This is a genomic window from Glutamicibacter protophormiae (assembly GCF_014647495.1).
Lineage (GTDB): Bacteria > Actinomycetota > Actinomycetes > Actinomycetales > Micrococcaceae > Glutamicibacter > Glutamicibacter protophormiae.
The window spans coordinates 1-55,376 of record NZ_BMPH01000007.1; the positions used below are offsets into that span (position 1 = coordinate 1).

Consider the following 55,376-nt stretch of genomic DNA (forward strand, 5'->3'; position numbering starts at 1 on the left):
CCAGGGGGTGACTTCGAAATAGTCTTGCTCTACTTCGTATGAGTCGAACATACTTTCATTATATGCCGTTGTTGCGGGGTTGTGAAGAAGTATTTTGACTGGAAAGCGTCCTGCGTGCTAGGGGTGTGGTTAGAAAGTTGGGGCAGAGTGTAGGTCGATGAGGCTGGGGGTGGGGGTGGTTGGTTGCGGGGTGTGGGTAACCGTGCAGGCCAAGACAAACGCCCGACGGCCCCGTGCTGCAAAAGCAGCCCGGGGCCGTAGGGCGTCCAATGCCAGCCGTCCACAGAAAAGCCAAACGGCAGGTGGGCTTATTCGTCCGGGTGCTCGTCGGCCCAACGGTGGGCGCGCTCGATGAGCTGGGCGGAGAGCCCGGCGAGGTTGCCCTTGCCGCTGCCGACGGCCAGGCCGAGCAGGAAGGTGCTCAGCGGGGCGGCAGGGCGGGCGACCTCGTGCGCGACGTGCTTGGCGGCGTCGAGCACGGTGGCGATGTCCACGGCGGAATCGTCGAGCTCAAGTTCCGCGGCGGCGGCGGCGAGCCAGGCCTCCAGGGCCTCGGGCGGCAGGTACTGTCCCATGGTGTTCCTCTCCTTCTGGCGGGCGCGCTCCAGCGCCTGCGGGGTATCGATGTCGCTGCTGGTGTCGTTGTCCACCGGCAGTTGCTGCAGGTCCAAACCGCCCAGCACCCGGCGCACCGGTGCGTTGGCAACCCCCTCCCCCAAGGCGGCGCAGGCCGCGCGCAGGGCCTTAGTGCGGTAGATCCCGGCAAGCCATTGGATGCGGCCGTCCGCATCGCGCAGCAGCACGCCGTCGCCGGCCGCGCCTTCCGCCAGGGCGGCGGCGTGCGCGGCGGCCAGCGCCGAGGCCACGGCGGCTGGGCGCTGCAGGTCGCAGGCCAGCACCATGGTCCACGGCGCGGTGAGCTCGGGCAGGCCGGCGGCGATGGCTGCCAGCGGTCCGCCGAAGGGCGGGTCCTCGCGCAGCACCGCGTCGGCCAGAGTGCCGGCGGAATCCGGGCCGATGACCACCACGCGCGAGGCACCGGCGCGGCGGGCGGCGTCCACCACGCGGTCCACCAGGCGGCGCCCGCGCAGCAGCAGGCCGGCCTTGTCGGCCCCGCCCAGCCGGGAGCCGCGACCGCCGGCCAGCACCAGCGCCTGGAACTGCCCGGCGCTCATGGCTGCAGCCTGAGCACGTCGACGGTGTCGCCCGGGACGACCGCCGTGGTGTCCGGGCCGATCAGCGCGTAGCCCTGCGCGGCGCCGAAGCCGCCGACCGAGTGGGAGATGCTGGCAGCGTCCACGGCCGGGGCGCAGCCGCCGTGCTCGTCGAACACCACCGGCAGCACCTGCAGCCGGCCCGGCGGGGACTTCCACCCGCGCAGCACGGTGCTGCGCAGCACCGGGCGGCGCGGGTTCGCATGGCCCTGCAGGGCGCGCAGGGCGGGGCGGACGAACAGCTCGAAGCCGACCGCGGCGCTGACCGGGTTGCCGGGCAGCGCGAACACCAGCGCGCCGGCGCGCAGCCGGCCCACGCACTGCGGCGCGCCGGGGCGGATGGCCACGCGCACCGCGCGCACCCCCGGTTCCCGCTCCAGCACCTGGCGCATCACGTCGTATTCGCCCGGACCCACCCCGCCGGTGGAGATGACCGCGTCGTGGCCCACGCCCAGCGCGTCCAGCCGCGCGCGGACCAGCTCCGGGTCGTCCGGGCTGTGCTCCACGGTGGCCGCGGGCAGGCCGGATTCGGCCAGCAGGCCGGCCAGCAGCAGCGAATTGGATTCCGGGATCTGCCCGCGGGACAGCGTGCTGCCCGGGGTGCGCAGCTCCGCGCCGGTGATCAGCACCGCGATCTTCGGCGCGGTGCGCACCAGCAGGGATGCGGCCCCGGCGGCGGCCAGCGCGGAGAGCCGGGCGGCGGTCAACGGGTCCCCGGCCAGCGCGACCGGGGCGCCGGCGGCGCGGTCCTCCCCCGCCCGGCGCACATCTCGCCCCGGGGCGACGGGCACGTTGATGCGCACGGTGGTCTCGTGGAAGCCGCTGGTGTCCTCCACCCGGACCACCGCATCCGCGCTGCTGGGCAGCGGGGCGCCGGTCATGATGCGCACGGTCTGCCCGGGACCCAGCACCGGGTCCGCGCCGCTGCCGGCGGGCACCACGCCGAGCACCTGAAGGTCCACCGGGGCGTTGGCGGTGTCCGCGGAGCGCACCGCATAGCCGTCCATCGCGGAGTTCTCCCACAAAGGCAGCGGGTGCGCGGCGGCGACATCCTGCGCCAGCACCGCGCCGTGCAGCGCGGCGAAGTTCGCCGGGTCGGCCAGCGAGAGCTGCACCGGCTCCAGCGGGCGGACCAGCCGGAGCACCGAGCGCAGGTGTTCCCCGGGGCTCACGGGCCCGGTACCCGAAAAGTTGTCAGGCGCCATCGGCGGCCTCCTTGCACGGTTCAAGCGGGGCGGGCAGCGGTTCGGCGGGCAGCGAAGCGACGACGGCGCGCATGAACCGGGTGTCCGGGTGCGCGAAAACCTGCGCGACCGGCCCGTGGTGGGTGGGCTCCCCGCGTTCGAGCACCATCAGCTCATCGGCGAGCGCCGTGGTGTCCGCGGCCGCGTGGGAGACGATGACCGCGCTGATCCCGGTGCGCCGCAGCTGCTCGCGCACCAGCAGGCGCATGTCCGCGGCGGCCTCCACGTCCAGCGAGGCGAAGGGCTCGTCGATCAGCAGCACCCGCGGCGCGGCGGCCAGCGCGCGGGCCAGGGCGATGCGCTGGCGCTGGCCCCCGGACAGGGCCGCAGGGCGCTGCCCGGCAATCTCCTCCAGGCCCAGGCGGTGCAGCCAGCGGGCGGCCTCCTTGGCGGCCGCGGTTTTGTCCATGCCGCCGGCGTGCGCCCCGAAGGCGATGTTCCTCGCCGCGTCCAGGTGCGGGAACAGGTGCGGGTCCTGCCCCAGCAGGCCGATCTGCCGGCGGTGCGGGGGCATGTGGGTGCGCTCGTCGGCCAGCACCGTGCCGTCCAGCTCGATGCGCCCGGCGGACAGCTTCTGGATCCCGGCCAGCGCGTGCACGATCGTGGACTTGCCGGCGCCGCTGGGACCCATCAGCGCCAGCACCGCCCCGGACTCGACGGTGAATTCGGCGCGCACCGTGAAGCCGGAGCGCCGGATCTGCAACCGGGCGTGCAGCGTCATTTCAGCGCCCCGTTCACTTCAGGGCCCCCGGCCGCCAGGCGCGCACGCAGACCAGCACCAGCACCGCGGTGCCCAGCAGCAGCAGGGACAGCGCCACGGCGGCGTCGCGCCCGTCGCCGGCGCCGTTGAACGCGGTGTAGATGGCCAGCGGCATCGTCTGGGTGATGCCCGGGGCGTTGCCGGCGAACAGCGCGGTCGCGCCGAATTCGCCGATGGCCCGGGCGAAGCACAGGATCACCCCGGCGACGAGTCCCGGGGCGGCCATGGGCAGGGTGATGCGGGTGAGCACCATCCAGCGCCCGGCGCCCAGGGTTGCGGCGGCCTGCTCGTACCCGGCGCCCAGGGAGCGCAGCGAGCCCTCCACGGAGAGCACCAGGAAGGGCAGGGCCACGAAGCTCTGCGCGATCACCACCGCGGCGGTGGAAAAGGGCAGCGTGACACCCCACAGGGAGTCGATCAGCTGGCCGACGGGGCTGGTGCGCCCGAAAAGGTAGAGCAGCGCCACGCCGCCGACCATCGGCGGCAGCACCAGCGGCACTGCCACCAGCGCGCGCAGCAGCTGCGCCGGCTTCGGCGCGCTGCGCGCCATGAGCACCGCCAGCGGCACCCCCAGCACCACGCACACCGCGGTCGCGGCGACCCCGGTGCGCAGCGAAAGCCACAGCGCGTCCAGCGCCTCGGGACTGGTCACGTCCTGCCAGAAGCTGCCCCAGCTGGCCCGCGCCACCAGCGCCACCAGCGGCATGACCAGCAGGGCGATGCCCAGCAGCGCCGGGGCGACCGCGAAGCCCGGGGCGCGCACGCCGATGTCGCTAGCCATCGGCGCCCGCCGCGGCATCCCCGAAGCCGTGCTCCTCCAGGATCTGCCGCCCCTTGGGGCCCAGCACGAAGTCCACGAAGTCCTGCGCCCCGGGCTGCTCGCCCAGCGCGGTGATCGGGTAGGAATTGACGACCTCGGCCGCGCCGGCCGGCACGATGGATTCCACCTTGTCCTGCCCGGCGACGTCGGTGGCGTAGACCAGGCCGGCGTCGGCCTCCCCGGCGATGACCTTCTGCAGCACCGCGGTGACGTTCTGCTCCTGGCTCGCGGCCTTCACGCTCACGCCCTGGTTCTCCAACAGCCTGGCGGAGGCCGCGCCGCACGGCACCTGCGGGGCGCACAGCACCGTGGTCGCCCCGGCCAGATCCGCCAGGGACTGAACCTTGCCCGGGTTGCCCGACGGCACCGCGATGACCAGGGTGTTGGTCGCGAAGATGACAGGGTCCTGGCCCAGCCCGGCATCGGTCACGACTGCCATGTTCTTCTCGTCCGCGGAGGCGAAGACGTCCACCGGGGCGCCCTCCACGATCTGGGTGGCCAGCGTGGAGGAGCCGTCGTAGGAGATGGCCTTGATGGCGGTTTCCGGGTGCTCGGCGCTGAATTCCTGCGCGATCTCATCGAAGGAGCGCTGCAGCGAGGCGGCCGCGGAGATGGTCAGCGTGCTGGTGGGCGACGCGGATCCCTCGGCTTCCCCCTCCTGCGCGCCCTGCTGGCCCGCGCACCCGGCCAGGGCCAGCGTTCCGGCGGCGAGCAGGGCGAGGGTGCGAAGTGCTGCGGGTGTCGAACGGCGCATGGGGCTCCTTGGATGGGGGCGGTCGGCTGCATGCCTGCTTGCCATGCTACAACCGGACAGGCCGCGCCGGGGTTCTATGACCGCACGCGACGGGCTACGCTGGGAAGATGAACGCACAACCTGCGGCAGCGCTGAAGGATGCCCGGGGCCGGCCGCTGCACGACCTGCGGATCTCGGTCACCGACCGCTGCAACTTCCGCTGCGTGTACTGCATGCCCAAGGAGATCTTCGGCCGGGACTTCGTCTTCCGCGAGCGCTCCGAGCTGCTCAGCTTCGAGGAGATCGAACGCCTGGCCCGCGTCGCGGTGTCCCTGGGTGTGCACAAGCTGCGGCTGACCGGCGGGGAGCCGCTGCTGCGCCGCGGCATCGTCGACCTGGTGGGCATGCTGTCCCAGCTGAAAACCGCCGACGGGAAGCCGGTGGACCTGGCGATGACCACCAATGGCTCGGCGCTGCCGGTGATGGCCCAGCAGCTGAAGGACGCCGGGCTGCGCCGCGTGACCATCTCGCTGGACTCGCTGGACGATGCGCGCTTCAAGGCGATCAACGATGTGAACTTCCCGGTCTCCCGGGTGCTGCAGGCCATCGACGCGGCCGAGCAGGCCGGACTGGGCCCGGTCAAGGTCAATACCGTGCTCAAGCGCGGGGTCAACGACGACGAGATCCTCACGCTGGCCGAGCACTTCCGCGGCACCGGGCAGATCCTGCGCTTCATCGAGTTCATGGACGTGGGCACCACCAACGGCTGGAAGCTGGATGCGGTGGTCCCCTCCAGCGAGGTCGTCTCCCGCATCAACGAACGCTGGGCGCTGGAACCGGTGGTCAAGACGGAGCCCGGGGAAACCGCGAACCGCTGGCGCTACGCCGACGGAGCCGGGGAGATCGGCGTGATCTCCAGTGTCACCAACGCGTTCTGCGGGAACTGCTCGCGCGCCCGGGTCTCCGCAGAGGGACAACTGTACACCTGCCTGTTCGCCGGCTCCGGGTTCGACCTGCGGGCGCTGCTGCGCGGCGGGGCCGACGACGAGGAACTGGCCCGGGCGCTGACCGGACGTTGGCGGAAGCGCGACGACAACTACTCGGAGCTGCGCGCCGCGCTCACCCCGGGCAACCGCAAACGCATCGAGATGTCCTATATCGGCGGGTAGCTAGTTGCCGTGGAAGTTGCCCGCCGCGGGCGCCAAGCAATTCGTCAATTGAACGAATCCTCCGAGCCGGGAAGGCTCGGGTGATAGGCGACCTTGAACCGTTCCGACCAATCGCCGGGACGGTGGGGCCAAGCCTCGACCAGCCATTTCGGCGGCTTGTCTGCGAAGTCGACGAAGATGCTCTCTGCCCTCAAATCCCATAGTGAGGAGCCGGCGTCGAACAGCCTGATGCCGTTCAAGTACAGGTGCTGAAAAGGACGAGTCTGCGAAGCTTCGACGAGGCCCTTCACCGAATTGGCCCAGCGGATGCTGACGCTGGGAGGCCATCCGTTTTCCGGTGGGTAGGCCTTGATCGTTCCTGCCTGATCGATGTTGAGCTCCTGCAGTCCAGAAACTCCGTTCCACGCTGCGGGGCAGTCGGACTTTCGGGTCCGGAGCAGTGTCAGTTCTCGGAGGTCCGCACGCACGTCGAGCAAAATGTCGATGGTGGAGCCTTCGACTTCCAGGGCATTGAGTCGCGGCGCACCCACCAGGCTCTCGGTCACTCCTGGAAAATACCCGATGGACAGCCTGCGCAGTCGAAGATCCGAAACTTCAATTCGCTCCGAGATGACGACTTCGCCATGCGGCGTCGCATTCAGGAATTCCAGATTCTCCAGTACTTCAAGTCCCGACAGGTCGGCAACGGCTGTTCCGCGGGCATCGGATTCGTCCAACTCCACGGTGAGAGCCCCGGTCTCGGGGCAAGCCGCAGCGAGTTCCTCGATGAAATGACCGTTTTGGGGAAGCGAGCGGACACGAACATGAACCAGCTTTTTCTTGATGCCCGAGCCCAAAAGAATTTGTTCTTTCTGAGTGTTCCAAATCAGACCGCTGGCGGATTCGGTTCGGACGGACATTTGGACCCCTCGTGACTTTGGCTCAGCCATGAATGGCCAGAATAGTGCTCAATTATCCTCGTCCGCTCGCCGAATCGTAAGTACCGTCTTAGCCCATGGACTTCTGGCCGTCCAGGGATTCGCGGATGATGTCCGCATGCCCGGCGTGCTGGGTGGTTTCCGCGATGATGTGCAGCAGCGCGCGACGCACGGACCAGTGGGTGTCCACGAACCACGGGGCCTTGGGCAGCTCGTGCTTGGCGTCCAGGTCGATGTCCGCCAGCAGCGCATCGGTCGCGGCCGCGATCTCTGCGTAGGAATCCAGCAAGCTCTGCAGCGTTTCTCCGGGCTGCATGCTGAACTCGGCTTCGATGGCTTCCATAGCCTCGGGCGGCATGTCGTAGAAGTCCGCATCGCCCCACCCCATGGCGCTCTTGCCGTGCAGCATGAACTGCTGCCACACCTGTTCCACGGAGCGCACGTGCTTGACCAGTCCGCCGATGGTCAGCTCGCTGACGGTGGTGCGGGTTGATGCCTGCTCGTCGGTCAGGTTCTGGGCGGTGAAGCGCAGGAAGTGGCGGGCATTGGCCAGGGCCTGGTTCAGGTCGGCGCGCTCTCCGGTGAGCGTGGTTTCGGTGGCCTTCATGGTGGTACTCATGGTCTTGCTCCTCGTTCTTGGTGGCTGATAAAACCACGATAAGAGCCATAAGTGTCAGTTTCTGGCCTAAATAGGGGCAGAATATTTTTATGAGTACAAGCCAACGTTCCCTGCGTCTGCTCTCCCTGTTGCAGACCCGGCGCTACTGGTCCGGCGAGGAGCTGGCGCAGCGGCTGGAGGTCTCGCTGCGCACCCTGCGCCGCGACGTGGACAAGCTGCGCGAGCTGGGCTATCCGGTGCAGGCCGAGCGAGGGGTAGGCGGCGGCTACCAGCTGGCCGCCGGTGCGGCGCTGCCTCCGCTGGTGCTCGACGACGAGGAAGCGGTGGCACTGATCGTCGGCCTGCAGTCGACCATCCACGGAGGCGAGAATGCGCTGGCCGAGGCAGGGCTGCGGGCACTGTCCAAGGTGGTTCCGGTGCTGCCGGCCAAGCTGCGGCAGCGGACCCAGGCACTGGCCGCGAGCACCGTCCCTCTGGACTCGCAGCATTCAACGCGGGAACCTGTGGATCCGCAGGTGCTGGTGGCATTCGCCCAGGGATGTCGCGACCGCGAACGTATTGCCTTCGACTACCGTGATGCCCGGGGCAATGCCAGTTCTCGACGGGTGGAGCCGGCCAAGCTGGTCAACGTGGGCAACCGCTATTACTTGGTGGCCTACGACCTGGACCGCGCAGATTGGCGCAGCTTTCGGGTCGATCGGGCGGAAAACGCCGAGCCGCGGGCGCTGCGCTTCGCACGTCGGGAAATCCCGGGCGGCGATGCGGCACAGTTTGTCCGTGCCGGGCTGCGCGGCGCCGGGAACCTGCGCGTCAGCGCCCGGGTGCATGCCAGCTCGGAAGAACTGGAATCGCGCGTCGGCAGGTGGTTCGAGATTCAACCGATTGATGAGCACAGCTGTTTGGTGCGGACCGAGGACTCGGACCTGCGCTGGGTGGCGTTCGGGCTGGCGCTATGCGATGCGCAAGTCAGCGACGTGCAGCCTGCGGAACTGTGCGAACTGCTGAATGGTTGGTCCACAAGACTACTGCAGGGTTCTGAAACGTAGACAGATGTCTTAGTTGACGCCGGTTTCCGGCTGTTGGCGTTGCACGCAATATGCTTGGCATCGTCGTATTTCTGCTCAGAAGGTCATATCAATCAATATGCCATCCGACCAATTACCTGGATCCACTGCAACATCAATGCTATTCGCCTGCCAGATCTCTTTCGACCTCCAACGCGGCCGCAATCGCTTCAGGAGACGGCAAAGTCGTTTTCTCCTCCTGAGGCAACGCATCATACGTGTAGGAAGAAACCGCTAGCGGCTGTGTCGAACCATCCAAGGCATACCGTACAGTCCGATCATTCTTGGACCCACAAACTAAGATCCCCACCGTGGGAGCCTGACGGGGAAGCCTCAACATGTCATTGACCGCAGCGACATAGAAATTCAACTGCCCCAGATGCTCAGGTTTGAACTTCCCAGCCTTCAGCTCAACGACGACATAACGGTCCGATGGCACGTGATACAACAACAGATCAACATAAAAATCATCGCCATCGACATCGAGATGGTATTGCCTACCGACGAACGCGAAACCAGCACCAAATTCGGCTAAGGTCTGCGACAAACGAAGCGTCATGGCTTCTTCAATCGCATGCTCTTGTGCCTCTTCTGTGAGCCCCAAGAAATCAAAGATCAGGGGATCTTTGGCCAGCTCCTTCGCCAAGTCGCTGCCCTGGCTGGGTAAACGAGATTCTAGATTGTTGGGAGCCGCGCCTTCGCGTGTATGTAACCGAGTACGAATTTGGTGCTCAAGAACCGCCACGGACCAACCATGCTGAACAGCACGGTGCGCATACCACTGACGCAATTCACGGTCACTAATCTTATTCAGAAGCGCCACGTTGTGAGTCCAGCTCAATTGTCCAGTTACCGACTGGACAATTGAATCCTCAACACCCCACGCTTCGGCAAACGCCCGCATGTTGTAGAGATTCGTTCTCGAGAACCCCTTCATATGAGGGAACTCAACTCGCAGATCCCGCGCGATACTGTCGAATACCTTACTCCCCCAAGGCTGACCAGCCTGACGATCAAGAAATGATTCGCCCGATATTCCAATACAGTTCGACCATGGCCGTGTTGACCATCCGCTGCGCCCGATGCTGGGCCTCGTGGATCAGCTCTTTCAAGGTCAATAAAGCATCAGAATAGTCAGCAGGAAGATCGCGTTCGATTTGGGACATATATCAACCATAGATGCCGAAGATACAGCTCATCGGAAAAGTCCAGCCACCAACTGGACATTTAATGAACCCATCCACGATCTAACACAATGCATGCAACATAAGTTGGATGAAAAGGTGACGTTGTGCGCTCATCTTCGATATGGACCAACATCCTAGATGCGGAAGGCTCGACACCAAGAACCCTGGAGATGTGCGCAACATTCTTCCCTTCGACGCGCGTCTTTATCGCCGCTTCGGCCAGCTTCGCAATCATCACCGAGGTGCGTCCACCGACACGTCCCGGGGCTCGCGCGTAGACCATCTCTTTGGCGGGTGTTTTCTTGAATCCACAAGATGCGAAGCTGAGAAATAGATCTGAACTGAAAGTTCCAGCTCTACCAACCGATCATCCGTCTAGCGAGATGTCTTACAACTCATGAGTTGTAAGACGTCCCAGTCGGACTCATCCTTTCAAAGGAAAACTGTTAAATACGCTAGCCCGGCTCGTCACACCTCCGGAGGACTGCCGGGCCTACTTTCGAAAGCTACTGCCTTCGACGCTTCAATTGTGCCAAGTGGGCTCGAGCTGTGTCCACATGTCGTGCCCACGCGTACGTCCTGCATATGTCGACCGTGCGCGGGCTATGCCCTTCTTGAATCGACCACCCGAACTAGGTGAAGTACATGATTTTTCGAAGAGCTGCTCAGCTAACGGAGCGCCTACAGGCCGACCCACTCGGAAGTACCGGAGGTAAAGTGCTGGCGTTTCCAGATGGGAACCTCGGCCTTGATGCGTTCCACCAAGTTCTCGATTGCTTCGAAGGCCTCCTTGCGGTGCGAAGCGGCGCTGGCCGCGATGAGCGCGGCGTCCCCGATGGACAGCGATCCGACCCGGTGCACCGCGGCAAGTCTCAGGCCGGTGCGTGTTTCTTCTTCGGCAATGATGTTCTCCAGAAACTTCTGCGCTTCAGGATGGTGAGAGTAGTCCAGGGAATTCACCGCTTGGCCGCCGTCATGGTTGCGGATAATTCCATGGAACATGACCACCGCGCCTGCGGTGTCGCTGAGCACAGCAGCCTGCACGGCAGCTTCATCGATAACGTCCTCGGTGATCAGCGCGTAGCTCAATGCATTCCTCTTTTCGAAACAGTCAGTTCGGGCGCGAGCGCGGCCAACGCCGGCATTCCCCCGGGCACGTAGCGGGTGCTGATGCCCCGGCGCGCCAGCAGCTGGGCGGCACGGATGGCACGCGGCCCCTTGGCGCAGTATATGGTCAGCTCTTTGGGCAGTTGCGGCAAGTCTTGTCCCGCATCCACAGCAGCTTCAAGCTGAGGCAGCGGCAGGAAGATCGAGCCGGGGATGCTCAGTTCGTCGCGCTCGTCCTGGTTGCGCACATCCAGGAGCACTGGAGGGTTCTGGGAGTGCAGGGCGGCTACCAGGTCTGCGGGAGACATCTGCGCCGGTTCCTGCAGCCCGCCAGCGCAGAACAGTTCGTAGTCGATCAGCCCGGTCACGGGTGTCGCGGCAGGATCCCGCGAGTACTCCACTGTGCGGGTGCTCGCGCCCAGCGCGTCGTAGACCAGCACCCTGCCCACCAGCGGAGCGCCGATTCCGGTGATCAGCTTCAGCGCTTCGGTGGCCAGCAGCGAGCCGATGGTTCCGCAGAGTCCCGGCAGCACCCCTCCGGTGGCGCAGTCGGCCACGGTGCCTGGGGCCGGAGGAACGGGGAACAAGTCCCGGTAGCCCGGGCCGTGCTCATGCCAAGCGACGGACACCTGCCCGTGGTGCTGCAGGATGGAGCCCCAGACCAGCGGGATACCGGTCAGCTGGGCTGCGTCATTGCTCAGGTAGCGGGTCGGGAAGTTGTCGCTACCGTCGATCACCAGGTCGTAGCCGGAGAAGATCTCCAACGCGTTCTGCGAAGTCAGCCTCAGGTTGTGCTCGATGATCCGCACGCCCGGGTCCAGCGCCTGCGCGGCGGCGGCCAGCGAGGCGGTCTTGGGCAGTCCGATGTTCGCGGTGGTGTGGGTGATCTGGCGATGCAGGTTGGACAGTTCCACGACGTCGTCATCCACGATGCCCACGGTGCCCACCCCGGCGCCGACCAAGTACGGGATGCTGGCGCTGCCCAGTCCTCCGGCGCCGATCACCAGCACGCGGGCGGCGGCCAGTCGGTGCTGGGATTCTAGCCCGAATCCGGGCAGGGCAAGCTGGCGCTGGGCCCGGGCCAGCTGCTCGTCGTTCAGCGCAGGGGCCGGGTCGACCAGGGGCTCAAACGCACGATCACTCATAGTCGGATCCTACGCGCCCGGCCGCGCCGGATGATAGGCGATAGCATGAAGTCATGTCGCAGATTACGATACGCTACTTCGCCGCCGCGGCGGCCGCGGCGGGCACCGAACAGGAGAGCTGGCCGCATGCCCAATCCCTGGCCCAGCTGCGCGCCGAACTCATCGCGGCCTACGGCGATCCCATGGCCCAGGTCCTGCGTGCCGGAAGCTTCCTGATCAACGGGGTGGTGAGGCGCGACGACGGTGAGCTGGGCCCGGTTGGCGAGCTGACCGTGGACGTGTTGCCGCCCTTCGCCGGCGGATAACCCATGGCCTGCAACCTAGAGGAACACCGCGCGGAAATCGCCGCGTTGCTGGACCCGGTGATCGCGGCACTTGATCACGAAACGCTGCCGGTCGACGCCGCGGATCTGCCCGGGCGGGTGACCGCCGCCGGGGTGCACGCGCTCCTGCCCATCCCCGCCTTCACTAATTCGCAGATGGACGGTTATGCCGCCCGCAGCGCCGAGCTGTCCAGCGCGAGCGACGAGCACCCGATCGCCCTGCCGCTGGGTTTCACCGCCGCGGCCGGAGACCGGCAGATCGAGCTGCTGCCCGGCACCGTCTCCCCGGTGATGACCGGGGCAGTGATCCCCGCCGGGGCGGACACCGTCATCCCCGTGGAAGCCACCACGGAAGGTACCTTCGGGCAGCTGGTGCGCCCCGGCGAAGGTACTCCGACGGGCACTGCAACTTTCACCACGCCGTCCGAGCCCGGACGTTTCATCCGCCCCGCCGGGCAGGACCTGCAGGCAGGCGCCCTGGTCGCCGACGCCGGGGCACGGCTGACCCCCACGCTGATCGGCGCGCTGGCCGCCAGCGGCGTGCGCGGGGTACCGGTGCGCCGGAAGCTGCGGGTGCTGGTGTGCACCACCGGCAACGAGCTGATGGGCGGAACCTCGGAAGCCGGCAGGATCCCGGATTCGAATTCGCCCATGCTCGCCGCGGCGCTGCGCGGCTACGGCGCGCAGGTGGACACCCTGCGGCTGCCGGACGACGCGCAGGCGCTGGGCCTCGCGCTGGAGGCACAGGCCCGGCAGGTGGATCTCATCCTCACCGTGGGCGGCATCAGCGCCGGCGCCTACGAGGTGGTGCGCGAGGCACTGGCCCCGCGCGGCGGCAGCTTCCACCACGTGGCACTGCAGCCCGGCGGCCCGCAGGGTTTCGCGCAGCTGGACGGCACCCCGGCGCTCTGCTTCCCGGGCAACCCGGTCAGCGCGCTGCTCTCGCTGGAACTGTTCCTGGCCCCGGCGCTCCGCCGGCAGGCCGCACTGCCCGAGCCGGTCGCCGAGCAGTTCGAGCTGGCCGGGGAAGTGCACTCCCCCGCGGGCAAGCACCAAGTCCGCCGGGCGCTGCTGGACGAAGGCACGGTGCAGGTGCTGGATCCGGGATCGCACCTGATCCACGACCTGGCCCGCGCTGACGCGCTGGTGCACATCCCGGTGGGCATCGAGCACCTTGCCGCCGGAACCATGATCGATGTTTGGAGAATGAATGTCTGAGAAACTCACCCACCTGCGCGAGGACGGCAGCGCCCACATGGTCGACGTCAGCGGCAAGGCCGTGACCAAGCGTGTGGCCACCGCGCAGGCGCTGTTCACCACCCGCCCGGAGGTGGTGCAGATGCTGATGACCGGCAACCTGCCCAAGGGCGAGGCGCTGGGCACCGCGCGCATCGCCGGCATCATGGCCGCCAAGCGCACCTGGGAACTGATCCCGCTGTGCCATCCGCTGCCGATCTCCAAGGTGTCGGTGGACTTCGAGGCGCAGGAGTCCGCGGTGCTCGTCACCGCGCAGGTCACCACCAAGGGCGTGACCGGGGTGGAGATGGAGGCGCTGACCGCGGCCAGCGTCGCCGCGCTGACCCTCTATGACATGGTCAAGGCCGTGGACAAGCACGCCGAGGTCACCGAGGTGAAGGTGCTGGCCAAGTCCGGCGGCAAGAGCGGAGACTGGACCCGTGATGCAGGTGAATAGGCGCGCCTCGGTCATCGTGGCCTCCACCAGCGCCGCGGCCGGACGGGCCCCGGACACCACCGGGCCGGTGCTCGCCGGCTGGCTGGCCGAGCGCGGCTTCACGGTGACCGGCCCGCTGCTGGTCGCCGACGGGCAACCCGTGCGCTTCGCGGTGGACGCGGAGATCGCCACCGGAACCTCGGTGGTGCTGACCACCGGGGGCACCGGGGTGTCCCCCGATGACCAGACCCCGGAAATGGTCTCGCCGCTGCTGGACGTACAGCTGCCGGGAATCATCGAGGCGGTCCGCCGCCGCGGCGAAAGCTCCACGCCCATGGCGGTGATCACCCGCGGGGTGGCAGGATTCGCCGGCAACACGCTGGTGGTGACGCTGCCGGGCTCCTCTGGCGGGGTGAAGGACGGGCTGGCCGTGCTGGAGCCGATCCTCGAGCACCTGCTCACGCAGCGCTCCGGCGCCCGGACCGCGGATGACGGGCACGATCCGCGCCACTAAATGACAGACAGGTCCTGGGCTTCCGCCCGGGACCTGCTGCTTTCTGACCGCTCCTAGTTGGCGTAGGTGTCCATCAGCCGTTCCTTGGAGTTCCACAGCGCCAGCGAATCGCCGCCGTTGTTGAGCACCGCCACGCTGCCGCCCAGATAGACGGCTTGCGAGCTGTTGGTGCCCGGTCCCGGGTAGAGGCGCAGCTGCTGCCCCGGCTCCAACTGGTAGCCGGCCGGAATGCGCATCACGTTGTTGGCCGCATCGCGCACCAGGTAGCCCTCCAGGGACAGCGTGCGGTGCCCGGTGTTCTCCAGCACCACGTGTTCCCCGGTCTGAGGCTGCAGGTCGTTGCCCGGCACGTCGTTCACCGATTCCGCGATCACCAATCCGTCATTGGAAGGGAAGGGCTTGCGCCCGGACAGGTGACGCGCCACCTGCTGCGGGAAGTCGCCGGTGATGCGCTCGACGCCCAGGTCCAGGGACTGCTCGGCGGCCTCGGCCGAGTTGACCGTGTAGACCCCGAGCTGAAGCCCGGCATCCTTCACGCGCTGCGCGCCGGCGGCGTCCAGCGTGCGGTAGCTGGTGCCGAAGGAGTCGGCGAACTGCGCGTAGTTTTCCAGGGTCGCTGCGTCCGGCACGCTGCCGGCCAGCTGCTGCAGCGGCACCCCGGGCGCCAGCTGGGCGAAAGTACGGTTCGAGGCCGCGTCGAAGCCAAGCACCTCGATACGATCCTTCTCCAGCAGCCGCGACCAACCCTCGCCCTCGGCGAGCGCATCGGCGACCAGCTGCTCCACCCCCGGGGACTTCGCCGGGGACTTGATTTCGATGTAGACGCCGGTGGTGCCGGTCAGGACTCCGGGCACGCTGTCGAAGTGCGGGATCTTCTCGCCGGCGAACGCCGCGGAGAAATAGGAACCGGCGTCGAGCTGCTGCAGCTCCTCCCAGGTGAATGAGGTGATCGGATCGTTTTCCCGGCCAGGGAACACGTCCTTGGCGTTGGTGGTCCGGCTGGGGGTGTCGTCGTGGAAGATGAACGGCACGCCGTCCTTGCTCAACTGGACATCGATCTCGATGTAGTCGGCGCCCGACTGGCTGCCGGCCTTGATGGCGGACAGGGTGTTTTCGGGAGCAACGCCGGCCGCCCCTCGGTGGCCGATGAGGGTAGTTTCGTCCGCCGTATTCCCCACCGGGGCCGCCGCTGCCGGAACCGCGATGCCGGCGGTCAGGCTAAGGGCCAGGGCGCCGAGTGCGAGGGGTCGCAAGGTCATGGGTTTATTCCTCCCGTACGTTTCATTGATGCCGCCCACTGTGCCTGACGCCGGCAACGAAGCAGTCACGGAGGAATTAACTGCAGGTGAGAATCGGGGAAATTTTTATACCGGATAACACGAACCAGCACCGGCGCGCTTTCGGGCGGGCTCGGCCCGGATCCTCGCAGTACCGGCCCGCCCACCGTCAGTTTTTTGAATCATTCAAAAGCAACCCCGCCCACACCCTATGGTGCGGCGCGTCACCTCAGGGTGTAACTTGACTCACTTCTTCGAAGTTGGCAGGATGTAGCAGACCAACCAGTTGGTTGGTTGAATATCTGTCTTGACGCACTTTCCGGGAGGACCTTTCCGCATGACCACCACGCAGCAGACAAGCAGTCCCCCGAAGCTGACCTCCAAGGGCTTGGCGGCAGGAAAACTCGGACTGATGCAGTCGACCGTCATCGGGCTGGCCTCCACCGCGCCGCTGTACTCGCTGGCCGCGACCCTGGGCTTCATCGTGATGGCCGCCGGGGCGCAGACCCCTGCAGCTCTGATCGTCGCGTTCATCCCGATGTGCCTGACCGCCTTCGCCTACCGCGAGCTGAACACCGCGATCCCCGACAGCGGCACCGCCTTCACCTGGGCGGCCAAGGCCTTCGGTCCGAAAACCGGCTGGATGGCCGGCTGGGCCGTGATGGTCGCCGGCGTGATCGTGATGTCCAGCCAGACCGAGGTCGCCTCCAAGTACCTGCTGCTGCTCATCGGCGACGGGTCCATTGCGGATTCCAAGGTGTTGGTCACCGCGTTCGGCGCGCTGATCATCATCTCGATGACCTGGATTTCCTACCGCGACGTGGAGACCGGGGCGATCACCCAGTATCTGCTGATGGCGCTGCAGTACGCGGCGATCATCGCCTTCTGCATCGGCTTGTACTTCGCGATCCAGACCATGCCGGAGCTGGGCCTGCAGTTCTCCTGGGACTGGTTCAACCCGTTCGCCACCGACAACCCGGCCGGGTTCGTGCAGGGCGTACTGATCGCGATCTTCATCTACTGGGGCTGGGACACCTGCCTGGCGCTGGCCGAGGAAACCAAGAATCCGCGCACCACCCCGGGCCTGGCCGCGCTGCTGTCCACCGCCATGCTGCTGGTGACCTACATCGGCATCACGGTGCTGACCATGATGTTCGCCGGCATCGGCGACACCGGCAAGGGGCTGGGCAACCCGGACGGCGCCGACGACGTGTTCTTCGCGCTGCGCCTGGACGCCATGGGCTCCTGGGGCTGGCTGCTGGTGCTGGCCGTGGCGGTCTCCGCGCTGGCCACCTGCCAGACCACCATCCTGCCCACCGCCCGCGGCACCCTGTCCATGGGCGTCTACGGCGCGCTGCCCAAGCGCTTCGGCGTGGTCAACCAGGTCTTCAAGACCCCGGCGTACTCGACGCTGTTCACCGGCTCCGCCTCGCTGGTGTTCTACGTGGGCATGACCATCATCTCCGGGGACATCCTGGCCGACACCATCGAGAGCACCTCGCTGGCCGTGGCCCTGTACTACGCGATCACCTCCTTCGCCTGCATCTGGTACTTCCGTTCCACGCTCACGCAGTCCGTGCGCAACCTGTTCTTCCGGCTGCTCATGCCGCTGGTCGGCGGGCTGATGATGTCCGCGGTGTTCATCTACTCGGCCATCAGCATGCTGGACCCGGAGTACGGCACCACCACCATCCTGGGCATCAGCGGCACCTTCGTGATGGGTGTCGGCTCGCTGGCCCTGGGCCTGGTGGTCATGGGGCTGTGGGCGCTGCGCCCGGGCTCCCGCGACTACTTCGCCGGCCGCTCGCTGAACCGCGACACCCCGGTGCTGGTTCCGGAGCACTAGGCGCCCGGCACACCGCTCAAGCCATCTTCCCTTTCCACACTGCTACCAGCCCAAAGGACAACCTCCCATGCAGATCCTGATCATCGGCGCCGGCGGCGTCGGCTCCGCCGCGGCCCGCATCGCCTCCCGCCGCAGCTTCTTCGAGAAGCTCACCATCGCGGACTACGACCCGGCCCGCCCGCAGCAGCTGATCGAGGCGATCGGCGACGCCCGCTACGCCACCGCCCAGGTCGACGCGTCCAGCGAGGATTCCATCGTGGAACTGATCCGCTCCACCGGGGCCACCCACGTGCTCAACGCCGTGGATCCGCGCTTCGTGATGCCGATCTTCACCGCCTGCAAAACCGCCGGGGCCACCTACCTGGACATGGCCATGAGCCTGTCGCAGCGCCACCCTGAACAGCCGTTCACCCGGACCCACGTCAAGCTGGGCGACGAGCAGTTCGCCGCGGCCGATCACTGGGAACGCGACGGGCAGCTGGCACTGGTGGGCATCGGCGTGGAGCCGGGCCTGTCCAACGTGCTGGCCCGCTACGCGGCCGACGAGCTCTTTGATGACATCGAGGAGCTCAGCGTGCGCGACGGCGCCAACCTGAGCGTGGAAGGCTACGAGTTCGCCCCGTCCTTCTCCATCTGGACCACCATCGAGGAATGCCTGAATCCGCCGGTGCTGTACGACAAGGCCAAGGGCGGCTGGTACACCACCGCGCCGTTCTCCGAGCCGACCGTCTTCGAATTCCCGGAAGGCATCGGCGAGGTCGAATGCGTGAACGTGGAGCACGAGGAAGTCACCATGATGCCGCGCTGGCTGGACGCGCAGCGCGTGGACTTCAAGTACGGGCTGGGCAACGAGTTCATCGAGGTGCTCAAGACCCTGAACAAGCTGGGCCTGGATTCCACCGACCCGGTCTCGGTGCGCGGCGTGCAGGTCTCCCCGCGCGACGTCGTCGCCGCCTGCCTGCCCGATCCGGCCACCCTGGGCCCGCTGATGAAGGGCAAGACCTGCGCCGGCGTGCTGGTCACCGGCACGCTGAAGGACGGCAGCACCGGCTCGCGCTACCTGTACCACGTGGCGGACAACGAGGACACCATGGCGCGCGACAACTCCCAGGCCGTGGTCTGGCAGACCGCGGTGAACCCGGTCATCGCCCTGGAGCTGCTGGCCAACGGCACCTGGTCCGGCGCCGGCGTGCTGGGCCCGGAGGCCTTCACTGCAGCACCGTTCCTGGACCTGCTGGCCGCGGCCGAACCGGCGGGCTACGGCTCGCCGTGGGGTATCGTCGAAAAGTAAACTGCACACCCCAAGCCCCTGGAGACGCCGCGCCCATGAGCACCGCAACCAAGCAGGAGATCATCCTCGACGCCTATGTGGCGCTGCTCTACGAGCACGGCGCCCGCGAGGCGACGATCGATGCCACAGCCAAGCGCAGCGGGCTGTCCAAGGCGGGGCTGCTGCACCACTTCCGCTCGCGCCAGGCGCTGGACACCGAACTGGTCCGGCGCCTGAACGAGCTGATCGACGCGGACGTGGCGGCGATGGGCGCGGATCCCGCGCAGGCGGTGCACTACTATTTCGCCTCCTCCATGGAGGAGGACTCGCCGCTGGAGCGCATGGTGGTGGCCGCGACCCGGCTGGCCCAGCGCGGCAACGAGGACGCCTCCGCGGCGCTGCGCCGCGGGCGGGACCTCTGGTACCGGGTGCTCAACGACGCGCTGGGCGATCCGGTGCTGGCCAAGCTGGCGCTGCTGGCCGGCGACGGGGTCAGCTACCACCTGGACATTTCCCGCGGGCACCAGGACGGCTTCCTGGATGCCGGCACCGTCCAGCAGCTGGTGGGGCAGCTGCTGGCCTGCAGGCCCCCGGCCGAGACGGCCTGAGCACGGGCCTGCTTTCCCCGGGGCCTACTTTGCCGCGGGCCCGCCGCTGCTCCAGTCGTAGCCGGAGCCGGTGACGATGGTTTTCCACGGACCGTCGGGCACGTCCACGTCGTCCACGAAGCGCCAGGACACCCCGGTCTGGGTGCCGTTCAGCTCGGTGAAGCCCAGGCAGCCGACCACCGCCGGGGAGACGTCCATCCCGGCGCCGTTGAACCTGGTGCTCTTCGGCCCGGTGTTCCCGTCGCCGAACACGTAGTCGACGTCGTCGTATTCCGCCGGGCCGGCGTCCTGGATCTGCGCGTAGCAGGTGCTGCCCTTGTACTGCAGCTGCACCCAGCGGTTCTTCATGTAGGAGAACTCCCGGTTCTCCAGATTCCCGGCGTACCCCGGGTCGTCGGCCCAGGGGATCCGGCCGCGCTGCGCGAACGCGGCGTCGTTGTTCACGTCGTCGAAGGGCAGGTCCAGGTAGAACGGGTTCTGCTTCGGGGTCATGGACGTCGGGAAGAAGCCGTTCTCCGCGGTGCGCGGTTCGGTCTGGCACACGCCGTCCTCGATCACCCCGTCGCAGCCGCCGAAGCGCTCGTACCACCAGCCGTCGTAGGCGCTGATGACCTGCGAGCCGTCCGCGGCGGCGGGGTCGTAGATCTCCCCACCCAGAAGGTCGTCGCCACCAGGCACAGGTGCCAGGGGTACTTCCGCCCGCGCAGGGCCCCGCCCCTGGACACCGAATCCCACAGCTGGCGTCCGACCGCCTCCACCTTGCACAGGGTGTCTTCGAACATGGTGCGACTCCTATTTCCGGGCGGCCAGCGCCTGTTCCATCTGGGCCGCGGCCGCCTGCAGCCGCGGCAGGATGGCCTGCGCGGCGTCCAGGGCCTCGGCCGGGCCGGCCGGGCCCACGCTCATGGACACGTTCATGGCCGCGGCCACCGTGCCGTCCGGGCGGTGCACCGGCACCGCCACCGAGCGCAGGCCCACCGACAGTTCCTGGTCCACCACGGCGAAGCCCCGCGCGCGGACCTGCGCCAGCTCGGCGCACAGCGCGGTCGGATCGGTGATGGTGTTCGGGGCCAGCGGCCCTTGGATGCCGGCCAGCGCTGCCTCGATGGCGGCTTCGCCGGCGTGCGCCAGCAGCACGCGCCCCATGGAGGTGTGGATGGCGGGGAACCGGGTGCCCACCGAGATGCCCACCCGCATGATGGAGCGGGTATGCACGCGGGCCACGTACATGATCTCGGTGCCTTCCAGCACCGCGGCGGAAGCGGATTCGCCCACGGCGGCGGACAGGCTTTCGAGCACCGGCTCGATCAGCTGCGGCAGCGTGGCGCTGGACAGGTAGGCGTAACCCAGCTGCAGGACCTTGTGGGTCAGCTCGAAGTACTTCCCGTCCGAGCGGACGTAGCCCAGCTCCTTCAAGGTGAGCAGGAAACGCCGCGCGGTGGCCCGCGAGAGGCCGGTGCGCGCGGCGACCTCGGACAGCGTCATGGAGGGGTGCTCCGCGTCGAAGCTGCTGATTACCTGCAGGCCGCGGGCCAGGGACTGCACCGGTGCGGTGCCCGTGCTCTGCTCGCTCATCGGCCATCCTTTGAAATTCGTCGAAAATACCAGTGGGGGCGCCCGCACAGGGCGCCCCCACTAATCTACTTGGTCGGGCAGGAGCCGATCCGCTTAGGCGCGCTCCAGCGCCACCGGGATGCGGGAGGCGAGGTCCTCGAAGCTGATGCCGTGGGTGGAGCGGACGAACACGGTGGAATCGCGCAGCTCGAACACCGCCGACTCGGTGTAGATCCGCGAGACGCAGCCCAGGCCGGTGACCGGATAGCTCAGCTCCTTGACCAGCTTGGATTCGCCGGCCTTGGTGAACAGGCTCATCATGACCCAGGTCTGCTTGGCGCCGATGGCCAGGTCCATGGCGCCGCCCACCGCCGGGATGGCGCCCTCGGCGCCGGTGTGCCAGTTGGCCAGGTCCCCGGCTTCGGAGATCTGGAAGGCGCCGAGCACGCAGACGTCCAGGTGCCCGCCGCGCATCATCGCGAAGGAGTCCGCGTGGTGGAAGAAGCTGGCGCCGGGCAGCTCGGTGACCGGGATCTTGCCGGCGTTGATCAGGTCCTCGTCGATGTCCTCGCCGGTGGCGACCGGGCCCATGCCCAGCATGCCGTTCTCGGTGTGCAGGGTGACGCCCTGGTCCGCGGTGAGGAAGTTCGAGACATTGGTCGGCTGGCCGATGCCCAGGTTCACGAAGGCGCCGGCCGGGATGTCCGCGGCCACCTGCTGCGCCATCTCATCGCGGGTGAGTTTCTCTGGCGTGTACGTAGTCATTAGTTGCTGCCTCCCAGCGCCACCACGGTGTCGACGTAGATTCCCGGGGTGATCACGTTTTCCGGATCGATGCCGCCCACCGGCACGACCTCGTCCACCTGGACGATGGCCTGCGCGGCCGCGGTGGCCATGATGGGGCCGAAGTTGCGTGCGGTCTTGCGGTAGACCAGGTTGCCGTGCGTGTCCGCGCGCAGCGCCTTGATCAGCGCGAAATCCGCGTGGATCGGCGATTCCAGCACGTAGCCGCGCCCGTCGATGATGCGGGTTTCCTTGCCCTCGGCCAGCAGCGTGCCGTAGCCGGTCGGGGTGAAGAAGCCGCCGATGCCGGCGCCGGCGGCGCGGATGCGCTCGGCCAGGTTGCCCTGCGGGACCAGCTCCAGCTCGATCTCCCCGGCACGGTAGGCCTCATCGAAGTGCCAGGAGTCGGACTGGCGCGGGAAGGAGCAGATGATCTTCTTGACCCGGCGCTCCTTGATCAGCAATGCCAGGCCGGCGTCGGCCTGGCCTGCGTTGTTGTTGACCACCGTCAGGTCGGTGGCGCCGCACTGCATGAGCGCGTCGATCAGTTCCATGGGCTGCCCGGCGTTGCCGAAGCCGCCGATCAGGACGGTGGAGCCGTCGGTGATCTGCGCGACCGCGTCGGCCGCCGAAGTGGCGATGCGTGGTGCCATTGCTGGTGTTCTCCGAATTCTCTGGTGGTGTTAGGCGCTGGTGTTTTCCAGGACCACGGCAAGGCCCTGGCCCACGCCGATGCAGATGGCGGCCACCCCGTAGCGCTGGCCGGATTCGGCCAGGCGGCGGGCCAGGGTGCCCAGGATGCGCAGGCCCGAGGCTCCCAGCGGGTGGCCGATGGCGATCGCGCCGCCCCAGGCGTTGACGATGGATTCGTCGATCTCCCAGGCCCGCACGCAGGCCAGCGACTGGGCGGCAAACGCCTCATTCAGCTCGACCGCGGCGATGTCTTTCCAGGTCAGTCCGGCCTTGGCGACGGCCTTGTTGGCGGCTTGAACCGGGGCGAAGCCGAAGAACTGCGGATCCAGCGCGAAGGCTCCGTTGGAGACGATGCGGGCGATGGGCTTGGCGCCCAGCAGCTGGCCGCCGCGCTCGGAGCCGATGAAGGCGGCCGAGGCGCCGTCGGACATCGGCGAGGCGTTGCCGGCGGTGACGGTGGCGTTCTCGCCGGTGCGGAACACGGTGCGCAGCCCGGCCAGGGTCTGCGCGGTGGAGTCCGCGCGGATGGTCTCATCCCTGGTCGTTTCCGTCCCGCGCTTGTTCGCCGGCGGCACCGGGACCACCAGGTCCTGGTACTTGCCCGCGTCCCAGGCCGCGGCGGCCTGCTGGTGGGAGCGGGCGGAGAATTCGTCCTGGTCCTCGCGGGTGATCTGGTGGCGTTCGCGCAGCTGCTCGGTGGCCTCGCCCAGCGAGACGGTCCATTCGCCCGGCATCGCCGGGTTGACCAGGCGCCAACCCAGGGTGGTGTTGGACAGCTCGAGGTTGCTCATCGGGAAGGGGCGCTCGGTCTTGGGCAGCACCCAGGGCGCACGGCTCATCGACTCGACGCCGCCGACCAGCACCAGGTCGGCGTCCCCGGTGGCGACCTGTCGGGAGGCGGCGATGGCAGCGTCCAGCGAGGAGCCGCACAGCCGGTTCATCGTGGTGCCGGGGAGGGTGGTGGGCAGGCCAGCCAGCAGGGTGGCCATGCGGGCGACGTTGCGGTTTTCCTCGCCGGCGCCGTTGGCATTGCCGAAGATCGACTCGTCGATGGTTGCCGGATCCAGCGCGGACGAGCGGGCCACCAGCTCGCGGACCACGTGGGCGGCCAGGTCGTCGGGGCGATGCCCGGACAGCGTGCCGCCGATCTTGCCGAAGGGCGTGCGGATTGCGTCGTATAGATAAGCCTGCTGCATCAGTCGGTGCTCCATCGCTCAAAAAGTTCACTGTGTGAACTTAAGTTCACAATAAGAACTTTACCAGCCCTTCACCCGGAACCTCAAGGGCTCGTGCGGAAATATCCGCCCCAAAAGTTCACATTGTGAACATTTGTGCGTTTTACGAATGAGGTGCTAATCTCACTAGGTCATGATGAGGATCACCATCTATGGCGAGTAGTTTTCGAAAGGACCTCCCCTTGGCCACGACACCCGCCGGCACCACACCAGTCAAACTCGGTGGCTGGATTGCCGCCCTCTGCTTCTTCATCGTGGTCTTCGAGGGCTACGACATCGTTGCCCTGGGCGCGACCATCCCCATGCTCACCGACCCTGGGGTCGGCGGCTTCAGCGTCGACCAAATGAACTGGGTCAACACCTTCTCGCTGATCGGCGTGGGTGTGGGCGCGGCCTTCATGGGGCGGCTGGCCGACCGTTTCGGCCGGCGTCGTCCGCTGCTGCTCGCGGTACTCGTCTTCTCGATCTTCACCCTCGTCTTCCCGCTCATGCCCTCGGCCGCCCTGATGGGCCTGGTGCGCTTCATCGCGGGCCTCGGCCTGGGCGGCTGCATGCCGGTCGCGCTGGCGCTGATGCAGGAAAACGCTCCGGTGGGACGCCGCGCGCTGGCCAACAACCTGCCGATGGTCGGCTACCACCTCGGTGCGGTATTGGCCTCGCTGGCGGGCAAGGCCGCCGGAATCCACTGGTCGATCCTCTACTACCTGGGCGGCGGCCTGGGCCTGGCGCTGCTGGCGCTGCTGTGGTTCAAGCTGCCCGAAAGCGACGTCACCCCGTCCGGCGAGCGCACCTCCATCATGGACGTGCTCAAGCCCAAGTATCTGCGCAGCTCCATCGGCCTGTGGATCGCGGCCTTCATGGGCCTGGTGCTGGTCTACGGCTTGAACGCCTGGCTGCCGAAGATCATGGGCGCGGCCGGCTACCCGGTGGCCGACTCGCTGACCATGCTCTTCGTGCTGAACCTCGGCGCGATCGCCGGGCTCATCATCAGCGCCTACGCCGCCGATGCCAAGGGCATCAAGCTCGTCTCGCTGCTCTGGTTCGCCGCATCGGCGGTGTTCCTGGTCCTGCTGGCCGTGCCCTTCGGCAGCCAGGCGCTGCTGACCGCGGTATTGTTCGTGACCGGCGTCTTCGTCTTCAGCTCGCAGTGCCTGATGTACGTCTACGCGGGCCATGTGTACCCGCGGGACATGGTGGCCACCGGCATCGGCCTGGCCTCGGGCATCGGCCGCTTCGGCGCGATCATCGGCCCCTACGTCACCGGCCTGATGGTCGCCGCCGGCACCGCCTACCCGGGCGCGTTCTTCCTCTACGGCGGCGCGGCGCTGATCGCGGTCCTGGTCATCGCACAGATCCCCAAGCCCAAGAGCTCCTAGCGGCGCACCCCGTCCCCTCGATTCGAGCAACGCCGGATCCCCTTCCGGGGTCCGGCGTTCTTCATCCGGCCGCCTGCCGGATCGTGCAGTTAGAGTAGGTTCCATGGCCAATTCGCCCAGTGGGGATTCGATGCTGGACCGGCTGGTCCGCATCCTTGACGCGTTCGACCAGCACACGCCGTCGATGAGCGTGCTGGCGCTGGCCCGGCGCGCGCAGATTCCCACCGCGACCATGTACCGGCTGCTCGACGAGATGGTGTCCCACGGCCTGCTCTCCCGCGGCAAGGACGGCCAGGTGACCCTGGGCCTGCGCCTGTGGGAACTGGCGAACCGCAGCGCCGCGACCCAGGACCTGCGCACGGCGGCCCTGCCATTCATGGAGGACATCAACCAGCTGCTGGGGCAGAACACCCAGCTGTCAATGCTGCACGAGGACGAGGTGCTGATCATCGAGCGGCTCTCCCGCCCGGGATCGGTGGTCAACCAGGCCAGCGTGGCCGGGCGCATGCCCGTGCACCGCACCTCCATGGGCATGGCGCTGCTGGCCTTCTCCCGGCCGGAGGCCATCCACGGGTTCCTTGAACGCCACCGCGAGCTGATGCTGGCCACCCACCCGAACTTCCGCGCCGAAATGGCGGAGATCCGGCGCAACGGCTTCGCCTCCATGGACGGCTACATCGACGAGGAGACCACCGGCGTGGCCGCGCCGATCCTGGACCTGCAGGGCTACGCGCTGGCGGTGCTGTCCGTGGTGGTGCCGCGCGGTTCCGCGACGCTGCCCGCCGCCGCGCTGGCGTTGCGCACCGCGGCCCGCGGCATCTCCCGCGCGCTGGGCTACGCGGCGGAGAGCTAGATCAGCCCGCCGCGCGCTCCGAGCGCGGCTTCCAGCGAGCGCAGCACCGCCCAGGGCACCACGCCGCTGGTGCGGGGATTGCGTGCCGAGGGGTGGTTCTTGATGGAAAAGCAGCAGTCGCCGCTGGCGCCGCGGGCTTCGATCGTATGCTCGGTCAGCTCGGCCAGGGGGTCGGCCAGCAGGCGCACGGAAACCACGTCCCAGTTCCCGACCGCCAGCGCCACCGCCGCCGCGACATTCAGTGATTTGGGGAACTGCTGCGCCGCCTGCCGGGCCGGCCCGGCAAAGACCTCGACGGGCGCGGCGGCGGATTCCAGCCCTGCGCGCCGGGCTTGGCTCATCCACGGCTGGACCAGCGTTGAGGGGAGTTTGCGGGTGGTGATGCGGATCTCGGAGAACGTGCCCATGCGGGCGCCGGAGGCCAGCAGGTCCAGGCCTCCCACCGCGCCCGAGCTGAAGAACAGCCGGCCCGGGCCGGCGTGGGCCAGGCGTTCGGCGAGGTCCCGGTCCGCCAGCGCGCCCAGGGAGATCAGCAGCAAGTCGACCCCGGCGTCGAGGATTTTCACCGCGTGCTCGCGCACTGCCTGCTGCCCGGCGCATTCGACGATCAGGTCGCAGCGCTCCAGCTCGTCATCCAGCGAGAACTGCGCATAGGGCAGGTCCTGCCTGCGGCGCAGGATGATGCCTTCCAGCACGCCCCCTGCCACGCGGCCGGCCGCGAGCTCGGCGGCCACCAGGGAGCCGATGGCCCCATGCCCCAGGACTCCAATACGCTGTGCGGTGCCCGGTGCCATGACCATCCATTCAGTAGAGCGGCAAGTTTCCAATCCGCCAGGCAGGTGGCGGGTTACCGCCAGCTTAGGCCAGCGTGGAGGTTATGCCTAAGCCGGCCGGATCCTGTCACCTTCGATCCTCCGGCGGATCGCCCGGGGTGCCCTCGTCCGGCTCATCGGCCGCCTCGTTGTCCACCACCGGGATCGTGCCGGTGGGAGGCGGCGGCGGGGTGAGCACCGAGGCGTAGTCCTTTTCGCTGGAGTACTGCAGGAATCCCAGGTGCGACTCGAAGCGGTCCAGCACGTCGTTGATGATCTGCTGGCGACTCAGCCCCATCAGGTCGTACCCCTCGGAGCCGGTGTGCGTGAAGACTTCCAGCCGGTAGTACACGTCGATCTGGCGCGACATGGCGCGGCCGCCGAAGGCCGGCACCGGCGCCTGCACCGCGGCGGTGCGGTACTGGAAGCTGCGGTGGCCCTCGATGTTGACCTGCAGCGTGTACTCGGTGATCCCGCTGTCCGCGCCGGCCAGCGAGGACAGCTGCGCGTCGTAGCCCAGCTGCGTGAATTCCGCGGCCACGTCCTTCAGCGCGGGATGCAGGGTCTCGCGCACATACTGGCCGACCGCGCGGTCCGAAGGGTAGGCGCGCAGTCCGGCCAGCCGTTGGCGCCAGGTCTTCTCCGGGGCGGTGCCGCCGTCCGCCGCGGTCGAGCGACGGCGCAGCACCTGGCCTTCGCGTTCCGCGCGTTCCATGCGCAGCACCTTGAAGAAGGAGGCCATCACCAGGTAGGCGATAATGGTCACCGGCAGCGCGAAGATCAGGGTCGCGTATTCCATGGTGGTCACCCCGCCGGCGATCAGCATGGCGATGGTGAGCAGCGCGGTGACCAGCGCCCAGAAGATGCGCATCCACTTGGCGCCGTCCTGGCTCGGGTCCTTGATGGTGGAGGAGAAGTTCGACATCACCATGGCCCCGGAGTTGGCGCTGGTCAGGTAGAACAGCAGGCCCGACAGCGTGGCCAGGCCGATCAGGAAGGGCGCTCCGGGGAATTTCGAGAGCAGCTCGTACCAGCCCTGCTCCGGGTTCGCCATGGCCAGTTCGGCGAACCCGCGGTTCCCGTTAAACACCTCCCAGAGCGCCGAGTTGCCGAAGGTGCAGACGATGAAGAAGTCGCACAGCACCGGCGCGGTGATCGCGGCGATCACGAATTCGCGCAGCGTGCGGCCCCGGGAAATCCGGGCCAGGAACAATCCGACGAACGGGCCCCAGGCCAGCCAGAAGGCCCAGAAGAACAGCGTCCAGCTGCCCATCCATTCGGCTCCCCCATCCTGGTAGGCGAAGGTCTGCAGCGTGCGTTCGGGCAGGGTGACGATGAACCGGCCGATGTTCTCCACGAAGGAGTTGAGCAGGAAGGAGGTATGGCCGGTGATAAGGATGTAGAGCACCATGGCACCGGCCGCCCACATGTTCAGCTCGGAGATCAGCCTGATGCCCTTGTCCATGCCCGAGGTGCACGCCACGATGGTCATCAGCACCGCCACCAGCACCAGCGCGATCTGCAGCGCCAGCCCTTCGGGCAGCCCGAAGATCATCGAGAAGCCCACGTTCAGCAGCACCACGCCGATGCCCATCGACGTTGCCACGCCGAAGACGGTTCCCACCAGCGCGAAGATGTCGATGACGTCTCCGGCCGCGCCGCGCACGCGCTTGCCCAGCAGCGGGTAGAGCACCGCGCGGATCGACAGCGGCATGCCCCAGCGGTAGGCGAAGTAGCCCATGGCCATGCCCAGCAGCGAATACATGGACCAGCCGGCGATGCCGTAGTGGAACATCGTCCACACCACCGCGTCCTGCGCTGCCGCCGCCGACTCGGGGTCAGCCGCCGGCGGGGCGAGGTACTGGGTGATCGGTCCGGTGACCGAGTAAAAGAGCATGTCGATGCCCACGCCCGCCGCGAAGAGCATCGCCACCCAGGTCACCAGCTTGTACTGGGGCCGCGAATGATCCGGCCCCAGGCGCACGCTGCCCTCCTTGGAGAAGGCGACCCACAGCACGAAGGCCACCACCAGGGTGACGGTGATGACGTAGAACCAGCCCAGGTTCTCCGCGATCCAGGACACCATGCTGTGCATCGTGGAGGCCGCGTGCCCCGGGGCGAACATGGCCCACAGGGAGAAGGCGACGATGACCGCAGCGGCGATGGCGAAGACCCGCCAGTTGACCTTCGGCCCGGGATCCTCGCCCAGGTCCTTCGGACCCCGGCTGATCTCCGCACTGGAAATCGGGGCCTTGAGCTCGTCGAGGCCCGCTTCCCGGGGCTTCCTGCTCACCCCGAACAATTCCCTCTCGATGACGACGTTGTCCTCCCCGCCCTTCGCGAACGGCTGCCTTCCCGGATCAGACATTTTTTCTGGATCAGACATTGGTGCTCCTCAGAATCATCAGCGAAGCGGTGCGGTAGGCCCGGCATCCTGTAGCGAAAGTACCACCGCGGCTACCGGGTCCACCACGGCGCCTTGCAGATTGCCAGCCGCGCGGAAACCCCATTTTTCTCATTCATTGGGAAGGGAGGGGAAGTGTGAGGCACGGCACCGTCATGCTGTAGAAGATTCATCGTCGACGTCCATGTTGACGACGCGGCCGCGCAGGCCGGTCATCTCCCACAACACATGGCAGTACACACAAAGGAACCCCATGGCGCAGGCAGCCCGTATCCTGAAAACCAAGGTCGGCATCATCGGCGGCGGCCCCGCCGGCTTGATGCTCTCCCACCTGCTCTCCAAGTCCGGCATCGAGAACATCGTTATCGAGATGCGCGACCACGAAACCATCAGCAACACCCACCGCGCAGGCATCCTGGAGGCCCAGGCGGTCTCCATGCTCACCGATTCCGGCGTCGAGGGCCGCGTGCTGACCCACGGCGACGAGCACGCCGGCATCGACCTGCGCTTCAACGGCGAATCCCACCCGCTGGACTTCCGCGAGCTGGTGGACGCCACCGTCACCCTGTACGCCCAGAACGAGGTGTTCGTGGACCTGGCCGCGGCCCGTGCACGCGACAACGGCGACGTGCGCTTCAACTGCGAGGTCACCGAGATCCTGGACGTGGAAACCAGCACCCCGAAGTTCCGCTTCACCGACGCCGAGGGCACGCTGTTCGAGGTGCACGCGGACGTGATCGTCGGCGCCGACGGCTCGCGCTCCTTCGCCCGCCGCCAGATGCCTGATTCCGTGAAGCAGGATTTCAAGGTCACCTACCCCTTCGCCTGGTTCGGGATCCTCACCGAAGCCCCGAAGTCCTCCCCGGAGCTGATCTACGCGAACTCCCCGCACGGCTTCGCGCTGATCTCGCAGCGCAGCGAAACCGTGCAGCGCATGTACTTCCAGTGCGACCCGAACGAGAACGTGGACGACTGGAGCGAGGACCGCATCTGGAGCGAGCTGAACCAGCGCGTGGCCGGGCCGGACGGCTTCGAGCTGAAGACCGGGCCGATCTTCGACAAGACCGTGCTGGGCTTCCGCTCCTTCGTGCGCCAGCCGCTGTCGCACGGACGCATGTTCCTGATCGGCGACGCCGGCCATACCGTGCCGCCCACCGGGGCCAAGGGCCTGAACCTGGCCTTCGCCGATGTGAAGGTGCTTTTCGAAGCACTCGACTCGTTCTTCTCCACGGGCAGCGGCAAGCTGCTGGGAGGCTACTCCGACCTCGCCCTGAAGCGGGTCTGGAAGGCCCAGAACTTCTCCTACTGGATGACCTCCATGCTGCACACGCCGGTGGACGCCGATCCGTTCATGGCCCAGCGTGCCCTGGGAGAACTAGAGACCGTGACCTCCTCGCGGTACGGGCAGCAGTACCTGGCCGAGTCCTACACCGGCTGGCCGCACTCCTAACTCCCGATTCCAGAACCACACCGCCCACCAAACCCGAAAGGAGCCCACCGATGAGCACCCAGACCGCACCGGACGAGTCCTTCGAGAACGCCCATGTCCTGGATCCCGCCGCGTCCACCGCGTCGCAGGAGGACATCAGCACCGAAATCCGCGACATCCACGAGGCCTACCGCCAGCAGGTGCTGGCCGGGGCCAAGGAGGAAACCCAGCCGCGGGTCGACTTCGCGCCCTACCGTTCCTCGCTGCTGCGCCACCCGACCAAGAACCTGCACCACACCGACCCGGAAACCATCGAGTTGCACTCCCCGGCCTTCGGCCAGCGCGACGTGCACATCCTGGAATCGGACCTGACCATCCAGCACAACGGCGAACCGATCGGCGAGCGCATCGTCGTGGCCGGCCGGGTGCTGGACGGCGACGGCCGCCCGGTGGCGGGCCAGCTGATCGAGGTCTGGCAGGCCAACGCCGCCGGCCGCTACGTGCACAAGCGCGACCAGCACCCGGCCCCGATCGACCCGAACTTCACCGGCGTGGGCCGCGCGATCACCGGACCGAACGGCGAATACTCCTTCACCACCATCAAGCCGGCCCCGTACCCGTGGAAGAACCACCACAACGCCTGGCGCCCGGCGCACATCCACTTCTCGCTGTTCGGCACCGACTTCACCCAGCGCATGATCACCCAGATGTACTTCCCGGGCGATCCGCTGTTCGCCCTGGACCCGATCTACCAGGCGATCACCGACCAGAAGGCCCGAGACCGCCTGGTCGCGACCTACGACCACTCGATCACGAGCCACGAATGGGCCACCGGCTACAACTGGGACATCGTGCTCACCGGCAGCAACCGCACCTGGATGGAAGACGAAGAGGGGGACCACTAAATGGCACAGGCACCTGAACTGAAGCTCGTCCCGACCCCGGGACAGACCATCGGCCCGTTCTACGGCTACGCGCTGCCCTTCGAGAAGGGCAACGAGCTGGTCAACCAGGCCCACCCGGCCGCGGTGCGCCTGCACGGCGTGGTCTACGACGGCAACGGCGAGGTCATTCCGGACTCGATGCTGGAAATCTGGCAGGCTGACGAGCACGGCAATGTGGCCTCGGCCGACGGTTCGCTGGTCCGCGACGGCTACACCTTCACCGGCTTCGGCCGCGTGCCGGTGGACAACGTGGGCCACTACACCTTCACCACGGTGAATCCGGGCCCGACCGAGGAGGGCAAGGCCCCGTTCATCATGCTGACAGTCTTCGCCCGCGGCCTGCTCAACCGCCTGTTCACCCGCATCTACCTGCCGGAGGACACCGAGGCCCTGGCCAATGACCCGCTGCTGGCCTCGCTGCCCGAGGACCGCCGCAAGACGCTGATCGCCGCCCGCGAGGAGGACGGCTCGCTGCGTTTCGACATCCGCCTGCAGGGCGAGGACGAGACCGTGTTCCTGTCTTACCCGCGCGAAAGCTGAATACAAGAAGGCCATGTGCCCCGCTAGGGTGGAAGCTGCAGGTGCCCGCGCACCGCGGCCTTCCACCCCGGCGGGGTATTGGACGTACTGCCACAAGTGAGGTTTTGCCATGATGAATGCCGACTACGGGGTGCTGAACCCGGTGTGGGCCGGCGGGGCCGGCGCCCGGCTGGCCGATGACGCGGCCTTCGTGCAGGCGATGCTGGATGTCGAGGCCGCCTGGGTGCGCGTGCAGGCGGCCGCCGGGTTGTGCACCGCCGCGCAGTCTGCCGCCGTGGAGGCGGTAGCCGACGTTGGGCGCTACGACCTGGCCGAGCTGGCCGCTCTGACCCCCGACGGGGCCAACGCGCTGATCCCGCTGCGGGGCATGATGCGCACCCGGCTGGTCGACGACGGCGCTCCGGCCGGTTCAGGCACTGCGCTGCACCGCGGCGCCACCAGCCAGGACATCATCGACACCGCGCTGATGCTGCTGCTGTCCCGCGGCATCCGCGAGCTGCTCCCCCGGCTGCGCTCGGCGGCCTCCGGGCTGGCGGCGCTGGCCGAAGAATACGACGACACCCCGTGCATCGCCCGGTCACTGACCCAGCATGCGCTGCCCACCACCTTCGGCTGGAAGGCCGCCTCCTGGCTGTCGGCGGTGCTCGCCGCCGGACGCCAGCTGGAATCGGTTGCCGCCGGACTGCCGCTGCAGTGGGGCGGCGCGGTGGGCACCCTCGCCTCGCTGGACCAGTTCCTCTCGACCTCGGACAGCGCCGCGGACAGCGCGCAGCTGGCCGCGCAACTGGCCAATCAGCTGCAGCTGACCGACCCGCAGATCCCCTGGCACACCAACCGCGTGCCGCTGCTGCAGGCAGGCTCCGCCTTGGGCGCGGTGATCGCCGCGCTGGGAACCTTCGGCACCGACGTGCTCACCGCCTCCCGCCCGGAAATCGGCGAGCTGGCCGAACCGCGAGAGGCAGGCAAGGGCGGCTCCTCGGCCATGCCGCAGAAGCAGAACCCCGTGCATTCGCTGCTGCTGCGCACCGCCGCGCTGGGCGCCCCGGGCCTGGTCTCCACGCTTTACACCGCCGCCGGCACCGCGGCGGACGAGCGCCCGGACGGCGGCTGGCATGCCGAATGGCCGGCGCTGCGCGAGCTGCTGCGCCTGGCCGTTGGCGCCGCCGAGCACGCGGATGTGCTGGCCAATGGGCTGAGCGTGAACAAGCCGGCGCTGGCCCGCAATCTCGCCCTGGGCGGGGACGCGGTGCTCTCCGAGCGCATCGCTACCGTGCTGGCCCCGGTCATCGCCGGCGGCAAGCCCGCCATCCAGAAACTTGTGCTGCGTTCGCTCACCGAGCCGGTCGGGCTGCGCCAGCTGCTGCGCCTGGAGGTTTCCCACACGGACCTCTCCGACGCCCAGCTCGACGCGCTGCTGGATCCCGCCGGATACCTGGGCAGCGCCGCACGCTTCACCCATACCGTTCTTGCCGACTATGCCCTGTGGAAGGAATCATGGCTGTCCCACAACTAACCCCCTCGCTGCTGAACCTCGATACCTCGCTGCCGACGCTGATCCTGGGACCCTCGCTGGGCACCTCCTCGCTGCACCTGTGGGGACCGGCAGTGCCCTTCCTCAAGGACCACTTCCAGCTCATCGCCTGGGACCTGCCCGGCCACGGCGAAAGCAAGCCGTCCGCCGAACCGTTCACCATGGCCGAGCTGGCCCAGGGCGTCACGGACGCCATCGACGCGCTGCGCGGCGACGGGGTCATCGCCCAGGACGCGGCGCTGTACTACGCCGGAGTCTCGGTGGGCGGCGCCATCGCCCTGCAGCTGGCCAACGACCATGCAGGCGTCTTCAAGGCTCTGTCCGTGGTGTGCTCCGCGGCGAAGATCGGCACCCCGGAAGCCTGGACCGAACGCGCCGAACTGGTCGCCCAGGCCGGCACCCCGACCATGGTGGTCGGCTCCGCGCAGCGCTGGTTCGCCCCCGGCTTCATCGAAAAGGACGCTGTCACCTCCACCAACCTGCTGCACAACCTGCAGGATGCCGACCGCTTCTCCTACGCCCACGTCTGCGGCGCGCTGGCCGGGTTCGACCTGCGCGAGCAGCTGGCGGCCATGACCGATCCGATCCTGGGCCTGAACGGCGCCCACGACCAGGTCTGCCCGCCAAGCGACGCGCAGTTCATCGCCGAGCACGCCCCGAAGGGAGCCTTCGCCGTCATCGACACCGTGGCCCATCTGGCCCCGGCCGAGGACCCGGCCGCGACCGCACGAGAACTGATCAACTTCTTCACCGCCAACTAGCAAAGGCCTAGCTACATGACTGACTCCCAGCGCCTGCCCGGCGACACCTACGACGCCGGCATGGTGGTGCGCCGCGAAGTGCTCGGCGGCGAGCACGTCGACCGCGCCACCAGCACCTCGAACGACTTCACCGACGAGTTCCAGGAGATGATCACCCGCTACGCTTGGGGCACCATCTGGACCCGCGACGGCCTGCCGCGCACCACCCGCAGCGCCATCACCCTGACCGCCATGATCGCCGGCGGCTACTGGGAAGAACTGGAAATGCACGTGCACGCGGCCCTGCGCAACGGCATGACCCCTGATGAAATCAAGGAAGTTTTCCTCCAGAGCGCCATCTACTGCTCGGTGCCCGCGGCCAACGTCGCGTTCAAGATCGGCAAGAAAGTTTTGGCCGAGTACGAGGCCTCCTAGCTGTGTTGCCTAGGTTGAGAACACTGTCGGTCGGTACTCGGGCCTTCAGCGAAGCTTGCCCTCGACGGTAGTTCTCATAACCTAGCCACCCCTGCAAAGCAGCAACCGGCTCAGCCACCGCGCGGTACCGGATCGCGTACGCCCACTGCTCCAGCATCGTCCGGTTGAACCGCTGCACCTTGCTCTTGGTCTGCGGCCGGCACAGACGCGAATGCCGATGCTTCTTCGCTGGCCCCCGCGTCCGTGAATGCGTGGGGCCGGCGGAACAGCCCGTTGTCGTTCGGCACCCAGCGCACCTTTAACTTTGGCGCTATTACACCTGGCATTCGAACCAACGCTGAAAATCTTTGAGGCCACGGCACCGCGCGAGTTGCTTCTGCAACCGCCATCGCGTGCCGCGCACGGGCCACGTTTCGAATCGGCCGGGTCATCTGCTACTCATTCATTGCCTGTCGGCGAACGATCTGACGGAAGCCACAAGGCAGTCGCGTACGCATCTGTTGCCGCACAGGCAAAAGCAAGTTCCGACCTTAAATACCTTTTTCGGAAGTGCCGCTAGGCCGCGCCCGAACGGACGGACTGCGCAACCCATCAGAAAGCAGTTCAAAACACTAACAGATAGTGTTTTGTGTCGCCAACCGCGAACTGCGCCAATCCCCCAAATGCAACAGGCGGTCGAACAGGGGCCAAACACGCACCGCATCTACAAGCATTCAGAATGATCTCAAGACAAAAATAGGTCATCTTACTTGCTAATACTTGACAACTTAGCGTGAATGAATTGGGGTTTAGTCAACTTAGGGCAATATAACATGACTCTGCCGCCAAACCGCTACAGGATATCCGAACGCACCACGCTTGTCTTAACATTTTGTCGTATTGGACATAAATGCGATGGATTTATATACATTAGTCTCGGATCCTGCAGGACCATCATCATTCACAAGAGAGACAAAGGAACTCGAAATGAGTCAAGCTCGAAAGACGACGCCATCGGCCAATCCGATCAAGCGTCGCACCCTGGCTGCGGCACTCTGTGGCGCCCTGCTGTTTGCGCCAGTTACCGGAGCCGCTAGCGCCATTGCCCAGCCCTCAATCTCGTCCGTCCAAACTGTCGCATCGTCGGCGAGCACCGTATCGTCCGGATCCATTGCTGCGGATAGCGGCACGCGCAGCGTCGCCTCCCCGGATCTCGGAACAGCTTCGGCCTCCGACGCGCAGAAGAGAATCAGCATCAAGCCAGTCATTGACTGGATCAAGAAAAATGCTCCTCAAATCTGGAACAGCATGAAGTCCGCCGTCAAAAAAGGATGGAACGCGTTTAAGAAATGGTGGAATAGCCTCGCTTCGTGGATCCGCTGGGGAATCGACTTCGTTGCCTCGGGTGGCCTCTGGGAGCTCTTCGACGCTCTCTGGCACTACTTCTTCTAGCATCTAGCGGGTCGCCCGCGAGCAACGCGGGCGACCCTGTAGAACCCAATTCGAAATGACAAGACTTCTTGCATATGTGGCCATCAGCGCCATGCTAACTCTCGCTAGCCTGGCGCTAGCATGGGATCACCTCGTGGCGAGCGAATGGTTTGGCGCGCTCGTTATGGCAACCGCGGCCACGGCCGCCTACCTGATCTGCCACAACCCTGAAAAATATCCAGAAGCCGGAAGCCCGTCTACCGGAAAATTCATAGGCGTGGTCGCCGTCCTATTCGCCTTGATCGCGGGAGTCGCCCAGTGGACGTCTCCCGCAGTGCTCATCGGGCTGGCCCTCGCCTCATGTGCCGAAGAGCTTGCCTTCAGGTACTTTCCCTGGAGGATGCGCAAGCATCTTCGTCCACGCCATCGATGGATGATCCCAGCTGCCGCGACTGTTGGATTCTGCCTAGCCCACCCGATCAGCAACCCCTGGCTAGTTGCTGATCGAGCATTGTTTTCCTTGGCGGCATTCGCCATATGTGCGCTGACTGGCTCATGGATTGCCTCTGCAGCCACTCACTTGATCGCCAATCTCATGGTTATATCCCTTTCGGAAACAGCCAGCGAGTTGTTGGTAGGTCCCGTGATTCTCGGCATGGATATTGCGCTGGTCCTTGCGGTCAGCTGGCTACTGCTCCTTGGTAACGCAAAGCGACCTTCATTGACTTCCTTTGTAGATCGGATTACGATCTAGTTATGAATCAAGCGGAGAAATGGCCCAGCGGGTGGCTCAAGGCTTCCTTGACGCTATGTGTGCTGAGGACCATCCATCGCCACAGCGGAACGTACGGGCATGAAGTTATCGGATTGTTGGCGGGCTACGGCCTCGGGAATGTTGGCGGAGGTACCCTGTATCCGCTCCTCCGACGCCTCGTCGACGACGAATTGGTCGAGACTGAATGGGTAGAAGGGGAGCACGGCCCAAGCCGCAAGACATATCGAATCACCGCCGCCGGCCTTGTTGCTCTGAAAACGGAGACCAAAATGTGGCGTGAGTTCACTGCGGTCACCAATCAATTACTAGACGAAGAGAAGCACTGACATGATGAACGACGAATACTTCAAGAACCTGGCCTATCAGCTTCGCTGGCGCCGCATGCCGGAGTCCGTCGTCGCACAAACCCTCCGGGAAGTCCGCGCGGAATCCGAGGCGGCTCAAAGCACCCCATTGGAACTTTTCGGTCCGGAGAAAAGTTTCGCCGAAACGTTCACCAAGGGGAAAGCCACATCGAAGGGTTTTTGGATCATCACCGTTGCTGTTGCCGTCGCCGTACTAGTGGTCCTCGGCCGGGTGGTTACCTCGTTTGCCACAGCCGGGGAGTCCAACCCGCTGATCAGCGTTCTGACCCTCGTCGGCGCGCTGGCCATAGCTTTCATCGGCTCGATCATTGGCGCAATGGTAGATCATCGAATCCCAAAGGGCGTTGAATAAGCATGCATATCCAAGTTTCTTCGGTATCCAAGCATTACGGGAAGGCGCATATCCTCAAGGAGATATCGTGCTCGATACCTGCAGGACAAATCACCGGCCTTTTGGGCCCTAACGGTTCCGGAAAATCTACGCTGATGCGAATGGTGCTGGGTCTGGGCACCCCCGATTCAGGCTCCATTCTTTACGACGGGGTCAGGTATTCCGACCTGCCGAACCCGGGAGCGGCAGTCGGTTCGCTGCTGGACGCAGCCGCTCGGCATCCAGGACGAAATGTTCGCGACAGCTTCAGCCTTGCAGCAGGCATGCTCGGGATCAGCAACAGCCGCCGCGACGAAGTTATTGAGCAAATGGGATTGGAATCTGTTGCCAAACGACGATTCAAGTCCCTCTCTCTCGGGATGCGCCAGCGCGTCGGGCTTGGAATTGCAATCCTGGGGCGTCCTCGGTGCCTGATCCTGGATGAGCCCGTCAACGGGCTGGACATCGAAGCCATCAGCTGGCTGCGCGGCTTGTTGACAGGGTTCGCCCAGGACGGGGGAAGCGTTTTGGTTTCCAGCCATCTCCTGCAGGAGCTGCAATCCTACGCTCATCGCGTGGTCATCATCGACCGCGGCAGCGTCGCGACGGAATCCACGCTGTCGGATCTCAGCAACCCGGATTCACAAGTCAGCGTCGAAGCCGACGAGCCGGAGAAACTCGCCAAGTTGCTGCTGGCTCATGGATTTGCCGTCTCGGACCATGCCGTCCCTGGTTGGCTCAAGGTCCAGGCCAGCAATCGACAGGTGGCGCAGATTGCCATGGAGCACAGAATACTGATCACCTCGCTGGGATCGCAACAGGAGCACCAGCTGGAGGAAGCCTACCTGCGCCTTACACAGGGTGAATACAGTGTTCACCGGACGGAAGTACTTTGACTATGAAAACCATTGATACACCAGAACGGCAACCGCTTGTTGGATCCCGGCCCACACTGGGCCGCTTGGTGGGGCTGGAATTTCGGAAACTGACAACGGTTCGTTCCGGGCAGTCAGTGCTGTGGAGCATGCTTGGGCTTGGGCTCTTGCTGTCCTTCGGAGTGTGCTGGGTGCTAATTGCCCAGGAGGAAGCCGAGCTGTCCTTCTCAGTCATCATGATGGCGTTTACCGTATGTGCTGCCTTGGGAACCCCAATTCTTGGAATTCTGGTCTATACGATGGATTGGCAGCATCGGGACATACTGATGATTCTGGCGTTGGAACCACGTCGCCACCGTGTTTTCCTGGCGAAACTGGTGACCTCCGTGCTCATCGGCGTCGCTCTTTGCGCGGCGTTCATCGCGACCGGCCTGGCAGTTAGTTTCGGGCTGGCCAGCGCCTTTGGGATGGCCTGGACTGCCCAAGGTTCGCTGGAGGTCCTCGGCATGCTAATTGTGTTGTCGTTTGCCGGTTCGCTGAGCGGTGCGGCATTGGGCTCCGCGTTGCTGTCGACGCCGCTTTCGGTGGTGATAGTGATCATCCAAGTGCTGCTCATCGACAATCTGCTGTTGTTGCTGCCCGGTGGCATCGGACCTTTCCTGCAAACCGCCTCGATGTCCAATTCCTTGATCGGCGACGGAAGTATAGGCACTGCGTTGTCCTCATTTGCCCTATGGGTTCTCCTGCCGTTTGCGGTGGGATTCATCCGCATGCGGCGCGCCGAACCGCATTAGCCGCCACGATGTCGCGCATTGGCGCTAAAAAATCTGCGGGGCGGCTTGCACCCGAACAGCTTGGAGCTGCGCGAGTGCGGACCGTCCCGCTGGAGTGTCCTGAATGCCGGGTCCATGCGCACCGCAAAGGCTATCTTCGCAACCAAACATCGCGCCCACCCGCATCACTGATTCCCCACGTACGCACCTCGTCCACCGGTTGCACGGCATCGGTGAACCAGTAGGTCTCATCGGGGTTCCATCCGGCGATGACGCTGGCGCGCCGGGCATCCACCGCGATGATCTCCCCCGCTCCGGCCAGATAGGCGCCAAGGCCCAGATGCACCCCGTCGTAGTCCTCGGCCACGGCCTGCCAGTCCGGCTGGACCCAGAGCCCGTCGCGCCCGGTCGTTTCAAACCAGTTGCGCCGCATCGTTGCGCTGACTTCCAGCGGGTAGCGGCGGCACAAATCGGCCCAGTGCCTTGGCTCGGTGATGTGGAATACCGGCTTCCGGCATTCGATCTGCAGGCGCCGCACCAGCGCCGAGCTCCATCCCATGCCGTCCTCCACACAAGCCAGGCCGATGAGCTCCTCAAGCTCGAAGGTTCCGAAGCTGCGGTACAGCCCGCCCGGCGGATTCGACCACCAGTGCCCGCTGGCCAGCTGGTCCATCTTTTCCCGCAGGTCTGCCTTGCTGGTGCGCTCCTGCTCCACGAGATCGTGGTTCCATGCCTTGAGCTGGGATTGCGCAGGTTCAAGTCCCGGTTCCCACTGGCCTTCGGCGCCTTCGCCCGTCCAGGTGATCATCCACTGGTTCGTCTGTGTGGATGCGGCCATCCACCCCTGGATGATGCCGGTTGACGCGACATGCTCGGCAACCCGCCCCAGTGCTTCAACGAGTCGAGGATCCTCGAACAAGGTGTCCTCGGCATCCGGCGGCTGCCAGTACATGGCGCAATCGACGCTGTCCGCCAGCGCTGAGCGGATCGCTTCGGGTGTTGCCTCGGGCAGGGGCACGGTGCCGGATCATCTGCGCAATCTCGGCAATCGACGCCACCGTTTCATCCGCGGCGGATTCCTGCGGTTCCCCGCTGTCCTCGTCGGCGACCATGGTGAAGCGCACAACCCCATCGCCGCGCCGCCGCCCCAATTCATAGGAAGCGTCGAACACCGAACGCATCAGGTGCTGCGCTTCGGGAGCGGTCCCGGACAGCGCGATACCGCTGAGCAGCCGGCGGCCGCGGCGCCCGGCGAGCAGCGATTGTTTCAAGTCCATGGATGTTCCCTTCACCCGGAAGTTTGCACCCAGTCTGCCAGAATGCTTGCTGGCCAGTGGACATCAGGGAAAGACTCTCGTTTCCCGGCACCGGTGGTGCTTAGTATTGAGCCATGCGAATTGCCGTCCTCGACGATTACCACGATATCTCCCGCACGCTCGCCGATTTCCAGTCCCTGGCCCAGGAGCTGGACGCCGAGCTGAGCGTCTTCACCGAATTCCTGGGGCATGACGACGCCACCGTGATCGCGGCGCTTCAGCCCTTCGACGTCATCGTCGCGATGCGCGAACGCACGCCGTTTCCGCGCGCCCGGCTGCAGGCCCTGCCGAACCTGAAGCTGCTGGTGACCACCGGACGGCGCAACGGCTCCATCGACCTCGAAACGGTCGCGGAGCACGGCGTGGTGGTCAGCCATACCGGCTACATCGCCACCGACGCCGCCGAGCACACCTGGGCGCTGATCCTCGCCGCGGCCCGGCGCCTGGATGTGGAGATCTTCTCCGCGCAGCGCCCGCTGGAGCACTCCACAGGGTGGCAGAGCACCATGGGCATCGGCTTGTCGGGCAAGACCCTGGGCGTCTACGGGCTGGGAAACCTCGGCTCCCGCGTGGCGAAGATCGGGCTGGCTTTCGGCATGCACGTGATCGCCTACAGCCAGAACCTGACCGCGGAGCGCGCCGCCCAGGTCGGCGTGCGCAAGGTCAGCGAGCACGAGCTGTTCGCCACCAGCGACGTGCTGACCATCCACCTCAAGCTCTCCGAGCGCAGCACCGAGGTGGTGGGCTCCAAGCAGCTGGCCTGGATGAAGCCCGACGCGATCCTGGTGAACACCTCGCGCAGCCGCATCGTGCAGACCGACGCGCTGATCCAGGCGCTGGAAAACGAGCAGCTCTACCTGGCCGCGGTGGACGTCTTCGACGTGGAACCGCTGCCGGAAGGCGACCGCTTGGCGGCAACCCGCGGGGTCATCGCCACCCCGCACATCGGCTACGTGACGGTGGAGCAATTCGCGATGTTCTACCAGGACGCGGCCGCGGACATCCGGGCCTGGGCCAAGGGCAAACCGGTGCGGGTGCTGAATTAATCCCGTGCAGACAGCAGTGCCCTCGGAGCATCGATTTCTCGATGCGCCGAGGGCGCTGTTGTTGGGCGGATTTAACCGGCTACCAGGTTCATGCACCATACGATCCAGGGCAGCGCCACCAGATCGATGAGCACCGCGCCCGCCAGCGGCACGATCAGGAACGCCTTCTCCGAGCGCACTCCGTACTTGGCGTTGAAGGAGTCCATGTTGGCCAGGGCGTTGGGGGTCGCGCCCAGGCCGTGGCCCATGAAGCCGGCGACCATGGTGGCGGCGTCGTAGTTCTTGCCCATGATGCGGAAGACCACGATCGCGCTGAACAGGGTGATGAACACCAGCTGCACCAGCAGGATGATGGACAGTGGACCGGCGAGGTTCGCCAGTTCCCAGATCTTCAGGCTCATCATGGCCTGGGTCAGGAAAAAGCCGAGGGTCAGCTGGGAAATCAGGTTGACCGAGTCGTCGTTGATCTTCACCCAGCTGAACTTGTCGTTCAGGTTGCGGAAGATCACTGCGGCGATCATGGCGCCCACGTAGGCGGGCAGCGAGAAGCCGGTCATCTGCGCGATCCAGTCGCCCAGCAGCATGCCCAGCACCATGATGATGCCGATGATGGTGGAAGTGGACAGGATCGAGGAGTAGTTGCTGATCTCGTCGCCCGGCTGTTTGATGGCCTCGTCGAGGTCCTCGCCGGTGGCAGGACCACCGGCGAAACCGCCGCCGCCGGCAAGCTTCTTCACCCCGTAGCCGGCAATGGCCTTTTCAGCGAGGGTCTGCGCCTTGGCTGGAACCTGGATCTTGTGGCGGTGCACCAGGAAACTGGCGAGCATGCCGCCGATCAGGCTGCCTGCCACCAGGCCGAAGGTCGCCGAGGCGATGGCCACGGTGGTGGCGCCTTCCACGCCCATGGACTCGGCGGTCGGGCCGAAGGCCGCCGCTCCGCCGTGGCCGCCTTCGAGGCTGACCGCTCCGGCCATGATGCCCAGCATCGGATCCACGCCCAGCACCTTGGCCATGCCCATGCCGATGATGTTCTGCGCGAAGGCCAGCGTCCAGCAGGCCACCAGGTAGACCAGAAGGAGCTTGCCGCCCTTCTTGATGGTGGCCAGCGAACCGGCCAGGCCGATGGTGGTGAAGAACGCGATCATCGCCGGGGTCTGCAAGGTGGTGTCAAGCGAGATTTCAACGGTCCCGGTCTGGCGCAGGACCAGCACCAGCAGGGCGAAAAGGAAACCGCCGACGACGGGTGCGGGGATGCAGAACTTCTCCAGGAAGGCCACGCGGCGGCGCGCGAATTCGCCGAAGACCAGCAGGATCAGCGCCAGGGCCGCGGTCTGAACCAAGGACAACTGTAATTCCATATATCTTAACCTCGGTTCAAGATCAGGTCATTGAGCAGGCGTGCGCCGGTGCGGGCAGTGCGCTGATCGATGTCAAAGAGAGGGTTGAGCTCCGCAATGTCTGCGTGCTTGAGCTTGCCGCTGCGGGCGGCGGCCAGGATGATCTCGCGGACCACTTCCAGGCTCACGCCGAAGCCGGCTGGGGCGCTGACGCCCGGGGCCACGTTGGCGGGCAGCGCGTCCAGGTCGATGGTCAGGTACAGGTGGTCCACCGAACCCGCAAAGTTCGCGATGAACTCGTGCACCGCAGGCAGGTTGCCCCAATGGCATTCGGTATCCAGCAGCACCTCGACACCCAGCTCGGCGGCGCGGTCGAAAAGCACCTTGGTGTTGGCCGCCTCGCTGATGCCCACGGCGGCATAGCGGAAGGGGCGTCCGGCGGCGGCCTGGGCCTTGGCGATCTGCGCAAAACCGGTGCCGGAACTCGGCAGCGGAGCCTCGCGCAGGTCGAAGTGCGCGTCGATGTTCATGATGCCCAGGCTCCAGCTGGAGTCCTCGCCCAGGGCGCGGGCCAGTCCGGCGTAGCTGGCGAAGGTGATTTCGTGGCCACCGCCGAGACCCACGGTGAAGTGTCCCTCGCGCAGCAGCCGGGCCAGCACATCCGCGAACGCGTCCTGGCCGGCTTCCAGATCCTCGCCGTCAACCTCGATGTCGCCGGCGTCGTAAAGCCTGATCGGTTCGTGCAGCGCGATCGAGGACAGCGCGGCGCGCAGGGCCTGCGCCCCGTCGCGCGCACCCACCCGACCCTTGTTGCGGCGTACTCCTTCGTCGCTGGCGAAGCCCAGCAGCACAGCCCCGGGCTCGGCTCCGTCGGTCCAAGCCTGGATGGTGTTGTGCCAGCGGGCATGCTCCGGACCAGGTCCATCGTTGCGTCCGGTCCAGCCGGTTGCCTGTTTCCAGGTCATTTGATTCCTCCACTCAGGCTCAGTGCGGTTTTGCAGGTTTGTTGGATCAGTTCGGCTTGCCGTTCCAAGCTGCGGTGGGCCGGAGCCATCAGGCTCACCACCCCTTGCACGTCTCCGTCGATGTCGGTCACCGGAGCGCTGACAGTCCAGACGCCCTCTTCGACCTGGGAGAGGCTGACCGCATAGCCGGAGGCTCGGGCCGTGGCGCAGGCGCTGTTGACGTATTGGCGGGTCGCGTCGTCCACCTCGTGGAAGTCGAGGACCGCAGCCCGCTGCTCGGCCGACATATAGGTCAGCAGCATCGTCGCCGAGGCGCCGAGGGTCAACGGCTGGGTGGTTCCGACCGTGTAGCTGCACCGCAGCAGCTGCGATGAATCAATCGATTCAACACACACCGATTCGGCCCCGTGGGCCACGATGAATGCGGCGAGCTCACCGGTGTCCTGGGCCAGCTGGCGCAGGTAGGGAGTGACGGTTCCGGAGTCCAGGCTGGAGTCCCAGTAGCGTTCGGCAAGCTGCACCGCTGCGGCTCCCGCGCCGTAGTGCCCGGAGGAGGTCTTGTGCACGAATCCGGAGAACACCAGGTGGTCCAGCAGGCGGTACACCGAGCTCACCGGAATACCCGTTTCCGTGGACAATTCGCGCACACTTGCCTGCGGAACCTTCGCCAATGCAGAGAGAATCCACAAAACCCGTGCGGTCTGCGATTCAGCCTCTTTCCTTACGTTCATGACACCTTCATCGAGAGGCCGGAGACGGCCGCGAACAACTTCTTGGGTGCGATTCCGCCAACGGGCGGAAGCAGGCACAATGAACCATTGTTCGGTCATGCCCGCGATGAGGACAAATCGGAATTCTCACCGAATGAGAAAGAAGCTCGGCAAATTCTCAGTCGCTGGAACAGGCAGGGGCACGCCTGCTGGCCCCCGCACCCATGGCTCGATTCTCCATTGGATTGTTGAACAATATATTGCGTCCCGGGGATCCGCGGACTGACGTGCATGAAGGCGCCGCCCCGGAACCATGAAGGTGCGGAACATCGAGCACCCCGCTCCACGACAGGGCATCGCGGGCCAAACTCTTGGCCCGCGATGTCAGAAGCATGTTTGAAGTTAATGTCACATCTGCACGAAGATGTTCAATGATCTATGAATATTGGCGAATCCTCTTCGTTGGAACGAAGAAGTAGTGCAGTATGGCCACGACAGCGGCCCAGCCAGCGCCGATCAGCAACCCGACAAGGACATCGGATAGCCAATGGTGGGAAATGTAGATACGAGATGCTCCCATGGCCGCAACAAAGAGCACCGCAATGCCACCCAGCAGGTAGGCGTAGCGCCTCAACCCGTAGACGATGGCCAAGTAGGCAGCAATGCCGATTAAGGCCGCTGCGTTGAGGGTGTGGCCGCTCGGGAATGAATAGGAGTCCGGAGGCGCAGGTCCCCCGGGAACCCCGGCTGGGCGGGCAACCTGCAGTGCCGATTTGAGCACGATGGTCAGCAGCACCGAGCCCAGGGCGGTAAAGGCCACGGTCGCCAACGGCCACCAGCTGCGCGACCAGAAACAAATGATGGCAGTCAGGACAACCATGGTCAGGGTCATGCCGGGCGTGGACCCCCAGAGATACAGTCCATAGGCAATCGAATGCCACACGGGGTCCTGGTGCGCCAGCACCCATTGCTCAACCGGCAGGTCAACGTCCGTGGACCAGCCCCCGATCCTGAGTGAGAGCAGCATCCGCCGGGTGAAATAAAACAGCGCCACGATGAGCCCAAAGGCGATCCACAACGCCTGCACGCCGCGTGATCGCTGGCCTGGGCGGAAAAACCATGAAGATCGCATGGTCTCCATCGTATCCACAGATCCCTTGCATTCGCTGTCCGTCGGCCATGCGGAAGAATGGAACCATGACAATCAAGGTGTTGGCCGTCGGCAAAAAGCATGAGTCTTGGGTGGACGAGGGAATCTCCCGCTATGAGAAGCGATTGAAGAAACCCTTCGACCTCTCATGGCAGCTGCTCTCCCACTCTGCGCGGGAAAACGATGCGGCGCGCACCGAGGAGTCGGCCCGCATCCTGGCCAAGATCGATGACCGCGACTTCGTCGTGCTGCTCGACGAGCGCGGGAAGAACGTCGACTCCCCCGCGCTGGCCAATACCCTGCGCGCGCCTATCGATTCCTCCCGCAATGTCGTGATCATCATCGGCGGCGCCTACGGCGTGGACCCGACCGTCCACGCGCGGGCGAACTTCACGTGGTCATTGTCCAAGCTGGTGTTCCCGCACCAACTGGTGCGCTTGATCCTCACCGAGCAGCTGTACCGCGCGCAGGACATCTTGGCCGGCGGAAAGTACCACCACGTTTAAATTTCCACATCCTCTTGACTTTCCATCTTGGAAAGACAAGACTTTCCGCAACGGAAAGTGAGGGAGAATGAACCCGCAAGAACGCGCGAACCTGACCAAGCACGAGGCCGCCGACCTGCTTGCCGACGCACAGGCTGCCTCTCATAAGATGATTCAAAGCAGCAACTCTCCGCGCGGATTCACCACCTGTGCAGTCCTGCTGGTCAGTGCGCTGACAAGTATCGACGGTCTCGTTCCAGACCAGGTTCTGTATTCGCTTTTCGCGTTATTCATTCCGTTGATTATTTGGTTGGCTGTCTTTCTACGCAAACGTGCCAAGCAGCGGCCACTGCCCGGCAACTCGACAGCATTTGGCGGCTACCTGTTGGTGTGCATTCTGACCACGATGTTCCTGCAGATGTGGGAGGCATCTACTTGGTTCGAAGCCGTTGGAAAGATGGTTGTCTGCTGTGCAATCCTCGGGGCCCTAGCCCGCAAAATGCGTGCTTCGCTGGCACAGGAACGCGTGGAGGACGGCAGTGAGCAAGCCTGCTGAACCTCGCTTTGATGAACTGATTCACGCTCCGTTGCGCCTGCGGATCTGCGCGAGCCTCGCACCAGTCCAATGGGCCGAGTTCGCGCACCTCAAGGAAAATTTGAACGTTGCCGTTTCAGTGCTGAGCAAACATCTGAAACAGCTCGCAGACGCCGGATACGTCGAAATAGAACGCTTCGCCAAGTTGGGCCGCAGTCATGTTCGCGTCTCATTGACCGTTAAGGGGCGCACAGCCTACGTGCAACATGTTGCGGCGCTGCGCAAAATCACCGAGGGCGAATAACCCTCCAGCTGTCCGTCCCAGAACGTAGGATCGATTCCATGAGCGATGTCCTTACCCGCTTCGGCGCGGCCACCCGGAAGTGGTTCACCGACGTGTTCACCGAGCCGACCACCGCACAGGTCGGCGCCTGGACATCCATCTCCGAGGGAAACCACACCTTGGTCATCGCCCCCACCGGTTCCGGCAAGACCCTGGCGGCCTTCCTCTGGGCGCTGGACAGGCTGCACCACGCGGAACTGGACGCCCCGGCCCTGCCCGGAATGGACCAGGACAGCGACCATCCGGCGGGCAGCAGCACCAAGGTGCTCTATATTTCGCCGCTCAAGGCCCTGGGCGTGGACGTGGAGCGCAACCTGCGCTCCCCGCTGGCCGGCATCCGCGCCACCGCCCACGAGCTGGGGCTCTCCCAGCCCTCGGTTTCGGTGGGCGTGCGCTCGGGCGACACCCCCGCCGCCGAGCGCCGGCAGCTGCTGCGCAATCCACCGGACATCCTGATCACCACCCCCGAGTCGCTGTACCTCATGCTGACCAGCAAGGCGCGCACCACGCTGTCCCAGGTGCATACGGTCATCATCGACGAGATCCACGCGATCGCCAGCTCCAAACGCGGCACCCATCTGGCGCTGTCGCTGGAACGGCTGGATGCCCTGCTCGCCGCCCCGGCGCAGCGCATCGGCCTGTCCGCCACCGTCGAGCCGCCCGAGGAGGTCGCGCGCTTCCTGGCCGGATCCGCCCCGGTGCACACCGTGCGGCCGGAATCCACCAAGCAGTGGGAGCTTGAGGTGCGGGTTCCGGTCCAGGACATGACCGATCTGCCCTCCGCGGCGGCCGCCCACGACCTGGGCCCCGGGTCCTCGCCCGCCGCCGCGGCCAGCATCTGGCCGCATGTGGAGAACCAGCTGGTGGACCTTGTGCTGGCGAACCACTCGACCATCATCTTCGCCAACTCCCGGCGGCTGGCCGAACGGCTGACCGGCCGGCTGAATGAAATCTATGCCGAACGCGAGGGCTTCGCGGTTCAAAACCCGCTGTCCTCCTCCCCCGCGGTGATGATGGCCCAGGCCGGCTCCACCGCGGCTGCGGATCCCGAGGCGCCGCTGCTGGCCCGCGCCCACCACGGCTCGGTGTCCAAGGACGCCCGCGCGGCGATCGAGGAGGATTTGAAGCTCGGCCGGCTGCGCGCGGTGGTCGCCACCAGCTCGCTGGAACTGGGCATCGACATGGGGCTGGTCGACCTGGTGATCCAGGTCGAATCGCCCAATTCCGTCTCCTCCGGGCTGCAGCGCGTGGGCCGCGCCGGGCACCAGGTCGGATCCGTCTCCCAGGGCGTTTTCTTCCCCAAGCACCGCGCCGACCTGCTCTCCACCGCGCTGGTGGTCACCCGCATGCGCGACGGCAAGATCGAGAAGATGGCCATCCCGGCCAACCCGCTGGACGTGCTGGCGCAGCAGACCCTGGCGGCGGTGGCCATGGAGGACCTGGAAGTGGAGGCCTGGTTCGACACGGTCCGGCGCGCCGCCCCGTACCAGCAGCTGCCGCGCAGCGTGTACCTGGCCACGCTGGACATGCTGACCGGCAAATACCCCTCGGACGAGTTCGCCACGCTCAAGCCGCGCATTGTCTGGGACCGGGATGCCGGGGTGCTCTCCGCCCGCCCCGGAGCCCAGCGGCTGGCGGTGATCTCCGGCGGCACCATCCCGGACCGCGGGCTGTTCGGCGTCTTCCTGGCGGGGTCCGAGGACGACAAGGCCCCCAAGCGCGTGGGCGAGCTGGACGAGGAGATGGTCTACGAATCCCGGGTGGGCGATATCTTCGCGCTGGGCGCCACCAGCTGGCGCATCGAGGACATCACCCACGACCGGGTGCTGGTCACCCCGGCCTTCGGCCAGCCCGGCAAGCTGCCCTTCTGGCACGGCGACGGGCTGGGACGCCCGGTGGAGCTGGGCGCGGCGCTGGGCGAATTCACCACCGACCTGCTGGCCCGCGATCGCCCAGAGGCCGCCGCGGTCCTGGGCGCCGGCGGGCTGGATCCCTTCGCGGCGCAGAACCTGCTGAACTACCTGGGCGAGCAGCGCGAGGCCACCGGGCAGGTGCCCAACCACCAGACCTTCGTGGTGGAGCGCTTCCACGACGAGCTGGGCGACTGGCGGGTCATCCTGCATTCGCCTTTCGGCCTGGCGGTGCACGCCCCGTGGGCGCTGGCCGTCGGCGCGCGGGTGCGCGAACGCTGGGGGCTGGACGCCTCCGCGATGGCCGCCGACGACGGGATCGTGCTGCGCATCCCGGCCATGGACGACGAGCCGCCCGGGGCGGAGCTGTTCGCCTTCGAGGCCGACGAGATCGTGGACGTGGTCACCGGGCAGGTAGCCAACTCGGCGCTGTTCGCTGCGCGCTTCCGCGAATGCGCGGCCCGCGCGCTGCTGCTGCCGCGCATCAACCCGACCAAGCGCACCCCCTTGTGGCAGCAGCGCCAGCGCGCCAGCCAGCTGCTGGATGTGGCCCGCAACTACCCGGATTTCCCGATCATCCTGGAAACCGTGCGCGAATGCCTCAACGACGTGTACGACCTGCCGGCGCTCACCGGGATCCTCTCCCGGGTGTCCTCGCGCGCCATCCGGCTGGTGGAGGTCACCACGCAGCTGCCCTCGCCCTTCGCGCAGTCGCTGCTCTTCGGCTACGTGGCGCAGTTCCTCTACGAATCCGACGCTCCGCTGGCTGAACGCCGGGCCGCGGCGCTGAGCCTGGACCCGGTGCTGCTGGGCGAGCTGCTGGGCCGCAACGACGTGCGCGAGATCCTTGATTCGCAGGTCATCGCGCAGCTGACCGCCCAATTGCAGCATCTGGACCCGAAGCGGCGGCTGAGCGGCATGGAAGGGGCCGCGGACCTGCTGCGCCTGCTGGGCCCGCTGACCGCCGCGCAGCTGGCGCAGCGCCTGCGCGACCCCGCCGATGACCAGGCACCGCTGGCCGAGGCTGCGGCCCGCGCGCACGCCGAATCCCTGGTCGCCACCCGGCGCGCGTTCGCCCTGCGCCTCGGCGGGCAGCTGGCCTACGCGGGCATCGAGGACGCCGCCAAGCTGCGCGACGCGCTGGGCACCCCGCTGCCCACCGGCATCCCGGCCGCCTTCCTGGAACCCGCCGCCGGGCCCATCGAGGACCTGGTTTCGCGCTACGCCCGCACCCACGCCCCGTTCACGCTCACCGAGATCTCCGGGGCGCTGGGCCTGGGCGTGGCGGTGCTTCGCCCGGTGCTGGATGCCATGACAGCCGCCGGACGGCTCGCGCTGGGCGCCTTCCGCCCGGTGGAGCTGATCCCCGAAGGCGTGGGCGGGGACGAGTACTGCGACGTGCAGGTGCTGCGCACCATCCGCACCCGTTCGCTGGCGGCCCTGCGCGCCGAGGTGGAGCCGGTGGACCAGCCGGCCTTCGCACGCTTCCTGCCGGCCTGGCAGCAGGTCGGCTCCCGGCTGGAGGGCAGCGAGGGGGTCTACGAGGCGGCGATGCAGCTGGCCGGGGCAGAGATCCCGGCCTCCGCGCTGGAGTCCTTCGTGCTGCCCGCCCGGCTGCCCGGCTACCAGAGCGCCTGGCTGGACGAGCTGACCAGTTCCGGGGACGTGCTGATCTGCGGCGCCGGCGCGGCCGGAGGCAAGGACGGCTGGCTCTCGCTGCACACCGCCGAGCATGCCCCGCTGAGCCTGCCGGTCCCGGACCCCGCGCCGCTGGATGCGCTGGCCCGCAGGGTGCTCGAATCCTTCGACCCGACCGGGGCGTACTTCGTGCAGGAGATCGCCGCCCGCATCCATCCCGGCGAGGGGCGCCCGCCGGGCGAGCAGGAGATCACCGAGGCCTGCTGGCAGCTGTTCTGGGCCGGGTTCATCTCCCCGGACACCCTGGCGCCGGTGCGCGGCTACCTGGCCGGCGGGAGCACCGCGCACAAGATCGCCAAACCCGCCCCGCGGGCCCGTGCCGCGAGGCTGAACCGGCTCTCCGGGCTGACGCGCATGGCCCGCGAACAGGGCGGCGTGCCTGCGCGCAGCACCCGGGGCTCCGCGCGCTGGGCCCGCCTGCCCGAGCCGGTGCAGGACCCGACCATCGCCGCGCACGCCACCGCGGAGATCATGCTTGAACGCTACGGGGTGCTGACCCGCGGCTCGGTGGCCGCCGAGGCGGTGCCCGGGGGCTTCGGGGCGCTGTACCGGGTGCTGTCCAAGCTGGAGGAGGCCGGGCATGCACGTCGCGGCTACTTCATCGAAAAGCTGGGCGCCGCACAGTTCTCCACCTCCAACACCATCGACCGGCTGCGCGGCTTCGTGCTGCCCGATGACCCGCGCCGCCAGCCCGAAGCCGTGGTGCTGGCCGCTACCGACCCGGCCAACCCCTACGGCGCGGCGCTGCCGTGGCCGGCCACGCAGACCGGGCACCGCCCAGGGCGCAAGGCCGGGGCCATCGTGGGAATGCTGGATGGCGAACTAGTGCTGTACCTTGAACGCGGCGGGCGCACCGTGCTGGCCTTCGGCGAACCCGGTGAGCAGGCCTGGGCGCTGCTGGCGGCCCGGCTGGTCACGGCGCTGCGCCGGGCCACGGTGGACAAGATCGCCATCGCCACGGTCAACGGCGATCCGGTGCAGGAGCACCCGGCGGCCGCGGCGTTGCTGGGCGCCGGCTTCTACTCGACCCCGCAGGGCATCCGCTTCCGGCGGTAGCCTGGACACCCTGGTGCCTTCCCCGGCGTCCGGCAACAGCAAAGGAGCTCCATCATGCCGGAAGGCGATACCGTCTACCGGGCCACCGCAAGACTGCACCGCGCGCTGGCCGGGAAAAGCATCCTGCGCTCGGACTTCCGGGTCCCGTCGCTGTCCACGGTGGACCTGGCCGGGTACGCGGTGGCCGAGGTGGTCCCTCGGGGCAAGCACCTGCTCATGCACTTGCAACCGCCTGCCACGGCGGATCCGGAGTTCAACCAGCCGCCGCTGACCCTGCACTCGCACCTGCTCATGGAGGGGCGCTGGGATCTCTACGGGCAGGGTGAACGCTTCCGGCGGCCGGCGCACACCGCCCGGGTTGTGCTTTCCTTCGACGGCGTCACCGCCGTCGGCTTCGACATCGCCCAGGTCAAGCTCGTGCCCACCGCCGAGGAAACGCAGCTGGTCGGCCATCTGGGCCCGGACCTGCTCGGTACGGACTGGGATGCGCCACTGGCGATCGAGAATTTCCGGGCGCACCCGCACCGCGGGATCGGCGAGGCGCTGCTGGACCAGCGGCTGATGGCGGGGGTCGGCAACGTCTACCGCTGCGAAGTCCTGTTCCTCACCCGGCTGCACCCGCTGACGCCGATCGGACAGGTCGTGAACCTCGGGAAGGTCATCGAGATGTCGCAGCGCCTGCTGGAAGTCAACAAGGACCGTCCGCGCCGGGTCACCACCGGGGTGGCGCGGACCCGCGAGCCCTACTGGGTGTATCGGCGCGCCGGCAGTCCCTGCCTGCGCTGCGGCGAGAAAATCCTGCTGCTGAAAATCGCGGCCGAGGATTCGGGCCTGGAACGCGACTGCTACTTCTGTCCGTCCTGCCAGCCCGCCCGGAACACCTGAGGACAGCGGCCTTCCGGCAAAGGTGAAAGAATGGGAGCCATGGCCATGGCTTCTCCCCTCCCCGTCCGCAACGGCGTCAACGCCACCCGTCTGCACCTGCCGAGCACCGGTTCGTGGGACACTGTGTCGCAGTATCTGCTCGAACGCTTCGGGCACGTGGACCCCGAGGGCATCCTGCGCCGCTTTGACGAGGGCGAGATCGTGGGCCTGGGCGGGGTGCCGCTGAACCGGCAGACCCCGATGGGCGAGCACGAGTTCATCTGGTACTACCGCTCGCTGCCGGTGGAGACCCCGATCCCCTTCGACGCGAGAATCCTGCACCAGGACGAGCACCTGCTCGTCGTGGACAAGCCGCATTTCCTGCCGACCACCCCGGGCGGGAAGTTCATCCAGGAATCCGCGCTGGTGCGGCTGCGCAACCAGACCGGCATCGACGACCTGGTGCCGATGCACCGGCTGGACCGGGCGACCGCTGGGGTGATCCTCTTCGCCGTGAACCCGGAAACCCGCGGTGCCTACCAGATGCTCTTCGAGCGCCGCGAGATCGCCAAGCGCTACAAGGCGGTGGTGGCACTGGCCCCCGGCGAGGGCCTGGAGACCGGCGTGGTGCTGCAGGCCAACGGGGAGCACAACCAGGTGCGCACCGCCGAAGAACTGCGCGCCCTGCTGGCCGGCATGCCGATGACCTATGAGAACCGCATGTCCAAGGTCAAGGGCCAGCTGCGCTCGATCGTCGAGGACGGCGAACCCAACGCGCAGACGCTGATCAATGTCCAGGCCATCGGCCGCAGCGCCGGCTTCCACGCGGGCACCGAGGTGGCGCTGATGGACCTGGAACCGCACTCGGGCAAGACCCACCAGCTGCGCATCCATCTGGCTTCGCTGGGCCTGGGCATCGTCAACGACGCCTTCTACCCGCGGCTGTGGGACCTGGCTCCGGACGACTACGACCGGCCCCTGCAGCTGCTGGCGCACACCATTTCCTTCATCGATCCGCTCACCGGGACCCCGCGCAGCTTCAGTTCCGCGCAGCGCCTGCGCGAAGCTCCGGCCGCATAGCGCCCCTTCTCACTTCGGCGTATTTATCCTAGGCTGTTGCACACCCATGCACGGGCCAGACGAAGGACGGTATGCCATGGCCGAGCCACAGCCCAATATGCAGCTGCGCACCTTGGTGGGCTCCGCCCAGCGGGCTATCACCGAATCCGCGCGCAGGCCCGCCTTCGAGCTGCCCTACACGCCCCCGGACCTGCGGCCCAACCCCGCGGTGGAACCCTTCGACAAGGCCCGCGCCGGGCTGTTCGCGCTGTCCGGGATGCTGCTGCTGGCCACCGCGCTGGCCTTCGGCGCCGGGATGGACGGCCGCAGCCAGGCCAGCCTGCTGGATACCGGGCTGGTGCATGCGGTAATCTGGCCGGTCATCGGGATCACGCTGATCGGCAGCGCGGTCTTCAGCGCGCTGCCCGCCCAGCTGTCCTCGCGCCGGCAGCGCGCCTCCGGCATCTACGCGCTGAGCGCCGCGGCCCTGATGGCTTGCGCGCTGACGCTCGCTTCCGGCTTCCTGCCCTGGACCGCCGCGTCCGTCTCCGGCGCTGCCACCGGGATCGCGCTGTACGGGGTGCACCAGCTGAACCGGCATACCGCCCGCAACCGGGCGGAGCGCATCGCCACGGACATGCCGCTGGGCTTCTTCGCCGGGTTCGCCCTGGTCTACACGCTGCAGCTGGTCTTCGCCGCCGCCGGCTGGAACGGGCAAGGCCATGCGCTGGCGGTGTCGCTCGTCGCGGTGGCCGCCGCGGTGCCGGCGGCGGTGTTCGCCCATTCGGAACGCGGACGGCATGCGTTCGCCAGCGGTTTCGGCCTGACCATGGCTGCGGCCGCCATCCAGGGCTGGCTGCGGAGCGCCACCCCGCTGTGGGTCTGCATGCTGTGGGTGTTCCTGGCGGTGGTGGTGTTCGTCTGCGCAGAGAACCGGCGTTTCCAGGTCAGCCACGCAGAGCACCGGGTGCAGGCGGGCAGGATGCTGGATTTCTAAGTCCGGCCCGCCCGCGCCGCGGGTTTAGCGCGGCGCCATGCGGATGGCGCCGTCCAGCCGGATCGTCTCCCCGTTGAGCATCGGGTTGGCCACGATGTGCTCCACCAGCGCGGCGTATTCCTCCGGGCGTCCCAGCCGCGAAGGGTGCGGCACCTGCGCGCCGAGCGAATCCTGCGCCGCCTGCGGCAGCCCGGCCATCATCGGCGTCTGGAAGATCCCCGGGGCGATGGTCATGACGCGGATCTGGTGCTGCGCCAGCTCGCGGGCCAGCGGCAGCGTCATCGCGGCGACGGCGCCCTTGGATGCGGCGTAGGCCGGCTGCCCGATCTGCCCGTCGAAGGCCGCCACCGAGGCGGTGTTGACAATGACCCCGCGCTCGGCGGTGCCCTGCGCATCGACCAGCGATTCGCTGTGCGCCATCAGCTCGGCGCCGAGGCGGATCACGTTGAAGGTGCCGTTGACATTGATGTCCAGCACCTTGGCGAACTTCTCCAGCGGCAGCACGCCCTCGCGCCCCAG

Annotated in this window: 57 protein-coding genes (1 of these 57 running past the window's edge); 31 read left to right on the forward strand and 26 right to left on the reverse strand. The window is 66.6% G+C overall.

Annotated features, from left to right (window positions below; translation table 11 throughout):
* Positions 1 to 308: 308 nt before the first annotated feature.
* From IEY43_RS09510 to modA, 5 genes are read right to left on the reverse strand one after another with little or no spacing between them, the layout of a single operon-like run.
* Entirely contained in the window at positions 309 to 1,175 is an 867-nt protein-coding gene (locus IEY43_RS09510; RefSeq protein ID WP_188948371.1) for an NTP transferase domain-containing protein, read from the reverse strand.
* Positions 1,172 to 2,419 (reverse strand): molybdopterin molybdotransferase MoeA, encoded by a 1,248-nt coding sequence (locus tag IEY43_RS09515; protein WP_188948372.1) that lies wholly within the window; start codon positions 2,417 to 2,419, stop codon positions 1,172 to 1,174. Before IEY43_RS09515 ends, IEY43_RS09510 begins: the two co-directional genes overlap by 4 nt.
* Positions 2,409 to 3,179: an ATP-binding cassette domain-containing protein gene (locus IEY43_RS09520; RefSeq protein WP_188948373.1), complete on the reverse strand. Its 771-nt coding sequence runs from the start codon at positions 3,177 to 3,179 to the stop codon at positions 2,409 to 2,411. Before IEY43_RS09520 ends, IEY43_RS09515 begins: the two co-directional genes overlap by 11 nt.
* 13 nt (positions 3,180 to 3,192) lie before the next feature.
* Complete coding sequence (locus tag IEY43_RS09525) at positions 3,193 to 3,999, reverse strand: ABC transporter permease (protein ID WP_188948374.1); 807 nt, start codon at positions 3,997 to 3,999, stop codon at positions 3,193 to 3,195.
* Positions 3,992 to 4,792 (reverse strand): molybdate ABC transporter substrate-binding protein, encoded by an 801-nt coding sequence (gene modA, locus IEY43_RS09530; RefSeq protein ID WP_188948375.1) that lies wholly within the window; start codon positions 4,790 to 4,792, stop codon positions 3,992 to 3,994. The genes IEY43_RS09525 and modA overlap by 8 nt, the downstream gene beginning before the upstream one ends.
* 107 nt (positions 4,793 to 4,899) lie before the next feature.
* Between modA and moaA the strand changes: the two genes are divergently transcribed.
* Positions 4,900 to 5,940: a GTP 3',8-cyclase MoaA gene (moaA, locus tag IEY43_RS09535; RefSeq protein WP_188948376.1), complete on the forward strand. Its 1,041-nt coding sequence runs from the start codon at positions 4,900 to 4,902 to the stop codon at positions 5,938 to 5,940.
* A 44-nt stretch (positions 5,941 to 5,984) separates the two neighbouring features.
* Here the strand turns inward: moaA and IEY43_RS09540 are convergent, their stop codons facing one another.
* Together IEY43_RS09540 and IEY43_RS09545 are read right to left on the reverse strand one after the other, a co-directional pair.
* Entirely contained in the window at positions 5,985 to 6,839 is an 855-nt protein-coding gene (locus tag IEY43_RS09540) for a hypothetical protein (RefSeq protein WP_188948377.1), read from the reverse strand.
* Positions 6,840 to 6,927: 88 nt separating this feature from the next.
* Entirely contained in the window at positions 6,928 to 7,476 is a 549-nt protein-coding gene (locus tag IEY43_RS09545; RefSeq protein ID WP_229777343.1) for a DinB family protein, read from the reverse strand.
* Positions 7,477 to 7,565: 89 nt separating this feature from the next.
* On the opposite strand from IEY43_RS09545, the gene IEY43_RS09550 reads away from it, so the two are divergent.
* Positions 7,566 to 8,522: a helix-turn-helix transcriptional regulator gene (locus IEY43_RS09550; protein ID WP_188948378.1), complete on the forward strand. Its 957-nt coding sequence runs from the start codon at positions 7,566 to 7,568 to the stop codon at positions 8,520 to 8,522.
* A 139-nt stretch (positions 8,523 to 8,661) separates the two neighbouring features.
* Here IEY43_RS09550 and IEY43_RS09555 read toward each other — a convergent pair whose 3' ends face one another.
* From IEY43_RS09555 to IEY43_RS09565, 4 genes are all read right to left on the reverse strand, one after another.
* Entirely contained in the window at positions 8,662 to 9,624 is a 963-nt protein-coding gene (locus IEY43_RS09555) for a PDDEXK nuclease domain-containing protein (RefSeq protein WP_308425056.1), read from the reverse strand.
* Positions 9,554 to 9,706 carry a DUF1016 N-terminal domain-containing protein gene (locus IEY43_RS18415; protein ID WP_308425055.1) on the reverse strand — a complete coding sequence of 51 codons (153 nt, stop codon included), beginning with the start codon at positions 9,704 to 9,706 and terminating at the stop codon, positions 9,554 to 9,556. Before IEY43_RS18415 ends, IEY43_RS09555 begins: the two co-directional genes overlap by 71 nt.
* 702 nt (positions 9,707 to 10,408) lie before the next feature.
* Positions 10,409 to 10,816: a molybdenum cofactor biosynthesis protein MoaE gene (locus tag IEY43_RS09560; protein ID WP_188948379.1), complete on the reverse strand. Its 408-nt coding sequence runs from the start codon at positions 10,814 to 10,816 to the stop codon at positions 10,409 to 10,411.
* Entirely contained in the window at positions 10,813 to 11,979 is a 1,167-nt protein-coding gene (locus IEY43_RS09565) for a ThiF family adenylyltransferase (RefSeq protein WP_188948380.1), read from the reverse strand. The genes IEY43_RS09560 and IEY43_RS09565 overlap by 4 nt, the downstream gene beginning before the upstream one ends.
* Before the next feature lie 53 nt (positions 11,980 to 12,032).
* Here IEY43_RS09565 and IEY43_RS09570 point away from each other — a divergent pair, with 53 nt between their 5' ends.
* The 4 genes from IEY43_RS09570 to IEY43_RS09585 are packed head-to-tail and all read left to right on the forward strand — an operon-like array spanning position 12,033 to position 14,488.
* Positions 12,033 to 12,284: a MoaD/ThiS family protein gene (locus IEY43_RS09570; RefSeq protein WP_188948381.1), complete on the forward strand. Its 252-nt coding sequence runs from the start codon at positions 12,033 to 12,035 to the stop codon at positions 12,282 to 12,284.
* 3 nt (positions 12,285 to 12,287) lie between these two features.
* Positions 12,288 to 13,520: a molybdopterin molybdotransferase MoeA gene (locus IEY43_RS09575; RefSeq protein ID WP_188948382.1), complete on the forward strand. Its 1,233-nt coding sequence runs from the start codon at positions 12,288 to 12,290 to the stop codon at positions 13,518 to 13,520.
* Positions 13,513 to 13,995, forward strand: coding sequence for a cyclic pyranopterin monophosphate synthase MoaC (gene moaC, locus IEY43_RS09580; protein ID WP_188948383.1), 483 nt, complete (start codon positions 13,513 to 13,515; stop codon positions 13,993 to 13,995). Before IEY43_RS09575 ends, moaC begins: the two co-directional genes overlap by 8 nt.
* Positions 13,982 to 14,488: a MogA/MoaB family molybdenum cofactor biosynthesis protein gene (locus IEY43_RS09585; protein ID WP_188948516.1), complete on the forward strand. Its 507-nt coding sequence runs from the start codon at positions 13,982 to 13,984 to the stop codon at positions 14,486 to 14,488. The genes moaC and IEY43_RS09585 overlap by 14 nt, the downstream gene beginning before the upstream one ends.
* A gap of 53 nt (positions 14,489 to 14,541) precedes the next feature.
* Here the strand turns inward: IEY43_RS09585 and IEY43_RS09590 are convergent, their stop codons facing one another.
* Positions 14,542 to 15,747, reverse strand: coding sequence for a glycerophosphodiester phosphodiesterase family protein (locus IEY43_RS09590; protein WP_188948384.1), 1,206 nt, complete (start codon positions 15,745 to 15,747; stop codon positions 14,542 to 14,544).
* 355 nt (positions 15,748 to 16,102) lie between these two features.
* Between IEY43_RS09590 and IEY43_RS09595 the strand changes: the two genes are divergently transcribed.
* From IEY43_RS09595 to IEY43_RS09605, 3 genes are all read left to right on the forward strand, one after another.
* The gene (locus IEY43_RS09595) at positions 16,103 to 17,611 is read left to right on the forward strand and encodes an APC family permease (RefSeq protein WP_188948385.1); all 1,509 of its coding nucleotides are present in this window, start codon (positions 16,103 to 16,105) and stop codon (positions 17,609 to 17,611) included.
* 67 nt (positions 17,612 to 17,678) lie between these two features.
* Complete coding sequence (locus IEY43_RS09600) at positions 17,679 to 18,902, forward strand: saccharopine dehydrogenase family protein (RefSeq protein ID WP_188948386.1); 1,224 nt, start codon at positions 17,679 to 17,681, stop codon at positions 18,900 to 18,902.
* A gap of 35 nt (positions 18,903 to 18,937) precedes the next feature.
* Positions 18,938 to 19,489: a TetR/AcrR family transcriptional regulator gene (locus IEY43_RS09605; RefSeq protein ID WP_188948387.1), complete on the forward strand. Its 552-nt coding sequence runs from the start codon at positions 18,938 to 18,940 to the stop codon at positions 19,487 to 19,489.
* Between the two features lie 24 nt (positions 19,490 to 19,513).
* On the opposite strand, the gene IEY43_RS09610 is transcribed toward IEY43_RS09605, so the two are convergent.
* The 5 genes from IEY43_RS09610 to IEY43_RS09630 form a co-directional block, all read right to left on the reverse strand.
* Positions 19,514 to 20,167: a hypothetical protein gene (locus tag IEY43_RS09610; protein ID WP_188948388.1), complete on the reverse strand. Its 654-nt coding sequence runs from the start codon at positions 20,165 to 20,167 to the stop codon at positions 19,514 to 19,516.
* Positions 20,168 to 20,281: 114 nt separating this feature from the next.
* A complete protein-coding gene (locus tag IEY43_RS09615; RefSeq protein ID WP_188948389.1) occupies positions 20,282 to 21,064 on the reverse strand; it encodes an IclR family transcriptional regulator domain-containing protein in 783 nt (260 codons plus the stop codon).
* A 93-nt stretch (positions 21,065 to 21,157) separates the two neighbouring features.
* Positions 21,158 to 21,808: a 3-oxoacid CoA-transferase subunit B gene (locus IEY43_RS09620; RefSeq protein ID WP_188948390.1), complete on the reverse strand. Its 651-nt coding sequence runs from the start codon at positions 21,806 to 21,808 to the stop codon at positions 21,158 to 21,160.
* Positions 21,808 to 22,479 carry a 3-oxoacid CoA-transferase subunit A gene (locus IEY43_RS09625; protein ID WP_188948391.1) on the reverse strand — a complete coding sequence of 224 codons (672 nt, stop codon included), beginning with the start codon at positions 22,477 to 22,479 and terminating at the stop codon, positions 21,808 to 21,810. The genes IEY43_RS09620 and IEY43_RS09625 overlap by 1 nt, the downstream gene beginning before the upstream one ends.
* 30 nt (positions 22,480 to 22,509) lie before the next feature.
* Positions 22,510 to 23,715 (reverse strand): thiolase family protein, encoded by a 1,206-nt coding sequence (locus tag IEY43_RS09630; protein ID WP_188948392.1) that lies wholly within the window; start codon positions 23,713 to 23,715, stop codon positions 22,510 to 22,512.
* 221 nt (positions 23,716 to 23,936) lie between these two features.
* Here IEY43_RS09630 and IEY43_RS09635 point away from each other — a divergent pair, with 221 nt between their 5' ends.
* Both IEY43_RS09635 and IEY43_RS09640 read left to right on the forward strand, forming a co-directional pair.
* A complete protein-coding gene (locus tag IEY43_RS09635) occupies positions 23,937 to 25,130 on the forward strand; it encodes an MFS transporter (protein WP_229777344.1) in 1,194 nt (397 codons plus the stop codon).
* 103 nt (positions 25,131 to 25,233) lie between these two features.
* Positions 25,234 to 25,983 carry an IclR family transcriptional regulator gene (locus tag IEY43_RS09640; protein ID WP_188948394.1) on the forward strand — a complete coding sequence of 250 codons (750 nt, stop codon included), beginning with the start codon at positions 25,234 to 25,236 and terminating at the stop codon, positions 25,981 to 25,983.
* Here the strand turns inward: IEY43_RS09640 and IEY43_RS09645 are convergent.
* Together IEY43_RS09645 and betT are read right to left on the reverse strand one after the other, a co-directional pair.
* Positions 25,980 to 26,783, reverse strand: coding sequence for an aspartate dehydrogenase domain-containing protein (locus tag IEY43_RS09645; RefSeq protein ID WP_229777345.1), 804 nt, complete (start codon positions 26,781 to 26,783; stop codon positions 25,980 to 25,982). The genes IEY43_RS09640 and IEY43_RS09645 overlap by 4 nt on opposite strands.
* A gap of 100 nt (positions 26,784 to 26,883) precedes the next feature.
* Positions 26,884 to 29,181, reverse strand: coding sequence for a choline BCCT transporter BetT (betT, locus tag IEY43_RS09650; protein ID WP_188948395.1), 2,298 nt, complete (start codon positions 29,179 to 29,181; stop codon positions 26,884 to 26,886).
* A 271-nt stretch (positions 29,182 to 29,452) separates the two neighbouring features.
* Here betT and IEY43_RS09655 point away from each other — a divergent pair, with 271 nt between their 5' ends.
* The 12 genes from IEY43_RS09655 to IEY43_RS09710 all read left to right on the forward strand — a co-directional run bounded on the left by IEY43_RS09655 (position 29,453) and on the right by IEY43_RS09710 (position 39,407).
* A complete protein-coding gene (locus IEY43_RS09655) occupies positions 29,453 to 30,649 on the forward strand; it encodes a 4-hydroxybenzoate 3-monooxygenase (RefSeq protein ID WP_188948396.1) in 1,197 nt (398 codons plus the stop codon).
* Between the two features lie 50 nt (positions 30,650 to 30,699).
* Positions 30,700 to 31,533 (forward strand): protocatechuate 3,4-dioxygenase subunit beta, encoded by an 834-nt coding sequence (pcaH, locus tag IEY43_RS09660; RefSeq protein WP_188948397.1) that lies wholly within the window; start codon positions 30,700 to 30,702, stop codon positions 31,531 to 31,533.
* Positions 31,534 to 32,112, forward strand: a complete 579-nt coding sequence (pcaG, locus tag IEY43_RS09665) for a protocatechuate 3,4-dioxygenase subunit alpha (protein WP_188948398.1) — start codon at positions 31,534 to 31,536, stop codon at positions 32,110 to 32,112.
* Between the two features lie 109 nt (positions 32,113 to 32,221).
* Positions 32,222 to 33,625 carry a lyase family protein gene (locus tag IEY43_RS09670; RefSeq protein ID WP_188948399.1) on the forward strand — a complete coding sequence of 468 codons (1,404 nt, stop codon included), beginning with the start codon at positions 32,222 to 32,224 and terminating at the stop codon, positions 33,623 to 33,625.
* Entirely contained in the window at positions 33,607 to 34,404 is a 798-nt protein-coding gene (locus IEY43_RS09675) for an alpha/beta fold hydrolase (RefSeq protein ID WP_188948400.1), read from the forward strand. The genes IEY43_RS09670 and IEY43_RS09675 overlap by 19 nt, the downstream gene beginning before the upstream one ends.
* A gap of 15 nt (positions 34,405 to 34,419) precedes the next feature.
* Positions 34,420 to 34,818: a 4-carboxymuconolactone decarboxylase gene (gene pcaC, locus IEY43_RS09680; protein ID WP_047118017.1), complete on the forward strand. Its 399-nt coding sequence runs from the start codon at positions 34,420 to 34,422 to the stop codon at positions 34,816 to 34,818.
* A 966-nt stretch (positions 34,819 to 35,784) separates the two neighbouring features.
* Positions 35,785 to 36,249, forward strand: coding sequence for a hypothetical protein (locus IEY43_RS09685; RefSeq protein ID WP_146956084.1), 465 nt, complete (start codon positions 35,785 to 35,787; stop codon positions 36,247 to 36,249).
* Between the two features lie 133 nt (positions 36,250 to 36,382).
* Entirely contained in the window at positions 36,383 to 36,982 is a 600-nt protein-coding gene (locus IEY43_RS09690; RefSeq protein ID WP_188948401.1) for a CPBP family glutamic-type intramembrane protease, read from the forward strand.
* A 2-nt stretch (positions 36,983 to 36,984) separates the two neighbouring features.
* Positions 36,985 to 37,329 (forward strand): PadR family transcriptional regulator, encoded by a 345-nt coding sequence (locus tag IEY43_RS09695; protein ID WP_047118020.1) that lies wholly within the window; start codon positions 36,985 to 36,987, stop codon positions 37,327 to 37,329.
* Position 37,330: 1 nt separating this feature from the next.
* Positions 37,331 to 37,720 carry a hypothetical protein gene (locus tag IEY43_RS09700; RefSeq protein ID WP_047118021.1) on the forward strand — a complete coding sequence of 130 codons (390 nt, stop codon included), beginning with the start codon at positions 37,331 to 37,333 and terminating at the stop codon, positions 37,718 to 37,720.
* A 2-nt stretch (positions 37,721 to 37,722) separates the two neighbouring features.
* Positions 37,723 to 38,634, forward strand: a complete 912-nt coding sequence (locus IEY43_RS09705; RefSeq protein ID WP_047118022.1) for an ATP-binding cassette domain-containing protein — start codon at positions 37,723 to 37,725, stop codon at positions 38,632 to 38,634.
* A gap of 2 nt (positions 38,635 to 38,636) precedes the next feature.
* On the forward strand, positions 38,637 to 39,407 hold the full coding sequence (locus tag IEY43_RS09710; protein WP_188948402.1) for a hypothetical protein: 771 nt from the start codon (positions 38,637 to 38,639) through the stop codon (positions 39,405 to 39,407).
* Between the two features lie 130 nt (positions 39,408 to 39,537).
* On the opposite strand, the gene IEY43_RS09715 is transcribed toward IEY43_RS09710, so the two are convergent.
* A complete protein-coding gene (locus tag IEY43_RS09715) occupies positions 39,538 to 40,338 on the reverse strand; it encodes a hypothetical protein (RefSeq protein ID WP_188948403.1) in 801 nt (266 codons plus the stop codon).
* Entirely contained in the window at positions 40,280 to 40,663 is a 384-nt protein-coding gene (locus IEY43_RS09720; RefSeq protein WP_188948404.1) for a hypothetical protein, read from the reverse strand. The genes IEY43_RS09715 and IEY43_RS09720 overlap by 59 nt, the downstream gene beginning before the upstream one ends.
* Before the next feature lie 113 nt (positions 40,664 to 40,776).
* On the opposite strand from IEY43_RS09720, the gene IEY43_RS09725 reads away from it, so the two are divergent.
* Positions 40,777 to 41,748: a D-2-hydroxyacid dehydrogenase family protein gene (locus tag IEY43_RS09725; protein WP_188948405.1), complete on the forward strand. Its 972-nt coding sequence runs from the start codon at positions 40,777 to 40,779 to the stop codon at positions 41,746 to 41,748.
* Between the two features lie 71 nt (positions 41,749 to 41,819).
* Here the strand turns inward: IEY43_RS09725 and IEY43_RS09730 are convergent, their stop codons facing one another.
* From IEY43_RS09730 to IEY43_RS09745, 4 genes are all read right to left on the reverse strand, one after another.
* Entirely contained in the window at positions 41,820 to 43,106 is a 1,287-nt protein-coding gene (locus IEY43_RS09730) for a sodium/glutamate symporter (protein WP_188948406.1), read from the reverse strand.
* Between the two features lie 5 nt (positions 43,107 to 43,111).
* On the reverse strand, positions 43,112 to 44,050 hold the full coding sequence (gene hutG, locus IEY43_RS09735; protein WP_188948407.1) for a formimidoylglutamase: 939 nt from the start codon (positions 44,048 to 44,050) through the stop codon (positions 43,112 to 43,114).
* Complete coding sequence (locus IEY43_RS09740; protein ID WP_188948408.1) at positions 44,047 to 44,781, reverse strand: IclR family transcriptional regulator; 735 nt, start codon at positions 44,779 to 44,781, stop codon at positions 44,047 to 44,049. The genes hutG and IEY43_RS09740 overlap by 4 nt, the downstream gene beginning before the upstream one ends.
* A 415-nt stretch (positions 44,782 to 45,196) precedes the next feature.
* Entirely contained in the window at positions 45,197 to 45,892 is a 696-nt protein-coding gene (locus IEY43_RS09745; protein ID WP_188948409.1) for a phosphatase PAP2 family protein, read from the reverse strand.
* A 65-nt stretch (positions 45,893 to 45,957) separates the two neighbouring features.
* On the opposite strand from IEY43_RS09745, the gene IEY43_RS09750 reads away from it, so the two are divergent.
* The 7 genes from IEY43_RS09750 (at position 45,958) to IEY43_RS09780 (ending at position 54,857) form a co-directional block, all read left to right on the forward strand.
* A complete protein-coding gene (locus IEY43_RS09750; protein ID WP_188948410.1) occupies positions 45,958 to 46,416 on the forward strand; it encodes a 23S rRNA (pseudouridine(1915)-N(3))-methyltransferase RlmH in 459 nt (152 codons plus the stop codon).
* Positions 46,417 to 46,483: 67 nt separating this feature from the next.
* Entirely contained in the window at positions 46,484 to 46,951 is a 468-nt protein-coding gene (locus IEY43_RS09755; protein WP_188948411.1) for a hypothetical protein, read from the forward strand.
* Entirely contained in the window at positions 46,935 to 47,234 is a 300-nt protein-coding gene (locus tag IEY43_RS09760) for a transcriptional regulator (protein ID WP_188948412.1), read from the forward strand. The genes IEY43_RS09755 and IEY43_RS09760 overlap by 17 nt, the downstream gene beginning before the upstream one ends.
* Before the next feature lie 38 nt (positions 47,235 to 47,272).
* Positions 47,273 to 51,937: an ATP-dependent helicase gene (locus IEY43_RS09765; protein WP_188948413.1), complete on the forward strand. Its 4,665-nt coding sequence runs from the start codon at positions 47,273 to 47,275 to the stop codon at positions 51,935 to 51,937.
* A 54-nt stretch (positions 51,938 to 51,991) separates the two neighbouring features.
* A complete protein-coding gene (locus tag IEY43_RS09770) occupies positions 51,992 to 52,822 on the forward strand; it encodes a DNA-formamidopyrimidine glycosylase family protein (protein ID WP_188948414.1) in 831 nt (276 codons plus the stop codon).
* A gap of 45 nt (positions 52,823 to 52,867) precedes the next feature.
* The gene (locus tag IEY43_RS09775) at positions 52,868 to 53,881 is read left to right on the forward strand and encodes a pseudouridine synthase (RefSeq protein ID WP_188948415.1); all 1,014 of its coding nucleotides are present in this window, start codon (positions 52,868 to 52,870) and stop codon (positions 53,879 to 53,881) included.
* A 76-nt stretch (positions 53,882 to 53,957) separates the two neighbouring features.
* Complete coding sequence (locus IEY43_RS09780; RefSeq protein ID WP_188948416.1) at positions 53,958 to 54,857, forward strand: hypothetical protein; 900 nt, start codon at positions 53,958 to 53,960, stop codon at positions 54,855 to 54,857.
* A gap of 24 nt (positions 54,858 to 54,881) precedes the next feature.
* Here the strand turns inward: IEY43_RS09780 and IEY43_RS09785 are convergent, their stop codons facing one another.
* On the reverse strand, positions 54,882 to 55,376 hold the 3' portion of the coding sequence (locus IEY43_RS09785; RefSeq protein WP_188948417.1) for an SDR family NAD(P)-dependent oxidoreductase. It continues 282 nt past the right edge of the window; only the last 495 of its 777 coding nucleotides appear in the window; its start codon lies beyond the right edge, outside the window — the gene reads right to left on this strand; its stop codon occupies positions 54,882 to 54,884.

Coding starts and splice junctions, on each gene's coding strand:
- IEY43_RS09715 (WP_188948403.1), bottom strand. CDS start 40,338: ATGTACTGGCAGCCGCCGGATGCCGAGGACACCTTGTTCGAGGATCCT.
- betT (WP_188948395.1), bottom strand. CDS start 29,181: ATGTCTGATCCAGAAAAAATGTCTGATCCGGGAAGGCAGCCGTTCGCG.
- moaA (WP_188948376.1), top strand. CDS start 4,900: ATGAACGCACAACCTGCGGCAGCGCTGAAGGATGCCCGGGGCCGGCCG.
- IEY43_RS09710 (WP_188948402.1), top strand. CDS start 38,637: ATGAAAACCATTGATACACCAGAACGGCAACCGCTTGTTGGATCCCGG.
- IEY43_RS09540 (WP_188948377.1), bottom strand. CDS start 6,839: ATGTCCGTCCGAACCGAATCCGCCAGCGGTCTGATTTGGAACACTCAG.
- IEY43_RS09685 (WP_146956084.1), top strand. CDS start 35,785: ATGAGTCAAGCTCGAAAGACGACGCCATCGGCCAATCCGATCAAGCGT.
- IEY43_RS09775 (WP_188948415.1), top strand. CDS start 52,868: ATGGCTTCTCCCCTCCCCGTCCGCAACGGCGTCAACGCCACCCGTCTG.
- IEY43_RS09565 (WP_188948380.1), bottom strand. CDS start 11,979: ATGAGTGATCGTGCGTTTGAGCCCCTGGTCGACCCGGCCCCTGCGCTG.
- IEY43_RS09720 (WP_188948404.1), bottom strand. CDS start 40,663: ATGGACTTGAAACAATCGCTGCTCGCCGGGCGCCGCGGCCGCCGGCTG.
- IEY43_RS09770 (WP_188948414.1), top strand. CDS start 51,992: ATGCCGGAAGGCGATACCGTCTACCGGGCCACCGCAAGACTGCACCGC.
- IEY43_RS09640 (WP_188948394.1), top strand. CDS start 25,234: ATGGCCAATTCGCCCAGTGGGGATTCGATGCTGGACCGGCTGGTCCGC.
- hutG (WP_188948407.1), bottom strand. CDS start 44,050: ATGACCTGGAAACAGGCAACCGGCTGGACCGGACGCAACGATGGACCT.
- IEY43_RS09585 (WP_188948516.1), top strand. CDS start 13,982: ATGCAGGTGAATAGGCGCGCCTCGGTCATCGTGGCCTCCACCAGCGCC.
- IEY43_RS09745 (WP_188948409.1), bottom strand. CDS start 45,892: ATGCGATCTTCATGGTTTTTCCGCCCAGGCCAGCGATCACGCGGCGTG.
- pcaC (WP_047118017.1), top strand. CDS start 34,420: ATGACTGACTCCCAGCGCCTGCCCGGCGACACCTACGACGCCGGCATG.
- IEY43_RS09645 (WP_229777345.1), bottom strand. CDS start 26,783: ATGGTCATGGCACCGGGCACCGCACAGCGTATTGGAGTCCTGGGGCAT.
- IEY43_RS09545 (WP_229777343.1), bottom strand. CDS start 7,476: ATGAGTACCACCATGAAGGCCACCGAAACCACGCTCACCGGAGAGCGC.
- IEY43_RS09670 (WP_188948399.1), top strand. CDS start 32,222: ATGATGAATGCCGACTACGGGGTGCTGAACCCGGTGTGGGCCGGCGGG.
- IEY43_RS09625 (WP_188948391.1), bottom strand. CDS start 22,479: ATGGCACCACGCATCGCCACTTCGGCGGCCGACGCGGTCGCGCAGATC.
- IEY43_RS09605 (WP_188948387.1), top strand. CDS start 18,938: ATGAGCACCGCAACCAAGCAGGAGATCATCCTCGACGCCTATGTGGCG.
- IEY43_RS09695 (WP_047118020.1), top strand. CDS start 36,985: ATGAATCAAGCGGAGAAATGGCCCAGCGGGTGGCTCAAGGCTTCCTTG.
- IEY43_RS09525 (WP_188948374.1), bottom strand. CDS start 3,999: ATGGCTAGCGACATCGGCGTGCGCGCCCCGGGCTTCGCGGTCGCCCCG.
- IEY43_RS18415 (WP_308425055.1), bottom strand. CDS start 9,706: ATGTCCCAAATCGAACGCGATCTTCCTGCTGACTATTCTGATGCTTTA.
- pcaH (WP_188948397.1), top strand. CDS start 30,700: ATGAGCACCCAGACCGCACCGGACGAGTCCTTCGAGAACGCCCATGTC.
- IEY43_RS09750 (WP_188948410.1), top strand. CDS start 45,958: ATGACAATCAAGGTGTTGGCCGTCGGCAAAAAGCATGAGTCTTGGGTG.
- IEY43_RS09615 (WP_188948389.1), bottom strand. CDS start 21,064: ATGAGCGAGCAGAGCACGGGCACCGCACCGGTGCAGTCCCTGGCCCGC.
- IEY43_RS09515 (WP_188948372.1), bottom strand. CDS start 2,419: ATGGCGCCTGACAACTTTTCGGGTACCGGGCCCGTGAGCCCCGGGGAA.
- pcaG (WP_188948398.1), top strand. CDS start 31,534: ATGGCACAGGCACCTGAACTGAAGCTCGTCCCGACCCCGGGACAGACC.
- IEY43_RS09655 (WP_188948396.1), top strand. CDS start 29,453: ATGGCGCAGGCAGCCCGTATCCTGAAAACCAAGGTCGGCATCATCGGC.
- IEY43_RS09755 (WP_188948411.1), top strand. CDS start 46,484: ATGAACCCGCAAGAACGCGCGAACCTGACCAAGCACGAGGCCGCCGAC.
- IEY43_RS09730 (WP_188948406.1), bottom strand. CDS start 43,106: ATGGAATTACAGTTGTCCTTGGTTCAGACCGCGGCCCTGGCGCTGATC.
- moaC (WP_188948383.1), top strand. CDS start 13,513: ATGTCTGAGAAACTCACCCACCTGCGCGAGGACGGCAGCGCCCACATG.
- IEY43_RS09780 (WP_188948416.1), top strand. CDS start 53,958: ATGGCCGAGCCACAGCCCAATATGCAGCTGCGCACCTTGGTGGGCTCC.
- IEY43_RS09600 (WP_188948386.1), top strand. CDS start 17,679: ATGCAGATCCTGATCATCGGCGCCGGCGGCGTCGGCTCCGCCGCGGCC.
- IEY43_RS09510 (WP_188948371.1), bottom strand. CDS start 1,175: ATGAGCGCCGGGCAGTTCCAGGCGCTGGTGCTGGCCGGCGGTCGCGGC.
- IEY43_RS09570 (WP_188948381.1), top strand. CDS start 12,033: ATGTCGCAGATTACGATACGCTACTTCGCCGCCGCGGCGGCCGCGGCG.
- IEY43_RS09740 (WP_188948408.1), bottom strand. CDS start 44,781: ATGAACGTAAGGAAAGAGGCTGAATCGCAGACCGCACGGGTTTTGTGG.
- IEY43_RS09700 (WP_047118021.1), top strand. CDS start 37,331: ATGATGAACGACGAATACTTCAAGAACCTGGCCTATCAGCTTCGCTGG.
- IEY43_RS09575 (WP_188948382.1), top strand. CDS start 12,288: ATGGCCTGCAACCTAGAGGAACACCGCGCGGAAATCGCCGCGTTGCTG.
- IEY43_RS09675 (WP_188948400.1), top strand. CDS start 33,607: ATGGCTGTCCCACAACTAACCCCCTCGCTGCTGAACCTCGATACCTCG.
- IEY43_RS09705 (WP_047118022.1), top strand. CDS start 37,723: ATGCATATCCAAGTTTCTTCGGTATCCAAGCATTACGGGAAGGCGCAT.
- IEY43_RS09590 (WP_188948384.1), bottom strand. CDS start 15,747: ATGACCTTGCGACCCCTCGCACTCGGCGCCCTGGCCCTTAGCCTGACC.
- IEY43_RS09765 (WP_188948413.1), top strand. CDS start 47,273: ATGAGCGATGTCCTTACCCGCTTCGGCGCGGCCACCCGGAAGTGGTTC.
- IEY43_RS09550 (WP_188948378.1), top strand. CDS start 7,566: ATGAGTACAAGCCAACGTTCCCTGCGTCTGCTCTCCCTGTTGCAGACC.
- IEY43_RS09620 (WP_188948390.1), bottom strand. CDS start 21,808: ATGACTACGTACACGCCAGAGAAACTCACCCGCGATGAGATGGCGCAG.
- IEY43_RS09630 (WP_188948392.1), bottom strand. CDS start 23,715: ATGCAGCAGGCTTATCTATACGACGCAATCCGCACGCCCTTCGGCAAG.
- modA (WP_188948375.1), bottom strand. CDS start 4,792: ATGCGCCGTTCGACACCCGCAGCACTTCGCACCCTCGCCCTGCTCGCC.
- IEY43_RS09595 (WP_188948385.1), top strand. CDS start 16,103: ATGACCACCACGCAGCAGACAAGCAGTCCCCCGAAGCTGACCTCCAAG.
- IEY43_RS09520 (WP_188948373.1), bottom strand. CDS start 3,179: ATGACGCTGCACGCCCGGTTGCAGATCCGGCGCTCCGGCTTCACGGTG.
- IEY43_RS09725 (WP_188948405.1), top strand. CDS start 40,777: ATGCGAATTGCCGTCCTCGACGATTACCACGATATCTCCCGCACGCTC.